General features: G+C 69.6%; 45 protein-coding genes (2 of these 45 running past the window's edge). 11 read left to right on the top strand and 34 right to left on the bottom strand.

Annotated features, from left to right (window positions below; translation table 11 throughout):
• Positions 1-1,996, top strand: the 3' portion of a protein-coding gene (locus OG978_RS30585) for a DNA gyrase/topoisomerase IV subunit A (protein ID WP_326768281.1). It extends 455 nt beyond the left edge of the window; only the last 1,996 of its 2,451 coding nucleotides appear in the window; the start codon falls outside the window, past its left edge; its stop codon occupies positions 1,994-1,996.
• Positions 1,997-2,026: 30 nt separating this feature from the next.
• On the opposite strand, the gene OG978_RS30580 is transcribed toward OG978_RS30585, so the two are convergent.
• Positions 2,027-3,142 carry a CobW family GTP-binding protein gene (locus OG978_RS30580; protein ID WP_326768280.1) on the bottom strand — a complete coding sequence of 372 codons (1,116 nt, stop codon included), beginning with the start codon at positions 3,140-3,142 and terminating at the stop codon, positions 2,027-2,029.
• Between the two features lie 21 nt (positions 3,143-3,163).
• Positions 3,164-4,324, bottom strand: coding sequence for a citrate synthase/methylcitrate synthase (locus OG978_RS30575; RefSeq protein ID WP_442817767.1), 1,161 nt, complete (start codon positions 4,322-4,324; stop codon positions 3,164-3,166).
• A 110-nt stretch (positions 4,325-4,434) separates the two neighbouring features.
• On the opposite strand from OG978_RS30575, the gene OG978_RS30570 reads away from it, so the two are divergent.
• From OG978_RS30570 to OG978_RS30560, 3 genes are all read left to right on the top strand, one after another.
• Entirely contained in the window at positions 4,435-5,751 is a 1,317-nt protein-coding gene (locus OG978_RS30570) for a citrate synthase (protein ID WP_326768279.1), read from the top strand.
• A 79-nt stretch (positions 5,752-5,830) separates the two neighbouring features.
• Positions 5,831-7,546: a sensor histidine kinase gene (locus OG978_RS30565; RefSeq protein WP_326768278.1), complete on the top strand. Its 1,716-nt coding sequence runs from the start codon at positions 5,831-5,833 to the stop codon at positions 7,544-7,546.
• Positions 7,543-8,226: a DUF7342 family protein gene (locus OG978_RS30560; protein WP_326768277.1), complete on the top strand. Its 684-nt coding sequence runs from the start codon at positions 7,543-7,545 to the stop codon at positions 8,224-8,226. The genes OG978_RS30565 and OG978_RS30560 overlap by 4 nt, the downstream gene beginning before the upstream one ends.
• A gap of 64 nt (positions 8,227-8,290) precedes the next feature.
• On the opposite strand, the gene OG978_RS30555 is transcribed toward OG978_RS30560, so the two are convergent.
• The 6 genes from OG978_RS30555 to OG978_RS30530 form a co-directional block, all read right to left on the bottom strand.
• Positions 8,291-9,883: a solute symporter family protein gene (locus OG978_RS30555; RefSeq protein WP_326768276.1), complete on the bottom strand. Its 1,593-nt coding sequence runs from the start codon at positions 9,881-9,883 to the stop codon at positions 8,291-8,293.
• Positions 9,880-10,323, bottom strand: coding sequence for a DUF485 domain-containing protein (locus OG978_RS30550; protein WP_326770219.1), 444 nt, complete (start codon positions 10,321-10,323; stop codon positions 9,880-9,882). The genes OG978_RS30555 and OG978_RS30550 overlap by 4 nt, the downstream gene beginning before the upstream one ends.
• 143 nt (positions 10,324-10,466) lie before the next feature.
• On the bottom strand, positions 10,467-11,132 hold the full coding sequence (locus tag OG978_RS30545) for a response regulator transcription factor (protein ID WP_326768275.1): 666 nt from the start codon (positions 11,130-11,132) through the stop codon (positions 10,467-10,469).
• Entirely contained in the window at positions 11,129-12,292 is a 1,164-nt protein-coding gene (locus OG978_RS30540; protein ID WP_326768274.1) for a sensor histidine kinase, read from the bottom strand. Before OG978_RS30540 ends, OG978_RS30545 begins: the two co-directional genes overlap by 4 nt.
• Entirely contained in the window at positions 12,289-12,807 is a 519-nt protein-coding gene (locus OG978_RS30535) for a DUF1453 domain-containing protein (protein WP_326768273.1), read from the bottom strand. The genes OG978_RS30540 and OG978_RS30535 overlap by 4 nt, the downstream gene beginning before the upstream one ends.
• A 128-nt stretch (positions 12,808-12,935) precedes the next feature.
• The gene (locus OG978_RS30530; RefSeq protein ID WP_326768272.1) at positions 12,936-15,056 is read right to left on the bottom strand and encodes a DNA gyrase/topoisomerase IV subunit B; all 2,121 of its coding nucleotides are present in this window, start codon (positions 15,054-15,056) and stop codon (positions 12,936-12,938) included.
• A gap of 435 nt (positions 15,057-15,491) precedes the next feature.
• Here OG978_RS30530 and OG978_RS30525 point away from each other — a divergent pair, with 435 nt between their 5' ends.
• Positions 15,492-15,725, top strand: a complete 234-nt coding sequence (locus OG978_RS30525; RefSeq protein WP_024489001.1) for a DUF7455 domain-containing protein — start codon at positions 15,492-15,494, stop codon at positions 15,723-15,725.
• Between the two features lie 99 nt (positions 15,726-15,824).
• Here OG978_RS30525 and OG978_RS30520 read toward each other — a convergent pair whose 3' ends face one another.
• The 9 genes from OG978_RS30520 to OG978_RS30480 form a co-directional block, all read right to left on the bottom strand.
• The gene (locus OG978_RS30520; protein WP_326768271.1) at positions 15,825-16,655 is read right to left on the bottom strand and encodes a S1 family peptidase; all 831 of its coding nucleotides are present in this window, start codon (positions 16,653-16,655) and stop codon (positions 15,825-15,827) included.
• A gap of 133 nt (positions 16,656-16,788) precedes the next feature.
• Positions 16,789-18,336 carry an RNA polymerase sigma factor gene (locus OG978_RS30515; protein ID WP_326768270.1) on the bottom strand — a complete coding sequence of 516 codons (1,548 nt, stop codon included), beginning with the start codon at positions 18,334-18,336 and terminating at the stop codon, positions 16,789-16,791.
• A 324-nt stretch (positions 18,337-18,660) separates the two neighbouring features.
• Positions 18,661-19,548: a FadR/GntR family transcriptional regulator gene (locus OG978_RS30510; protein WP_326768269.1), complete on the bottom strand. Its 888-nt coding sequence runs from the start codon at positions 19,546-19,548 to the stop codon at positions 18,661-18,663.
• A gap of 124 nt (positions 19,549-19,672) precedes the next feature.
• The gene (locus OG978_RS30505; protein WP_326768268.1) at positions 19,673-21,568 is read right to left on the bottom strand and encodes an ATP-binding cassette domain-containing protein; all 1,896 of its coding nucleotides are present in this window, start codon (positions 21,566-21,568) and stop codon (positions 19,673-19,675) included.
• 112 nt (positions 21,569-21,680) lie between these two features.
• A complete protein-coding gene (locus OG978_RS30500) occupies positions 21,681-22,445 on the bottom strand; it encodes an NUDIX hydrolase (RefSeq protein WP_326768267.1) in 765 nt (254 codons plus the stop codon).
• A gap of 470 nt (positions 22,446-22,915) precedes the next feature.
• Positions 22,916-24,214 (bottom strand): DUF4192 domain-containing protein, encoded by a 1,299-nt coding sequence (locus tag OG978_RS30495; protein ID WP_326768266.1) that lies wholly within the window; start codon positions 24,212-24,214, stop codon positions 22,916-22,918.
• A 176-nt stretch (positions 24,215-24,390) separates the two neighbouring features.
• A complete protein-coding gene (locus tag OG978_RS30490; protein WP_326770218.1) occupies positions 24,391-25,026 on the bottom strand; it encodes a hypothetical protein in 636 nt (211 codons plus the stop codon).
• 726 nt (positions 25,027-25,752) lie between these two features.
• On the bottom strand, positions 25,753-26,340 hold the full coding sequence (locus OG978_RS30485) for a hypothetical protein (protein WP_326768265.1): 588 nt from the start codon (positions 26,338-26,340) through the stop codon (positions 25,753-25,755).
• Between the two features lie 584 nt (positions 26,341-26,924).
• On the bottom strand, positions 26,925-29,084 hold the full coding sequence (locus OG978_RS30480; protein ID WP_326768264.1) for a RecQ family ATP-dependent DNA helicase: 2,160 nt from the start codon (positions 29,082-29,084) through the stop codon (positions 26,925-26,927).
• 311 nt (positions 29,085-29,395) lie between these two features.
• Here OG978_RS30480 and OG978_RS30475 point away from each other — a divergent pair, with 311 nt between their 5' ends.
• Positions 29,396-30,034, top strand: a complete 639-nt coding sequence (locus tag OG978_RS30475; protein ID WP_326768263.1) for a hypothetical protein — start codon at positions 29,396-29,398, stop codon at positions 30,032-30,034.
• Between the two features lie 66 nt (positions 30,035-30,100).
• Here OG978_RS30475 and OG978_RS30470 read toward each other — a convergent pair whose 3' ends face one another.
• From OG978_RS30470 to OG978_RS30445, 6 genes are all read right to left on the bottom strand, one after another.
• The gene (locus OG978_RS30470; protein ID WP_326768262.1) at positions 30,101-30,715 is read right to left on the bottom strand and encodes a hypothetical protein; all 615 of its coding nucleotides are present in this window, start codon (positions 30,713-30,715) and stop codon (positions 30,101-30,103) included.
• A gap of 60 nt (positions 30,716-30,775) precedes the next feature.
• Positions 30,776-31,486 carry a ribonuclease HII gene (locus tag OG978_RS30465; protein WP_326768261.1) on the bottom strand — a complete coding sequence of 237 codons (711 nt, stop codon included), beginning with the start codon at positions 31,484-31,486 and terminating at the stop codon, positions 30,776-30,778.
• Between the two features lie 207 nt (positions 31,487-31,693).
• Positions 31,694-33,424: a DUF4153 domain-containing protein gene (locus tag OG978_RS30460; RefSeq protein WP_326768260.1), complete on the bottom strand. Its 1,731-nt coding sequence runs from the start codon at positions 33,422-33,424 to the stop codon at positions 31,694-31,696.
• Between the two features lie 222 nt (positions 33,425-33,646).
• A complete protein-coding gene (locus OG978_RS30455; RefSeq protein ID WP_326768259.1) occupies positions 33,647-34,564 on the bottom strand; it encodes an ADP-ribosylglycohydrolase family protein in 918 nt (305 codons plus the stop codon).
• Positions 34,565-34,576: 12 nt separating this feature from the next.
• Positions 34,577-35,236: a histidine phosphatase family protein gene (locus OG978_RS30450; RefSeq protein ID WP_326768258.1), complete on the bottom strand. Its 660-nt coding sequence runs from the start codon at positions 35,234-35,236 to the stop codon at positions 34,577-34,579.
• A 25-nt stretch (positions 35,237-35,261) separates the two neighbouring features.
• Entirely contained in the window at positions 35,262-36,872 is a 1,611-nt protein-coding gene (locus tag OG978_RS30445; RefSeq protein ID WP_326768257.1) for an ABC-F family ATP-binding cassette domain-containing protein, read from the bottom strand.
• Positions 36,873-36,955: 83 nt separating this feature from the next.
• Here OG978_RS30445 and OG978_RS30440 point away from each other — a divergent pair, with 83 nt between their 5' ends.
• Positions 36,956-37,615 (top strand): TetR/AcrR family transcriptional regulator, encoded by a 660-nt coding sequence (locus tag OG978_RS30440; protein WP_326768256.1) that lies wholly within the window; start codon positions 36,956-36,958, stop codon positions 37,613-37,615.
• A 59-nt stretch (positions 37,616-37,674) separates the two neighbouring features.
• Here OG978_RS30440 and OG978_RS30435 read toward each other — a convergent pair whose 3' ends face one another.
• The gene (locus OG978_RS30435; protein WP_326768255.1) at positions 37,675-38,280 is read right to left on the bottom strand and encodes a YdbC family protein; all 606 of its coding nucleotides are present in this window, start codon (positions 38,278-38,280) and stop codon (positions 37,675-37,677) included.
• Positions 38,281-38,369: 89 nt separating this feature from the next.
• Here OG978_RS30435 and OG978_RS30430 point away from each other — a divergent pair, with 89 nt between their 5' ends.
• Together OG978_RS30430 and OG978_RS30425 are read left to right on the top strand one after the other, a co-directional pair.
• The gene (locus tag OG978_RS30430) at positions 38,370-39,326 is read left to right on the top strand and encodes a DUF1152 domain-containing protein (protein WP_326770217.1); all 957 of its coding nucleotides are present in this window, start codon (positions 38,370-38,372) and stop codon (positions 39,324-39,326) included.
• 137 nt (positions 39,327-39,463) lie between these two features.
• On the top strand, positions 39,464-40,000 hold the full coding sequence (locus OG978_RS30425; RefSeq protein ID WP_326768254.1) for a TerD family protein: 537 nt from the start codon (positions 39,464-39,466) through the stop codon (positions 39,998-40,000).
• A gap of 96 nt (positions 40,001-40,096) precedes the next feature.
• Here OG978_RS30425 and OG978_RS30420 read toward each other — a convergent pair whose 3' ends face one another.
• From OG978_RS30420 to nrdR, 5 genes are all read right to left on the bottom strand, one after another.
• Positions 40,097-42,493: an excinuclease ABC subunit UvrA gene (locus OG978_RS30420; protein ID WP_326768253.1), complete on the bottom strand. Its 2,397-nt coding sequence runs from the start codon at positions 42,491-42,493 to the stop codon at positions 40,097-40,099.
• A gap of 174 nt (positions 42,494-42,667) precedes the next feature.
• Positions 42,668-43,078 (bottom strand): VOC family protein, encoded by a 411-nt coding sequence (locus tag OG978_RS30415; protein WP_326768252.1) that lies wholly within the window; start codon positions 43,076-43,078, stop codon positions 42,668-42,670.
• Between the two features lie 10 nt (positions 43,079-43,088).
• Positions 43,089-43,532, bottom strand: a complete 444-nt coding sequence (locus OG978_RS30410) for a helix-turn-helix transcriptional regulator (RefSeq protein ID WP_326768251.1) — start codon at positions 43,530-43,532, stop codon at positions 43,089-43,091.
• Positions 43,533-43,682: 150 nt separating this feature from the next.
• Entirely contained in the window at positions 43,683-46,577 is a 2,895-nt protein-coding gene (locus tag OG978_RS30405; RefSeq protein WP_326768250.1) for a vitamin B12-dependent ribonucleotide reductase, read from the bottom strand.
• 160 nt (positions 46,578-46,737) lie between these two features.
• Entirely contained in the window at positions 46,738-47,250 is a 513-nt protein-coding gene (gene nrdR, locus OG978_RS30400; protein ID WP_093898913.1) for a transcriptional regulator NrdR, read from the bottom strand.
• 521 nt (positions 47,251-47,771) lie between these two features.
• Between nrdR and lexA the strand changes: the two genes are divergently transcribed.
• Complete coding sequence (gene lexA / locus OG978_RS30395) at positions 47,772-48,566, top strand: transcriptional repressor LexA (protein WP_072488421.1); 795 nt, start codon at positions 47,772-47,774, stop codon at positions 48,564-48,566.
• A gap of 81 nt (positions 48,567-48,647) precedes the next feature.
• On the opposite strand, the gene OG978_RS30390 is transcribed toward lexA, so the two are convergent.
• From OG978_RS30390 to OG978_RS30370, 5 genes are read right to left on the bottom strand one after another with little or no spacing between them, the layout of a single operon-like run.
• Positions 48,648-50,618 (bottom strand): ATP-dependent DNA helicase, encoded by a 1,971-nt coding sequence (locus OG978_RS30390; RefSeq protein WP_326768249.1) that lies wholly within the window; start codon positions 50,616-50,618, stop codon positions 48,648-48,650.
• A 38-nt stretch (positions 50,619-50,656) separates the two neighbouring features.
• The gene (locus OG978_RS30385; protein ID WP_326768248.1) at positions 50,657-52,573 is read right to left on the bottom strand and encodes an IucA/IucC family protein; all 1,917 of its coding nucleotides are present in this window, start codon (positions 52,571-52,573) and stop codon (positions 50,657-50,659) included.
• 60 nt (positions 52,574-52,633) lie between these two features.
• Positions 52,634-53,449 carry a GNAT family N-acetyltransferase gene (locus OG978_RS30380; RefSeq protein WP_326768247.1) on the bottom strand — a complete coding sequence of 272 codons (816 nt, stop codon included), beginning with the start codon at positions 53,447-53,449 and terminating at the stop codon, positions 52,634-52,636.
• Between the two features lie 44 nt (positions 53,450-53,493).
• Positions 53,494-55,353, bottom strand: coding sequence for an IucA/IucC family protein (locus OG978_RS30375; protein ID WP_326768246.1), 1,860 nt, complete (start codon positions 55,351-55,353; stop codon positions 53,494-53,496).
• A 50-nt stretch (positions 55,354-55,403) separates the two neighbouring features.
• Positions 55,404-56,783 carry a diaminobutyrate--2-oxoglutarate transaminase family protein gene (locus OG978_RS30370; RefSeq protein WP_326768245.1) on the bottom strand — a complete coding sequence of 460 codons (1,380 nt, stop codon included), beginning with the start codon at positions 56,781-56,783 and terminating at the stop codon, positions 55,404-55,406.
• 328 nt (positions 56,784-57,111) lie between these two features.
• On the opposite strand from OG978_RS30370, the gene OG978_RS30365 reads away from it, so the two are divergent.
• Positions 57,112-57,671, top strand: partial view of a trypsin-like serine peptidase gene (locus OG978_RS30365; RefSeq protein ID WP_326768244.1) — the 5' portion only. Its footprint extends 661 nt past the window's final position; only the first 560 of its 1,221 coding nucleotides appear in the window; it begins with the start codon at positions 57,112-57,114; the stop codon falls past the right edge of the window.

Below are 57,671 nucleotides of genomic sequence, written 5' to 3'. Positions count from 1 at the left end.
CACCGTCGCTTTCCAGTCGAATTACGACGGCCAGGAGACGGAACCGACCGTTCTCCCCGCCGCGTACCCGAACCTCCTGGTCAACGGGTCGTCCGGGATCGCGGTCGGCATGGCGACCAACATGCCGCCCCACAACCTGGGCGAGGTCATCGCCGCCGCCCGGCACCTGATCAAGCATCCGGGCGCGGACCTGGAGACCCTGATGCGGTTCGTGCCCGGTCCCGACCTGCCCACCGGTGGCCGGATCGTGGGCCTGGGCGGCATCAAGGACGCGTACGCCCGCGGGCGCGGCACCTTCAAGATCCGTGCGACCGTCTCGGTGGAGAATGTGACGGCCCGCCGCAAGGGCCTGGTCGTCACCGAACTGCCCTTCGCCGTCGGCCCGGAGAAGGTGATCGCCAAGATCAAGGATCTGGTCTCGGCGAAGAAGCTCCAGGGCATCGCGGACGTGAAGGACCTGACCGACCGCGAGCACGGCCTGCGCCTGGTCATCGAGGTGAAGAACGGCTTCGTGCCGGAGGCCGTGCTGGAGCAGCTCTACAAGCTGACGCCGATGGAGGAGTCCTTCGGTATCAACAATGTGGCGCTGGTGGACGGACAACCGCTCACGCTGGGGCTCAAGGAGCTCCTCGAGGTCTATCTCGACCACCGCTTCGACGTGGTGCGCCGACGCAGCGAGTTCCGCCGGGACAAGCGCCGCGACCGGCTGCATCTGGTCGAGGGCCTGCTCGTCGCGCTGATCGACATCGACGAGGTCATCCGGATCATCCGGTCCAGTGACAATTCGGCGCAGGCGAAGGAGCGGCTCATCGAGCACTTCTCGCTGAGCGAGATCCAGACGCAGTACATCCTGGACACCCCGCTGCGCCGGCTGACCCGGTTCGACCGGATCGAGCTGGAGAGCGAGCGGGACCGGCTCAACGGCGAGATCGACGCGCTGACCGCCATCCTCGAGTCGGACACCGAGCTGCGCAAGCTCGTCTCTTCCGAACTGGCCGCGGTCGCCAAGAAGTTCGGCACCGACCGGCGTACGGTGCTGCTGGAGTCGGCCGGTTCGCAGGTCGCCTCGGTGCCGCTGGAGGTCGCGGACGACCCGTGCCGGGTGCTGCTGTCCTCGACCGGTCTGCTGGCCCGTACCGCCAATGACGAGCCGATCGTTCTCGCCGAGGACGCCAAGCGTTCCAAGCACGATGTGATCGTGTCGGCAGTGCCTGTGACGGCGCGCGGCGATGTGGGCGTGGTGACGTCGACGGGTCGGCTGCTGCGGCTCGCGGTGATCGATCTGCCCCAGCTGCCGGACACCCACGCGGCGCCCAACCTGTCGGGCGGGGCGATGGTCGCCGAGTTCCTCACGCTGGAGAGCGACGAGTCCGTCGTCTGCCTCACCACGCTCGACGAGGCCTCCCCCGGCCTGGCGATCGGCACCCTTCAGGGGGTCGTCAAGCGGGTGGTGCCGGACTACCCGGCCAACAAGGACGAGCTGGAGGTCATCGCCCTCAAGGACGGTGACCGGATCGTCGGCGCCGCCGAGCTGCGGACCGGCGAGGAGGATCTGGTCTTCATCACGTCCGACGCTCAGCTGCTGCGTTATCCGGCGGCACAGGTGCGGCCGCAGGGCCGTCCCGCCGGTGGCATGGCAGGGGTCAAGCTCGCGGCGGACTCCGAGGTGATTTCGTTCACCGCGGTGGATCCGGCCGTGGACGCGGTGGTGTTCACCGTCGCGGGCTCGCACGGCACGCTGGACGACTCGGTGCTGACGTGCAAGCTCACCCCGTTCGACCAGTACCCGCGCAAGGGCCGGGCCACCGGTGGGGTGCGCTGTCAGCGGTTCCTCAAAGGCGAGGACGTCCTGGTGTTCGGCTGGGCGGGCGCGACGCCTGCCCGCGCCGCGCAGCAGAACGGCACGCCGAGCGAGCTGCCCGAGCCGGACCCGCGGCGCGACGGTTCGGGGACGCCGCTGGCCAAGCCGGTCGCGGTGATCGCGGGCCCGGTGTAGCCGACCGGCCGGGCGACGCGTGGCGGAGTGCTACGCGTCGTCGTCGGGCCGTTGTACGTACCGCAGGACGCCCCACATGCTTCGCTCATGTGCGGCGTCCTGCGTCGCGTCCGGGCCCGGTGCCGCGCTCTCGCGGCAGTCGGCCAGCTCCTTGTGCAGGGCGTCCGGCGCGATGCCCGAGCCGATCAGCACCAGCTGGGTCCGGCGTGGTTCGTCGCGCTTCCAGGGCTGCGGGTCGAACCGCAGGAACCTGCCGACCGCGTGCAGCACGTACTTGTTGGTCCGGTCGCCCACGCCGAAGTCGACGAACCCCTTGATCCGGTAGAGGCCCTGCGGCCGGGAGTCGAGAAACTCCATCAGACGGCGGGGGTTCATGGGCACGTCCGCGGTGAAGGACACGCTGTCGTACGCGGCGTGGAGGTGGTGCGCGTGCCCGGCTTCGCCCTCTTCCCCGTCACGCTCCTCCCGGAGCAGATCCTCGAAGGTGAGCTGACGCGTCTTCTCCTCGCTGCCCGGCCGCAGTGCCGGGTCGAAGAGCACCTCGGGGTCGATGCGTCCATATGTGGCACTGATGACGGCGGTCGCGCCGCCGCCGGGGTCGCCTGCCGCGGCGATGACGTCCCGGATGCGGGTCTGTTCCTCGCTCCCGACCCGGTCGGTCTTGTTCAGCACGACGAGGTCGGCGACGGCGAGATGGCGGTCGATCTCCGGATGGCGATCCCGGGTGGCGTCGAACTCGGCGGCGTCGACGACCTCGACCAGTCCCCCGTACACGATGTGCGGATTCTCGCTGGCGAGGATCATGCGGACGAGTTCCTGCGGTTCGGCCAGTCCGCTGGCCTCGATCACGATCACGTCGAGACGGGCGGCGGGCCCGGTCAGCGTCTCCAGGAAGGTGTCGAGTTCGCTCGCGTCGACCGCGCAGCACAGGCAGCCGTTGCCCAGCGAGACCGTGGAGCCGACCTGGCCCGAGACCGTCATGGCGTCGATCTCGATGGAGCCGAAGTCGTTGACGATCACGCCGATCCGGTTTCCGGCGCGGTTGCGGAGGAGGTGGTTGAGCAGCGTCGTCTTGCCCGACCCCAGGAACCCCGCAAGGACGATGACCGGGATCTGCTGCTTGCGGGGCGGGGACGACGGCTTCAACGGAGACCTCTCTCGGGGACCTCAGGGCACGGGGACCGGCTGCGGCGGGGGCGTACCGACGTAGCGGGCCGCCGGGCGGATGATCTTCGAGTCCTCCGCCTGCTCCAGGATATTGGCGCTCCAGCCGACCACCCTCGCCGCGCAGAACGTCGGCGTGAACATCTCGCGCGGCAGCCCGCACAGCTCCATGACGACTCCGGCGTAGAACTCCACGTTGGTGTGCAGCTCACGGCCCGGCTTGAGCTCGGCGAGGATCGCCTCGACCTGGTGCTCGACCTCGACGGCAAGGTCGACGAGCGAACCGCCGAAGCCCTGGGCAATGCCCCGCAGCATCCGTGAGCGGGGGTCCTCGGTGCGGTAGACGGGGTGTCCGAATCCCATGATCCGCTCGCCCGCGAGCACTCGTTCGCGGATCCAGCCGTCGATGCGGTCGGGGGTGCCTATGGCGTCCAGGGTGTCGAGTGCCCGGCTGGGCGCTCCGCCGTGCAGCGGTCCGGAGAGCGCGCCGACGGCCGCCACCAGGCAGGCGGCCACATCGGCGCCGGTGGAGGCGACGACGCGGCCGGTGAACGTCGAAGCGTTGAAGCCGTGGTCGATGGTGGAGATCAGGTACTGCTCCACGGCCCTGGCGTGCGCGGGGTCCGGTACCGAGCCGGTGAGCATATAGAGGTAGTTGGCCGCATGGGGCAGGTCGTCGCGCGGCTCGACCGGTTCGAGGCCCCGGCCGAGCCGGTGCAGGGCGGTGAGCACGGTGGGGGCGGCGGCGCAGGCGGCCAGTGCGTCGGCGCGGCGCCGGTCGGTGTCGATGTCGTAGACCGGCCGGAAGCCGGCCGAGGCACCGAGGAGCGAGAGGGCTGTACGCAGACCGGCCAGGGGCCCGGAGACAGCTCCCGCCCGCGCGATGGCGGGCAGCACCCCGCTCACCTCGGCGGGCAGCCGGCGCAGGGCGGCGGTGCGGGCGGCGAATTCGGCACGGGCCGCGGCGTCGGGCAGCGTGCCCTCGAACATCAGGTACCAGACGTCCTCGAAGCTGCGGGATTGCGCCAGTTCGATCGCCGAGTACTGCCGGTAGTGGTAGAAGCCCTCGCGTCCTCGGACGTCACCGAGGGCCGTGTCGGTGACGACGACACCCGCGAGGCCTCGGGGTACGTCGAGCGGGGTTCCGCTGGTCATGGTCGGCATCTCTTCCTCCGTGAGCGTCCCGGCGGGTCTCATTGATATTGATTTCGACCTTCCATGATTGACTTGAATCCTGTCAACATTGATTGAATCAATATGGATACGGTGTCGGCATGAAGGATCAAGCAGCGTCCGGCGACGGTCCGGAGGCAATGGCTCCGCAGCGGCTGAGCACCCGGGAGGCGGCCGAGCGTCTCGGGGTGAAGCCCGAGACGGTGTACGCGTACGTCAGTCGGGGCCAGCTGAGCAGCAGGCGCGCTCCGGGCGGACGCGGCAGCACGTTCGACGCCGCGGAGGTCGACGCGCTGGCCCGCCGGACGGGCCGCAAGGCCCCCTCCCCCGCCACCGGCGATCTGGTCTTCCGTACCGGCATCACGCTGATCGAGGGCGACCGCTACTACTTCCGTGGCGTCGACGCGACGGAGCTGGCTCGTCAGTACGCCTACGAGGAGGTCGCCGAGTGGCTCTGGACCGGTGATCTGCGGCCCGGCATCCGCTTCACGGCACCGGTCGAGGCGCTGGCCGCGGCGCGCCGGGCGGTCGACGCGCTGCCCCCGCACAGCGGCTCGACGGACCGGTTGCGCGTGGCGGTGGTCGCCTCGGCGACCGCCGATCCGCTCCGTTTCGACCTCTCGCGCGAGTCGGTGCTCGCCGGCGCGCGGAGCCTCGTTCCGACCCTGGTCGGCGCACTGCCCGGGGTCGCGGGCGCTCCGTCGACGGTTGAGGGAACCGGGGAGCAGGCGGAGGCGAGCGGCGCCCGACTGGCCCGGCAGCTGTGGCCGAAGCTCACCGCACGGCCGGCCGACGAACCGTCGGTCGCCGCGCTGGACGCCGCCCTCGCCCTGCTGATCGACCACGATCTCGCGGCGTCGACACTGGCCGCCAGGGTCGCCGCATCCGCCCGTGCCCATCCGTACGCGGTGGTCTCCGCGGGCCTCGGAGTCCTGGAGGGCCCGCTGCACGGGGCGGCGAGCGGGCTGGCGCACCGGATGCTGACCGAGGTCCTGGAGCGGGGCAGCGCGGTCCCTGTGGTCGCGGACCACCTCCGTACCGGACGCAGGGTGCCCGGGCTCGGCCACCGTCTCTACACCTCCGAGGATCCGCGGGCACGGGCGCTGTTCGCCCTGCTCGCCCAGGTGCCGCAGGCGGCCGCGGCGCTCGCCGCGGCACGCGATGTGGTCACCACGACGGCCCGGCACGCCCCCCTGCACGCCAATGTCGACCTGGCGCTCGCCGTGCTCTCGGTCGCCTGCGGCATGTCCGCGGAGGCGGGTGAGACGGTGTTCGCGGTGTCCCGCACGGCCGGCTGGATCGCCCATGCCCTGGAGGAGTACGGAGAACGGCCCCTGCGGATGCGTCCCAGCGGCCAGTACGGCGGCCCTCGTCCGCCTCAGCCGCTGCCCACCGCCACGGGTGGACCGCCGCTATAGACAGTCCGTAGGGAAGCTCACGGGGGACTCCGCGAGGGGAATTTCGGAAAGCACCGGAATGCCCTTTACCGTTCATACGATGAGCGCCCCACCGCCCACCGCCAGGAGAGCACGCCGGCTCGGCTGGCCGCAGCGGGTCTTCTCCCAGGTCCTGCTGATGCAGCTGGCCATCGCGACCGGCGTCACCGTGCTCGCCACCGGTCTCTTCCTGGCACCCCTCAGCGCCCAGCTCGACGACCAGGCGATGCGCCGTGCCCTGGCCATCGCGCAGAGTACGGCGGCCCAGCCGCAGATCACCGAGTCGCTGCTCGCCACGGACCCGTCCCCCACCGGACCCGTGCAGTCCGCGGCCGAGCGGGTCAGGCGCGCCACCGGCGCCGAGTACGTCGTCGTCATGGACCGGCGCGGGGTGCGCTGGTCGCACACCGACGCCGACGAGATCGGCAGGGTCGTCTCCACCGACCCGAGCGACGCGCTCGCGGGCCGGAATGTCATGGAGATCGACAGCGGGACGCTCGGCCGCTCGGCCCGCGGGAAGGTGCCGCTGCACGACGAGGCGCAGCACATCGTGGGCGCCGTCTCCGTCGGTATCGCGTACGACAGTGTCCGCGCCCGGCTCGTCGCTGCGATCCCCGGGCTGTTCGCCTACGCGGGCGGTGCGCTCGCCGTCGGGGCACTGGCCGCCTATCTGATCTCCCGACGTCTCCAGCGGCAGACCCACGACCTCGCGTTCTCCGACATCTCCGCGCTGCTGACGGAGCGCGAGGCGATGCTGCACGGCATCAGGGAAGGGGTCGTCGCACTCGACCGGACGGGCCGGATACGGCTGCTGAACGACGAGGCGCAGCGGCTGCTCGGGCTCGGCCCCGACGCCGCGGGCCGCCCGCTGGACACCGTGCTCGCGGGGCGGACGGCCGATGTGCTGGCGGGCCGGGTACTCGGCGACGATCTGCTGACGGTGCAGGGCACCCGGGTCCTGCTCGCCAACCGGATGCCGACCGACGACGGCGGCGCCGTCGCCACCCTCCGCGACCGCACCGAACTCGAACACCTCGGCCGCGAGCTCGACTCGACGCGCGGCCTGATCGACGCGCTGCGGGCCCAGGACCACGAGCACGCCAACCGGTTGCACACGCTCCTGGGGCTGCTGGAACTGGACATGCACGAGGACGCCATGGAGTACGTCACCGAGGTCGTGGGCGTCCACCGGGCAACCGCCGAGCAGGTAACCGAGAAGGTGCACGACCCGCTGCTGGCCGCGCTCCTGGTCGGCAAGGCGACAGTGGCGGCGGAGCGCGGTGTCGCACTGCGCATGGCCCCGGGGACGCTGCTCCCGGACCGGCTGGTGGACCCTCGTGGGCTGGTCACGGTCGTCGGCAACCTCGTGGACAACGCACTGGACGCGTCGGCCGGAGCGGACGGCGCTCTGGTCGAGGTGGGCCTGCGCGCGGAGGCCCGTACGGTGGTCCTGCGGGTCCGCGACAACGGCCCGGGAGTTCCGCCCGGGCAGCGTGAATCGATCTTCACGGAGGGCTGGTCGACGAAGGAAGTCCCGGCGCACGGCAAGCGCGGCCTGGGCCTCGCCCTGGTGCGGCGGCTGGCGGAACGACAGGGTGGCAGCGTCACCGTCGACGGGGCCGTGGACGGCGGCGCCGAGTTCACCGTCGTGCTGCCTGAGGCCCTTGCCGACAAGAACCTGACGGAACCGGACGTGACGGAACCGGAAGCAACTGGATCCGGAGTGGGACCGGAAATGACCGAATCGCATACCGGCATCGCGGGAGAAGCTCAGTGATCGAGGTCCTGGTCGTGGACGACGACATCCGGGTCGCGAAGGTCAATGCGGCCTATGTCTCCAGGGTGCCGGGATTCCGGGTGACCGCCCAGGCGCACTCCGCCGCCGAAGCCCTCGCCACGATCGAGAGCCGGCGCGTGGACCTGGTGCTGCTGGACCACTACATGCCCGACCGCAACGGCCTGGCCATGGTGCGGGAGCTGCGCAGGCTCGGCCACCACACCGACGTGATCATGGTGACGGCGGCGCGCGACGTCGTCACCGTGCAGGAGGCCATGCGCCACGGCGCCCTGCAGTACCTGGTGAAGCCGTTCACGTACTCGGGGCTGCGCACCAAACTGGAGGCGTACGCGGCGCTGCGCCAGACGCTGGAACGCGGCGGCGAGGCGGAACAGGGTGAGGTGGACCGGCTCTTCGGCGCCCTGTGGGCGGCGGGCGAGCCCGATCTGCCCAAGGGGCACTCACCGACCACGGCGGAACTGGTCAGGCAGGCGCTCCGGAGCGCGGACGGGCCGCTCTCCGCGCAGGAGATCGCGGAGAGCGCCGGCATGAGCAGGCAGACCGCCCAGCGCTATCTGAAGCTGCTGGAAAGGACCGGCAGGGTGCGACTGACACTGCGGTACGGCGAGACGGGGCGCCCGGAACACCGCTACACCTGGTCCACCGGCGCGCAGGCCTGACCGCTCCGGGCCTGGCCGTATGGTGCGGTGCGGTGGTGCGCTGCGGTGGCTCGGTGGCGTGGGGCTACACCGCGCCCGCCCCGGTCAGTGCACGGACCTCGGTCTCCGCGTGCTTGGCTTCGTCGGGCGGATCGGTGGAGGTGACCGTTCCGACCCAGCCGGCCAGGAAGCCCAGGGGGATGGAGACCAGTCCGGGGTTCTCCAGCGGGAAGAGCTGGAAGTCGACGCCCGGGAAGAGCGAGGCGGGGCTGCCGGAAACAACCGGGGAGAGCAGCACGAGCAGCACGGCGGGAATCAGCCCGCCGTAGACGGACCAGACCGCGCCCCGGGTGGTGAAGTTCCGCCAGAACAGGGAGTACAGGAGCACCGGAAGGTTGGCCGAGGCCGCGACGGCGAAGGCGAGTCCCACCAGGAACGCCACATTCAGGTCCTGGGCGACCAGACCGAGCCCGATGGCGGCCACCCCGATCGCGGCCGCGGCCACCCTGGCCACGGCGACCTCGCTGTACTGCTTGGCGCCCGGGTGCCTGAGCGAGGCGTAGAGGTCATGGGCCACGGAGGCGGACGAGGCGAGGGTGATCCCCGCGACGACCGCGAGGATGGTCGCGAAGGCGACTGCGGCGACCACGGCGAACAGGATCGCGCCTCCGGTGGACCCCTCACCGCCGCCGAGCTCCATGGCCAGCAGCGGGATCGCCGTGTTGCCCGCGGCGTTGGACGCCCGCACATCGGCCGAACCGACCAGAGCGGCTGCCCCGAATCCGAGCGCGATCGTCATCAGGTAGAAGCTGCCGATGAGTCCGATCGACCAGACGACGGAACGGCGGGCCGCACGGGCGGTGGGCACGGTGTAGAACCGCGACAGGATGTGCGGCAGCCCGGCCGTACCGAGTACCAGGGCCAGCCCCAGGCTGATGAAGTCGATGCGCGCGGTCCACGTTCCGCCGTACCGGAGACCTGGCCCGAGGAACCGGCTTCCGTGCCCGCTCCGCTCGGCGGCGGAGTTGAGCAGGGCGTTGAAATCGCCGTGGAAGCGGAGCAGGACGAGAACGGTGAGCACGATCGCTCCCGCCATCAGCAGAACGGCCTTGACGATCTGGATCCAGGTGGTGGCGCGCATCCCGCCGAGCGACACATAGATGACCATGAGCGCCCCGACGCCGATGACGGTCCAGGAGCGGGCGGCGCCGCTCGTACCGCCGAGGAGCAGAGCGACCAGGCTGCCCGCACCCACCATCTGCGCCACCAGATAGAGCACGGAGACGGTGACGGAGGAAGTGCCCGCCGCGATCCGGACCGGGCGCTCCGCCATCCGCGCCGCCACCACGTCGGCGAGCGTGAACCGGCCGCAGTTGCGCACCAGTTCGGCGACCAGCAGCAGGACGACGAGCCAGGCGACGAGGAAGCCGACCGAATAGAGCATGCCGTCGTAGCCGAAGAGGGCGATCAGACCGGAGATGCCGAGGAACGACGCGGCCGACATGTAGTCGCCTGCGATGGCGAAACCGTTCTCCATGGGGGAGAACAGACGACCGCCCGCGTAGAACTCCTCCGCCGAGCCATGGCGGTTACGGCTCACCCAGGTGGTGATGGCGAGCGTCACTGCGATGAAGGCGCTGAACAGCAGGAGCGCCAGCGTCTGGTGGTCCCCGTTCACCGCCCGGCCCCCCGCGTCATCTCCTGTGTCTCCCAACGCAGATCGAGTGCGGCCCGGTCCCTGCGCAACCGTGCGTGGCGCGCGTACGCCCCGGTGAGAAGGAAGGTCGTGAGGAACTGCCCGAGCCCCGCGACCATCGCGACATTGACCGCCCCCGCCACCGGGCGGGCCATCACTCCGGGCGCGGTGACCGCGGCGACGACATAGACGAGGTACCAGACTAGGAAGGCGAGGGTGGCGGGGGCGACGAACCGCCGGTACCGGCGGCGCACTTCCTGGAATGCCTCGCTGCGCTGCACCTCCAGATAGATGTCGGCCGCGCTGTGGCCGCGCCGCGGGTCTGCGGGCCCGGGTGGTCCGGCGGGAGCGAAACTCCCTGTACCGTCCAGCTCGCCCCATCCGGAGGCCAGCACGTCGTACCACGGGTCGTCGAGTCGCATCGCTGCGGCCTCACGCCCTGCTTCCTTCTCCACGGAACAACTCCCCTTGTCCACGGACCACTTCGGCCGTGTACCCAAGAATGGGCAGATCGGGAAGATCCCGGGCACTTCATTCGCCGGTCTTCACCTCTTCAGGTGACGGTTCATCCGGGCGGCTGTGCGAGGCCCCGAACGTACGCATAGCGAACGGCCTGTGCCCGGTCACGCACTCCAGCCTTGGCGAAGAGATTGTTGATGTGGCTTTTCACGGTGGCCAGCGAAATGTGCAGTTTGCGGGCGATCTCCAGATTGGACAGGCCCTCCGCGATCAGCACCAGCACTTCCAGCTCACGTGGTGTCAGTCCGTCGGGCAACTGCGGCTCGGGGGCCGTCGGGGGCAGCGGCGGGCCCGTGGTCACGCGCTCCAGCAGACGGCGCTGCACGCTCGGCGAGAGGCCGACTTCGCCGGACAGTACGGCCTGGATGGCCCGCACGATCTCCTCGCCCCCGGCGTCCTTGGTGAGATAGCCGCGGGCTCCGGCCTGCAGCGCGGGGAAGAGCGAGTCGTCGTCCGCGAATGTCGTGAGCACCACCACCTGGGTCCCTGGATGGTCTTTACGGATCCGCCGTGTCGCCTCCGCCCCGTCGCACCGGGGCATCCGCAGATCCATCAGAACGACATCGGGGGCCAGTTCGGCCACGAGCGCCACGGCCTCCTCGCCGTCCTTCGCCGATCCGACCACCTCGATTCCCGGCAACAGCCCCAGCAGCATCACGATCCCCTCACGCACCACCGACTGGTCGTCGGCTACCACGACCCGCGCGTTCACGCGGGCACCCGCAGACTCACCACGAAACCCTCCTCGCCGTGGCCGGCCTCCAGCGTCCCGCCCATCAGCTCGGCCCGTTCCCTCATCCCGAGCAGACCGTATCCGGAGCCACTGCCGGACAGCTCGCCCTCGGGTCTTCGTCCACCCGAATCCCTGACCTCCAGGGCGACTTCGTCCGGCAGATACTCCAGCCGCACGAGAACCCTGGCCCCCGGTGCGTGCTTGCGCACATTGGTCAGGGCCTCCTGCGCCACCCTCCGGACCGTCTGCGACGCCTCGGCCGTCAGCGTCCGCTGCTTCCCCGCCACACTGACCTCCCCCGGATCCACGGCCACCAACTGCCGCAGGAAGTCCTCCACGGGAGACACCTCCCCCCGGAGCGCGGAGAGAGCCTGACGGGTCTCCACGAGCCCCTCACGCGCCATGGAACGCGCAGCCACGACCCGCTCCAGTACCTGGTCCCGGAACTCCCCCGCGGGCTCCCGCTCGATCAGCAGCCGCGCCGCCTCCAGATGCACCAGCTGGGCGGAGAGGCTGTGGGCGAGCACATCGTGTATCTCCCGCGCGATCCTGGCCCGCTCGTCCAGCGCGGCCGTCTCCGCCTCCGCCGCGCGGGCCGCACGCTCCTGCACCAGGAGCCTCTGGGCACTGCCCCGCGCCTCGGCATCCAGCCGGAGCACATAGCCCGCCAGCGAGAGACCTGCTGTGGACATGGCGGTGGAGAGCCAGCCATCGGTGTTGACGGCGGCGTACGCGCCGAGTGCGACGGCCGTGGCCGGGAGGCCCGCCGTGAGCGGCAACCGCTCCAGTGCAGCGATGGCGCAGCCGCACCACAGGATCACCGCGGGCACATCGGCACCGGCCTGTTGCGCCCCGAACGCCGCCAGCATCAACAGCGCCAGCAGTCCGAGCGACGGCCACAGCCGGTGTTCCAGGCTGGTCCGGAAGAACGCCCATGAAGCGAACGCGCAGCCCAGTACGCCCACCAGACCGAGCGCGATCTCCCAGGGCCCGAACTGTCCGCCGCTGAATGTGCCCCAGAGCATGGCGGTGAGCAGTCCCGCCCGGACGGACCAGGTGATCGCCTTTCGCGGACGGGTGCGGCTCGTCCCTGCCAGGGCTTCCCAGGACGGCCAGCTGGTCCAGGTCGTGCGCGTCACACGCGGTCCCTCCATGCCGGCCTCGGCATCATCCCGTCGGCGGCATCACCGTACGCCGGACGCATCTGCCCGGCCCGCCACATCAGCACACCGCCACGCACCGCCAACGTCACAGCGAGGGCAGACAGAAGGGCCGCGGTGCCCTGGTATATGCCCAGCAGTGCGGCAGCCCCGTAGAGAGCCGCCCGCAGCGCCAGTCCCCCTGCCCAGACGAAGACGGTGGACTTGGTGCCCTTGCTCCACAGCGAGCCGTCCGCCTCGCGCCACAGCCTGGTGGTCCAGGCCCAGCCGGCGCCTGTCACGAGCCCAACCGCCAGCTCAGCGCCCAGGATCGCCGTGGACAGCGCCGCGTGACGCGGATCCGCCAGTCCGGGCTCGCGCAGCGACAGGACGAGGAGAACGCCCGGCAGGATCCACCAACGCCTGTCGTCCGAGATCTGCTGTGCCGAGCACTGGCGAACGACGACGACAGCGATCACTGCGCCGATCAGCAGGACATTGACGAGCCCTGACATGGCTGCCTCCGATGTGCGGGAAGGTTGAACGCCTTCGACGCTACGGAAGCGGCCGGGCCGGAGCATCGGCTCAGGGGTTGATCACGGGTGGAGGCGCCGTCTCCACCCGTGGGTGGAGACGGCGTCGCTCAGACGTCGATGCGCGAGCGGTCCAGGGTGGCCGCGGAGCTGGTGATGAACTCCTTGCGCGGCGCCACCTCATTGCCCATCAGCAGATCGAAGACCTGCTCGGACGCTTCCAGGTCGCCGATGTTGATCCTCCGCAGGGTGCGGTGGCGCGGATCCATCGTGGTCTCGGCCAGCTGGTCGGCGTCCATCTCGCCCAGGCCCTTGTAGCGCTGGATCGAGTCCTTGTACCGGACGTTCTTCCGCTGGAGTTCCAGCAGCCGCTGGCGCAGCTCGTTGTCCGAGTACGTGTAGATGTACTTGTCCTGGCCCTTCTTCGGCTGGACCAACTCGATCCGATGCAGCGGGGGCACCGCGGCGAAGACCCGTCCGGCCTCGACCATGGGCCGCATGTACCGCTGGAAGAGCGTCAGCAGCAGGACACGGATGTGCGCGCCGTCGACGTCGGCGTCCACCAGCAGGACGATCTTCCCGTAGCGGGCCGCGTCGATGTCGAAGGTCCGTCCGGACCCGGCTCCTATGACCTGGATGATCGCACCGCACTCGGCATTCTTCAGCATGTCCGAGACGGACGCCTTCTGGACGTTGAGGATCTTGCCCCGGATCGGCAGCAGAGCCTGGAACTCACTGTTCCGGGCGAGCTTGGCCGTACCGAGCGCGGAGTCGCCCTCGACGATGAAGAGTTCGCTGCGGTCCACGTCGTCGCTGCGGCAGTCGGCAAGCTTCGCCGGCAGCGAGGAGGACTCCAGCGCCGTCTTGCGACGCTGCGCGTCCTTGTGCTGGCGGGCCGCGATGCGGGTCCGGGCAGCCGCGACGGCCTTGTCCAGGACCGCCCTGGCCTGGGCCTTCGCGTCACGCTTCGTCGAGGTCAGGAACGCCTTGAGTTCCTTGGCCACGACATTGGCGACGATGCGGTTGGCCGCCGAGGTGCCGAGCACCTCCTTGGTCTGGCCCTCGAACTGCGGCTCGGCCAGGCGCACGGTGACCACTGCGGTGAGGCCCTCCAGAGCGTCGTCCTTGACGATGTCGTCCTCGGCGACGCGGAGCAGCTTGGCGGAGCGCAGCGCCTCGTTGACCGTCTTGGTCACGGAGCGCTCGAATCCGGTCACATGCGTGCCGCCCTTGGGGGTGGCGATGATGTTGACGAAGGACTTGAGGTTGGTGTCGTATCCGGTGCCCCAGCGCAGGGCGATGTCGACGGCGAGCTCACGCGTGACCTCGGTCGCCGTCATGTGACCGCGCTCGTCCAGGACCGGCACGGTCTCCTTGAAGGTGCCCTGCCCGGTCAGGCGCAGGACGTCGCAGACCGCCTTGTCCTGAGCGAGGTACTCGCAGAATTCGCTGATCCCACCGTCGAAGCGGAAGGTCTCCTCGGTCTTGCCCTCGCCGTCGAGCCCGCGTTCGTCACGGACGACGATCGTGAGGCCCGGAACGAGGAAGGCCGTCTGCCGCGCCCGCTGGTGGAGCGTCTCCAGATTGAGCTTGGCGTCCTTGAGGAAGATCTGCCGGTCCGCCCAGTAACGCACCCTGGTGCCGGTGCGCGCCTTCGGTACCCGCTTGCCCTTGAGCAGGCCGTTTGCCGGGTCGAAGGGGCTGTCCGGCCCCTGCTCGGTGAAGATCCCCGGGACTCCGCGCCGGAAGCTGATCGAGTGCGTCGCGCTGCTGCGGTCGACCTCGACGTCCAGCCGGGCGGAGAGCGCGTTGACGACGGAGGCACCGACGCCGTGCAGACCGCCCGACGCGGCGTACGAACCGCCGCCGAACTTTCCGCCGGCGTGCAGCTTGGTCATCACGACCTCGACGCCGGACAGGCCCGTCTTGGGCTCGACATCGACGGGGATGCCTCGCCCGTTGTCCCGGACCTCCACGGAATTGTCTTCGTGGAGGATGACCTCGATGTGATCGCAGTAGCCGCCCAGAGCCTCGTCGACGGAGTTGTCGATGATCTCCCAGAGGCAGTGCATGAGTCCGCGGCTGTCGGTGGACCCGATGTACATCCCGGGGCGCTTGCGAACCGCTTCGAGCCCCTCGAGTACGAGCAGATGCCGCGCGGTGTAGTTGGAACCGTCTCGGTCTGCTCCGGTCAGCAGCGCAGTGGACGGCACGGACGTATCGGCGGTCACGCGGTTCGCTCCTCGCTGAATTTCATTTGGGGCCCAGTGGATAACGGGCTCGGCTTCGGTCGCCGCTGAGAGGGTACCGAGGCCTGGTAGAGCGGTTGTAACGCCACCCTTCGACAACCCTCACACTAGTCCAGCCTCGCATACACGTTCGATCCCTCGTAGGAGTGACGCGAACATCACGTTCCCTTCCAGGCATGAACCATTTAGGCTCCGGGCACGTCCTCATGAACAAACCGGCAAGCCAGCCGGGAGGATCCCACCAAGACAAGCAACGCGAAACCGTAGCGCTACGCAATACGGCACATTCGCCGCCAACCGGCAACAGACAGCCATCTCGAGAAGAAGTTTCGAAGAAAAGCCACGAGCGGGAACGTTTTCGGCCTGGTTGGATGTTGACCCTGGTACGACAGCTCGTCGAGCTAGAGAAGAGGCGACGTGACTACTGTTCTGACCCCCGCGAGCCCGCTGACCGCAGCAGACCGCTGTGACCGTTGCGGCGCCCAGGCATATCTGCGCGTCGTCCTGATCAGCGGCGGTGAACTGCTCTTCTGCGCCCACCACGGTCGCAAGTTCGAGCCGGAACTCAAGAAGATCGCCGCGGAAATACAGGATGAGACGGACCGGCTCACGGCTGTGCAGGCCCAAGCCGCCGAAGAGGAACAACACTGACACCTCGCATCCACGACGAGCAAGGGCCAGGTCCCGGACCTGCCGACGGGCGGCTCCCCGAAGGGGGGAGCCGCCCGTTCTCGTACGCGGTGATGCCGTTCAGCTGCCTTCCGGCATCCAGCCGATCGCGGCGGAGATCCGTGTGTACACGCCAGGGTTCCCCGCCCGGGCACAGCCGTTCCCCCAGGACACGAGTCCGATGAGCCGCCCACGGGCCACCAGCGGCCCTCCACTGTCGCCCTGGCATGCGTCGTACCCGCCCAGCAGTTCGCCCGCGCAGAGCATCGCTGAGGCGTCGTACGTGCCGTTCCTGCCGCCCGGGTAGGCCTGCGCGCACGCGGCGTCGGGCAGAACGCTCACTTTCGCGGACCGCAGCGACGACGCGTAGTCGCTGTTGCCCGTTGTGTCACCCCATCCGTAGACGACTGCCTCGGTGCCCGGTGCGTACGCCGCATCGCCGGATTCGGCCATCGGGATCACGTTCTTCTCGGGGAGCGCGTCGGCGAGTGTGAGCACAGCCAGGTCCCCCGCGTTCGTGGTGGGGCTGAACCCCGGATTGGTCCACGTCTCCCGTACGGGTATCTCCTGGCCTCCCGTCCCGCGCAGGGCGTCGCGGCCCGCGATGATCCGCAGATCGCGCACGCTGCCGACATCAACGCCGAGCGCCTGGCGACTCAGGCAGTGCGCAGCGGTCATCACCTTCTTCGGCGCCACCACGACACCGCCGCAGAACTGGCCGGCGCGCGCATCTCCGAACCGGTCGCGGCTGGACAGTGCCACAACCCAGGGGCTGTCCTTGACGTGTGCGGGCTGACCGCCGATGACGATGCCGTCCTCGGCCGCCCGGGCGGGAAATCCGAGCGGTATCAGGGCTGTGGCGGCAACCAGGGCGAACGCCCCGGTCAAGGTACGGAAGACGGTACGGGACATGCGTGCTCCTGACTCTGTGGTGAACCATTCCCACCCAGAGTCATACCGCCCGCCGCCGACCGCACGCGTTGATAGGCCGAGGGCCCGGCTCCCCCATGGGGATCCGGGCCCTCGGTCCGCGTACTCCTGCGACCTAGTCGAGGTAGTCGCGCAGCACCTGCGAACGCGACGGGTGGCGCAGCTTCGACATGGTCTTCGACTCGATCTGACGGATGCGCTCACGCGTCACGCCGTAGACCTTGCCGATCTCGTCCAGGGTCTTCGGCTGACCATCGGTGAGGCCGAAGCGCATCGAGACCACACCGGCCTCACGCTCGGAGAGCGTGTCGAGCACCGAGTGCAGCTGCTCCTGGAGGAGCGTGAAGCTGACCGCGTCGGCCGGGACGACCGCCTCGGAGTCCTCGATCAGGTCACCGAACTCGCTGTCCCCGTCCTCACCCAGCGGAGTGTGGAGGGAGATCGGCTCACGGCCGTACTTCTGGACCTCGATGACCTTCTCGGGGGTCATGTCGAGTTCCTTGGCCAGCTCCTCCGGCGTGGGCTCGCGGCCCAGGTCCTGGAGCATCTGGCGCTGGACACGGGCGAGCTTGTTGATGACCTCGACCATGTGCACCGGGATACGGATGGTGCGGGCCTGGTCGGCCATGGCGCGGGTGATCGCCTGACGGATCCACCAGGTGGCGTACGTGGAGAACTTGTAGCCCTTGGTGTAGTCGAACTTCTCGACCGCGCGGATCAGACCGAGGTTGCCTTCCTGGATGAGGTCCAGGAAGAGCATACCGCGGCCGGTGTAGCGCTTGGCCAGGGATACCACGAGACGGAGGTTGGCCTCCAGCAGATGGTTCTTGGCGCGGCGGCCGTCCTCGGCAATGATCTCCAGCTCGCGCTTGAGCTTCGGAGCGAGCTTGTCTGAGTTCGCCAGCTTGTCCTCGGCGAACAGACCGGCCTCGATGCGCTTGGCGAGCTCGACCTCCTGCTCGGCGTTGAGGAGGGGAACCTTGCCGATCTGCTTCAGGTAGTCCTTGACCGGGTCGGCGGTGGCGCCGGCGACGGCGACCTGCTGCGCAGGTGCGTCGTCCTCGTCGTCGTCGGAGAGGACGAAGCCCTTGTTCTCGCCCTCGCCCTCCTCTTCCTCGCCCTTGCCGGCCTTTACTTCCTCGACCGCCTCGTCGCCGTCGAGGAGCTCGTCGTCCTGCTTTCCGGACTTCTTCGTTGCTGTCTTCTTGGCCACCGTCTTCTTCACGGCGGTCTTCTTGGCAGCCGTCTTCTTGGCTGCTGCCTTCTTCGCAGGGCCGGCCGCGGCAGCGTCGTCAGCCACCACGTCCACGGTCTCTGCCGACGGGGCGGCAGAGGCCGCGACCGTCCTGGTCACGGTTGTCTTGGCCGCGACAGTCTTGGTGGCGGTGCGCTTGACCGGGCTCTTTGCTGCGACGCTCTTGCGGGCACGCTTGGACGGCTCCGCGGCACTGACCATCAGCGTCACACCCTCTTCCTCGAGGATCTGGTTGAGGCTGCGCAGAACATTCTTCCACTGGGTTGGCGGAATCTGGTCAGCCTCGAAGGCCCGACGCACGTCATCGCCGGCGATCTGCCCATCAGCCTTTCCCCGCTCGATGAGCGCCATCACAGACTCGGACTCGGCGATCTCCGGCGGGAGCGTACGGGATGTGCTGGCCGACACGAACAACCTCTCGGAACGATGGAAACGGCTTCCGGCCCGGTCCTGGAAAGGACTGGAGCCGACGACCGCCGGGCTGGGAATGTACCGGCGGCGCGGGTTTGGCCTCAGAACTGCACAGCGCACTGAATGGCTGCTGTATTCCTTCCGCGGCGGTCACCTCTTAAGTCATCGCACTGTTTCGAGGAGTGTTACGCCCAATCCGCGTGGCCCGAGTCACACCTCATTTGCGACGAACATGACCAAGGGCGCAAACCACCCGCAACTGCGCCGCCGGACCGTAGCGGCCCGGCGACACACGGTTCACACACCCTGGCCGTGTTGTGCTCAGTGCTCGCGGGGCGCGGGCACCACACGCTCCACCTCGGGGTGGACGACGAGCAGTTGACGCATGGCCGCTTCGGCACCCGCCGAGTCGCCGGATGCGAGGGCATCGACGATCCGGGCGTGGTGACCGAGGGACGCCTCGGTGGGGCGGTCACAGCCCGTGACCGGACCGCCCGAGACCTGCAGTGCCGCGGCAACGATGCCGGAGAGGTGCTCCAGCATGCGATTGCCCGCCGCCTGGATGAGCAGGGAGTGGAACTCCGCATCGGCCCGGGAGCAGGTGATCGTGTCGCCCTGCCCGACCGCGTGCCCCATGATCTCGACCATGTCGCCGAGGCGCTGCTGAATGTCCTCACGGCCGTGGCCTGCGGCGAGACGCGCGGCAAGGGGCTCGATCATCCACCGGAGCTCCCCGAGCTCGCGACGCTGGTCCTCACGCTGAGGACCGAAGGCGCGCCATTCGATGATGTCGGGATCCAGCAGGTTCCAATCGCTGACGGGGCGGACCCGGGTACCCACATTGGGCCGGGCGCTGACCAGGCCCTTGGCCTCAAGGACACGCAGCGATTCGCGTACGACGGTGCGGGAGACCTCGAAACGCTGACCGATCTCCTCCGGCACGAGAGGGCGGTCGGCGCCCAGGTCGCCGGAGACGATCATCTGACCCAGCTGTTGAACGAGTTGGCCATGGAGGCCGCGACCCCGACTGGCCGAGCCCCGGCGGCTCACCCGGCCGAGGTCGGCGTCGGGACCGTCCCAGGAACGAAGAGCGGCACGCTCGCCGGCCGGCGCCTCCGCATACGGGTAGCGATCGAGTTCACCCGGGCCGGCGAGGCCGGAATCGGCGGAGCGGGCGGCGGTCATCATGGTGTGCGCAAGGGTACTCACGCATCCTTTGTCGGCGCAGCTCACCCGCCTCTTGAGGTCTTTGGTGAAAAGCACACGAAAGGGTGATCGGCGCCAGCCCGCCAATTGACGCTTTACTGGTATAAATGGGGCATTTTTCAGGAGGTTATGAGGCCTGGCCCGATCCGGCGGCACTCTGGGACCGCCAACGGGCCCTGCCGTGAAGGCTGGTGAGCAGATAGGCGAAGACCAGGACCGACAGCGACAACGCCAGCGCGGCCCCCACCGGATGCGCCACGACGCCCATGGCGACGGCCACCCATCGGTCCGTCTCGTGCGGCCAGCGCGGCCACATCAGCTCGCGGAACCTGCCAGGAAGCCCGGTGACCGGACGGGATCCCGGCACCGTCAGCACCTTCTGGACAAGCGGCACAACAAGCACAGGAACGGCGAGTACCGCGGCGACACCCGCCGTCGCCACCCTGAAGACTCCAGCAGCCAGGAGGCCCGCCCAGGCGCAGCCCACGGTCAGCGCCACCCAACTCACGCCCAGCGAAATCGAATTCGGCGGGACATGGATCCAATCGTGGCCGTACACGAGGCGAAGGGTTTCGGCGGAGACCAGTACGACGGCCAGAGCAAGCACCACGGCGACGCCCGCGGACACCACCAGCTTGGCCAGAAGCAGCCCCAGGCGGCGGGGCACGGTGCCGCGGCCCGAAGCGAGCGCCGGGTAGCGGAATTCGTCACCGAACGAGAGGGCGCCGAGCAGTCCGGCCCCGACCGCCGCGGGCGGCAGAGGCAGCAACGACGGCCAGGCCGCCAGTACCTTCGGCAACGACGCATGGCCGGTACGGGCGAGGAGCACGGAGAACCCCACGGAGACGACCAGAACAGCGGCCATGATCAAGGTCGTTGTTCTGACGCCGAGCAGACGGCGCAACTCGTAGCGCAGCGGATGAAGCGGACCGCGGGCCGGGCGGCGCCGGATGGGAAGTGCCGGTTCCGTGCCCGACGCCTGCACGACCGGTCGCGGATCGCCTGGCCCTTCGCCGCTGCCGGGCGCTGCGAGATCCGCGGGATCCACGGAGTCTGTGCGATCTACGGGACCTTCGGGTCCCGTGGAGCCTGCTGGATCAGTGGCACCTGCGGGCTCCGCGGGGCTCATGCCACCCCTGGGCGCCGTGGGGCCGGCATCTCCGACCTCGTCGGCCAGTTGATGCACCGGAAGCCCGTGCCGGAACGCCGTGTCACCGATTTCCGCACAGGTGGAGCCGTACACGGCGAGGCGGCCGCCGGCTTCGGTGACCACCTCGACCGAGCGCCGGGCCGCTCGGGCCTCGCGGCTGACCACTGCCGCGAGGCGAGCCGCGTGCGGGGTCCGGACCGCGACCCGGGGGCGCAGACGAGTCCGGGAGAAGTCGCCGACATCCTGGTCGGCGACCAGGCGGCCGCCGTCGATGGTGACCACATGATCGGCGGCCCGCGCGGCCTCCTTGGGGTCCGCCGTGGTGTACAGAACGGTCCCGCCCCGGGCCGCATGGGCCTGCAACAGCCCGTGCAGCCAGCAGCCCTCGCGCGGAGCGAGGCCTTCTGCCGGATCATCGAGGACGAGCGTGTGCGGATCACCGAGCAGCGCGGAGGCGAGGGCGAGCCGTCGATCCATGCCGAGCGAGAGTGTGCCGATGCGCTGGCCCCCGAGCCCGGCGAGACCTACGAGCTCAAGCAGTTCATCCGCTCGCGTCGCAGGTACACCCGCGGCGGCGCAGAGCATCCGGAGCTGGCCGCGGGCGGTACGGACAGGGTGACCCGGTACGTCCCCGAGCAGCACGCCCACCTCACGCGCGGGGTGCGGGATCCGGTGCATCGGCCTGCCCCGGAAGTAGGTGACCCCCCGCCCCGGGTCGAGCTCGAGCATGAGGCGGAGGGCTGCGGTCTTGCCCGAGCCAGGGGCGCCCAGAAGCGCGGTGACGTGGCCGGGCCGGGTTTCGAAGGTGAGATCGTTCACTGCGGCCCGAAGACCGCGGCGGGGGGCACTGGTGAGTCCGATGGCCTGGAGCATCGCTTCTCTCGCGGAAGGTGAGACCGCTCGGCGGCAGGGCGGGTACCGCAGAAAGATAACGCGACATATCCGACTTTTCGTGCAGCACCAGTCCTGTGGGCGTTCCGCGAGGTCAGACTTCCGGCCTCAGCATCGGGGGGTTGAGCACCGTGGCCGCACCGGCCCGGAAGAGCTGGGCCGGGCGTCCGCCCTGGCGAGTGGTCGTCCCGCCGGTGGGCACCAGGAAGCCGGGGGTGCCGGTGACCTTGCGATGGAAGTTCCGCGGGTCGAGAACAACTCCCCACACCGCCTCGTACACCCGCCGGAGCTCGCCGACCGTAAACGCCGGAGGGCAGAAGGCGGTGGCCAGGGAGGAGTATTCGATCTTGGAGCGGGCGCGTTCGACTCCGTCGGCAAGGATCTGCGCATGGTCGAAGGCCAGCGGAGCCTGGTTTTCGCCCTCCTGGCCGAAGCCCCCCTCCGCCCCGAGCAGATCCTCGACAGTCGCCCATCGCGCGCTGTTCGCATCGCCACCTGCCCGTGGGGCCGGCAGATCGGGGGCCAGGGCGAGATGGGCGACGCTGACGACTCGCATCCGCGGGTCGCGACCGGGGTCACCGTAGGTAGCGAGCTGTTCGAGGTGGGCGCCGTTCCCGATCGCCGGGGCTGCCGGATCCTGGGCGCACAGGCCGGTCTCCTCGACGAGCTCGCGCGCTGCTGCGGCTCCGAGATCCTCATCGGCCTTGACGAACCCGCCGGGCAGCGCCCATCGCCCCTGGAATGGTGGCTCACCACGGCGTACCACCAGCGCGCAGAGCGCGTGGCGGCGCACCGTGAGCACAACCAGGTCGACGGTGACAGCGAAGGGCGGGAAGGTCGACGGGTCGTAGGGCGGCATGCGGTGATCATAGTCGTCTGCCTGACGATAAACACTCCCTTCGCGATGGTCTTCCAGGAGCTCTTTCGGGCCGGCAGGAGCCGCCCGAGAGCCGCATCGCCGACCCCGGACCGCTGTCGGACAGGGCCGATCGCCCACGGATCCGCCGCGGGCCGCCCCCGCGCCCTCGAGATCGCCGTCCCCGTGCACCACCGCGACTCCCCCGGAGCCGTCTCCCCCGCATGCGCATCCAACGCTCCGGACCTGGCGGTACGCGCACTGAATCGCAGTGCACACTCGCACGGGCACCGGCCTCGCCGGGCGGCCCCAGCAGCCCCGAAGCCGATGACGTACCCGGAGCGCTGGACGACCGCATCGCGTCCTGGCGCAGCACCAGGACATCTGTCACCACTCGGCGTCGTGGGGTTCCGGTCGGGGATCTCAGTGCTCGGCGGTGACGCGAGGTGTCGCGGAGCGACGGGACATGCGGGTCATCCGTCGCCACCGGATACACGCCGGCCGGGGGTGGCTTGTCCGGACCGACGCCGGGCGGCCCCTGATTCGGGACGGGCGGAGCCGGACGGGGTCTTCTTCCGGCGCGTAGCGGTCGGCCGCGCCGGGCGGGGCCGGGCACTCCGGTCCGTCCGGTGCCCGCGCCGCCCCGTTCGCGCACTGCGCTCCCCGCGCAGGCATCGGCGCAAGGTCTCCGGGTCGAGGCCCTGGTTGCACGCCTCATGAAGAAGTTGGGCAAAGGTGTACGCGGGATCCATCCGCAGGGCGAGGCCCAGAGCAACCCGCGCGCCCGGTTCGTCGCCCGTCGACCACGAGACCCATCCGGCCAGGGTCAGTGGCGCCGCGGCATGCTCCTCGTACGGTGCCACGCAACGACGGGACAGTGCGCGCCAGAGCCGCAACGCCGAATCGGCTTCTGGACCCTCCATCCATTCCGCGGCCCTGTCGCGGGTCTCCCGGTCTTGCAGACCGAGAATCACTGCGGCTGCCTCGTGATGACTGATCAGCCGGTCGTCGCTGATGTCCGAGGCGGAGGGCGCCGTCACCGGCGCCTCCCGGAGGCGTTTCATGAGCTGCCGGGCAAGGTCCAAGGTTTCTCGGGCCACATCCTTGCGTCCCACCTCGTCGAGGAGCCTGGGCATCAGTTCGGTGCCCGCCGAGTCGAGAGCGCGTTGCTGACCTGCCGCCGCCGAGTGCGTCAGGGGTGCGAGCCTCGCCTCCATCTCCCGCAACGTTCCGCGCACTTGAATGCCCGCGTACGCGGCAGCGGCCGCCATCACCGAAGTGCCAGGCATGGCCAGCTGGTTCCCCTCCATCGGGCAGCAGCGCTCGTCCGGGCAGCAGTATGACCAGTACCGGCCGTCAGAGATGCAGAGCGCTTCGAGCACCGGAACGTCCAGCGCGCCGCAGGCCGTACGCAGGCGCTGGGCAAGTGGCCGCAGCCGCTCCATGATCTGACTGCCGGACTCACCCTCGGCAGGATCCTGGCAGAGGAAGACGACGATCGCGTCAGGGCGTTCACCACGCCGCTCGCTCCCCTTGATCAAGCACTCGGCAAGCTGCTCGGCGACGGGCTCCCATTCTTGGGGCGACTGCGGGATGCCGAGCCTGAGCCGGCCGCCGAAGCGCCCCCTGCCGCCGTGCAGGGCGACCATGATCACGCTGTCGTTCGGGTGAAACCCCATGAGGTAGGGGAGAGCATCGGCGAGTTCGGCAGGTCCTCGCAGGGTGATCTGCTGCTCGTCGGCCGGACCGGTGGATTCGTTGTGCTGGTTCATGGCATGACCGTCCCGCGGGCGGCCGGATTCCGCGACCCCTGTGGATAACTTTTTCCACAGGGTCGCGGGGGCGTTCGCGATCTGTCCTAGCCATCGGGTTGCATGGGGGCATGACCAACACGGACCACGCAGAATTCATGGCCTCGGCCTATTCAGGACGCGGGCGTCGGGTCCTCTCACCGGGGCTCGGGGGCGAAGGACAGCATGCGGGCTTCGTGCGCCGCGTCGTCGCCGCTCACGCCCGACGGCGTGATGACGATCCGTTCGTTCGCGTAGGCCAGGTGTCCGGCGTGCATTCCGGACTCCGTGGCCCGAGCCGATGCGGGGTGTTTCAACACCTTCTTCTTCGTGTCCACGCCACCTGGGCCGAACCGGATGATCGCGCCCGGCCTTTTCCACGAGGCCGCCTCATGGACAAGCGCGGACGAGCCGCCCTCCGCGCGCAGGGGATGGAAGGTGCTGTCCCCTGACTTCACGCCCCAGACGAGTTTCCCGGTGCCGAGGTCGTAGGCACCGACCGTGTCGTTGCCCCCTAGACAGACGATGCCCTTGCCGACGACGGTGCCTGGGCAGTTCTGGATGTTCTCGCCCGATTCCCCGGCGTCGGCACAGTGCTTGAAGCCCTTCGGCCTGGCGTCGATGGTGGTGCGGAGCCTTCCGCCGGGCCCCAGGGCGACGACCCGCCAGTTGTCGGTGCGCTCCTCGAAGTGGAGGGTGGTGAAGACGACCGGGTCGACGGAGAGCACCTTGCCGGCCTTCCAGCCCGGCTGGGTCCGGAAGCGCCAGAGAACCTTGCCGGTGCGCGGGTCGATCTCCCGGCACTGGCCGCAGCCCTCATGCTCTGGACGATCGCGAGGGTGTCGCCACTGATCGCGCTGTTCACGGTGATCGTGTCGTCCATGGAGCCGGTCTCGGTGAGCTACTTGTGCCAGCCGGCCTTCCCGGTCCGGAGGTCGATCATCTGAAGCTGATTGCACCGGTTCCCGCTCCGGGCCCGGCTGTTCTTGTACACGAGGACGACCCTTGCCGTCCGGGGTCGGGTTGACCGGTGTCTCGCAGACAGGGGCGGGCAACGGCACGCTCCCCACCTCGGCACCGTCCGAGAGGCGGTTGGCTGTGACTTTCTTGTAGCAGTGGCCGACGCCCCGGAGGGGCGGGGTGCCTTCGCCGCCACGGGCGAGGCGGTCGCGCCCGGCCGGTCGCCGGTGACGGCGTACACCCCTCCACCTGCCACCAGGAGCAGTAGAACGACAACAGTGGCGATCAACGGCCCCTTGCCGAAGCGCCTGGGGCGGGTCGGCGGCTCCGACGGAGTGCCGCCCTCCGCGGCGTACGGATTGCCCGGAACCGGCTGCTGCGGGTGGGTGTGGCGTGCACCAGGGTTGTGGCGGGCGCGGCATCAGTTTCCCCCTCTTCTCGCCGGTCCGAACTCGACCGGTGGCTGGGGCGAGTCCATGCTGCGGCCGGTCATCAACGCCACGCTCACCGGTACGGTCCGCACCACAGTCCCACTCGGGAGCGTCACGGTCTTCCTCTCCTCACGTCGCACACGCCATGTCCACGCTCAAGATCAATGCTGGACTGCGATGCGTTCGCCGGACGGTTCGGCGACCACGATCTGGATGTGCGGCGGGGCGTACTTGCGCGCCTTGCCGACCATCTTCGCCAGATCGAACTTGGACCGCGGAACGGCGACGTGGATCGGTGCGGGCATGGCCGGATTTCTGCGACGGGACCATTGCGCCGGCCGACAAGGTCGCACCGGGACGCAGCCGCGCGCCGATCAGTGCCTGCTGGTCGTCCGGCGGTGTGGCCACGACGAACTGCGTGAAGTCGGTCCACGGCAGCAGCACATTACCGAACCGGGCGCCGGCTGCGTCGAACTGGAACGCTGTGCGTCGCTTCTCGTACCAGGAGATGATGAAGGGGATCGCCGCGACGATGACTGCACCGCCCTTCATGTCGAGTGCCCAGCCGAGCAGTACGGCAAGTGCCACAACGCCCACGATCAACCCCCACAGGCCTGCCTGGTCCTGGGCGGAGAACGGGTGGGCGTCCCGGTAGCGTTCCCATCGCCCACTGCGGCGGGTGGGCTGTGCGCCGGGCGCGCGATTGACCTGCGACATAGCAATATGTCCTCTCTCGGTGACGTGGTGGCTGATTCTGCAGGCCGCATGGTGGTGATCACGCTTCCCTGCGGCAGGCTGCGCAAGTCTGGGGCCGTGCCTGAATGGCGTCCGGCTCCTCGAAGGGATCGGAGCCTTCTCCGGAACTGCTGATGCGGCCCGGATCCAGTCCGTACTTACCAGGGAATCGAGACCCCGCACCCTGATGGCACGGGCGCCGACCACGGGGGAACCGGCCGCATGCCGCCCCGCGCCGAAGCAGCCTTCCGGCGCCTCGCCCACGCGAACAGCCGTCGCCGTCCCTGCCCCGCCGGTGCCCTCCGCCTGTTCGGTCTCACTTCTATGACAGCTCTCTCCGTGCGGTTCGTCGGCACCCGACGCGCTCGGCAGACTCTGACGCGCCGTGCTGCAATGCCGATGAAATCCTGCTGAAGCAGGGAACTTGAGAGGCTGTGCGGGTGCTCACCGGGCTCTGCCGGGCTACGTCCAGGCGCCGCACAAGGGCGCTGAACGCAGCCGGCTCCGGGGCGGCCCGGTCGGTGAATCACGGCAAGCAGGCCACCGCGGCACGAGCATGAACGTGCTCAGCCTGCCGCAGCGAGGACCAGTGGAAGAACCTGGTCGCTGCCTGCCTGCCTGAGCAGACGGGCGGCGACGGCGAGGGTCCAGCCGGAATCGGTGCAGTCGTCCACGAGCAGGACGGGGCCGGGAGTGCGGGCCAGGGCTTCGGTCAGTTCCTCGGGGACGGCGAAGGTGCCGGAGAGCGCCCTGAGGCGTTGGGCGGAGTTGCTGCGGCGTGCCGTGTGCGCACGGCTCGGACCGGTGTACGTCAGGGTGCCGAGGAAGGGGAGGCGGCCGATGGTCGCGATTCCCTGGGCGAGGGAGCCGACCAGTTGCGGGCGGGTCAGGGACGGTACGGCGACGACTCCTACCGGCCGGGCAGTGGCGTCGGAGACATTCGGCGCCCAGCCGCCCGAAGAGCGCGCCCAGTCGGCGAGGACCGCCACCGCGGCCTGCAGGACATCGTCCGGGACGGGCCCATCGGGTGCGTTCTCGGCCAGCAGCGGGCGCAGTCGGTTGCCCCAGCCGATGTCCGAGAGCCGCCCCAGGGCACGCCCGGTGGAGCACTGCTCCTTGGCCGGGATACGGCCCTTGAGGTCGATGCCCAGTGCGGGCATCCCCGTCGGCCACATCCGGCGCGGCTCGACCTCCACCCCCGGGCGATCCAGTTCCTTCGTCGCACCCGTCAGAGCATCCGCCGAAACGGCTGAATCGGCCCAGGACCCCGCGCAGTTGTCGCAACGGCCGCACGGGGTCGCCCCCTCGTCGTCCAGCTGTTGGCGCAGGAACTCCATCCGGCACTGGGACGTGCTCGCGTAATCGCGCATGGCCTGCTGTTCGGCCGCCCGCTGCCGCGCCACCCAGGCGTAGCGCTCGGCCTCGTACACCCATTCGGCCCCCGTGGCCGTCCAGCCGCCCTTCACCCGCTTGACCGCGCCGTCGACATCCAGCACCTTCAGCATCGACTCCAAACGGGTGCGCCGAAGATCCACCGCAGCCTCCAGGGCGGGCACGGACAACGGCCGTCCCGCATCTGCGAGGGCCGAGAGGGTCTGTCGGACCTGCGCCTCGGGCGGAAAGGCGGTGTCGGCGAAGTAGCGCCAGATGGCCTCGTCCTCCTTGCCCGGCAGCAGCAGCACATCGGCGTGGGCCACCCCGCGCCCCGCACGCCCCACCTGCTGGTAGTAGGCGATCGGCGAGGACGGCGAGCCGAGATGGACCACGAAGCCCAGGTCCGGCTTGTCGAAGCCCATGCCCAGGGCCGAAGTCGCGACCAGTGCCTTGACCCGGTTCTCCTGCAGGTCGACCTCGGCCTGCAGCCGGTCGGCGTTCTCCGTTCTTCCGGTGTACGAGGCGACGCGGAAGCCGCGCTGACGCAGAAAGGCGGTGGCCTCCTCGGCTGCGGCGACGGTGAGGGCGTAGATGATCCCGGAACCCGGCAGCTCGTCCAGGTGCTCGGCGAGCCAGGCCAGACGGTGCGCGGCGTCCGGCAGCCGGACCACACCCAGCCGCAGGCTTTCCCGCTCCAGCGGGCCGCGCAGCACCAGGGCCTCGCCCGCGCCGGTGCCCAGCTGATCGGCCACATCCGCGGTGACCCGCGCGTTCGCGGTCGCGGTGGTGGCCAGTACCGGCACGCCGGGAGCGAGCTCGGCGAGCATCGCCCGCAACCGGCGGTAGTCAGGCCGGAAGTCATGCCCCCAGTCGGAAATACAGTGCGCCTCGTCCACCACCAGCAGACCGGTGGTGGCCGCGAGCTTGGGCAGCACCTGATCGCGAAAATCCACGGAATTGAGACGTTCCGGACTTACCAGGAGGACATCGGTGTCGCCGCGCTCGACCTCCTCGTAGATGGTGTCCCACTCCTCCGGATTGGCAGAGTTGATGGTGCGCGCCCGGATACCGGCCCGCGCCGCAGACTCGACCTGGTTACGCATCAGCGCCAGCAGCGGCGAGACGATCACCGTGGGCCCGGAGCCACGACGGCGCAGCAGAGCGGTGGCGACGAAGTACACCGCGGACTTCCCCCAGCCCGTGCGCTGCACCACCAGGGCACGTCGGCGCTCCTCCACCAGAGCCGCCACCGCCTGCCACTGGTCCTCCCGCAGCCGCGCCGAACCCCCCGGGTCACCGACGAGCTCGGCAAGGATGGCATCGGCTTCGGCGCGGAGCTCCAGGTTGTCCATGCCTCCATGCAACCCGATGGCACTGACAATCGGCGAATCCACCCCATGTGACACCCGGAGGTGTTTCCGCTGGTCCTCGCCGTTCAGGCGGGACGGGAGGAGTCATCCGGGCACGGCATGGGCAGGGATATCAGAGTCATTCCGGCTGATTACCGTCACCTGTGCCAATTGCTCGTTGCCGCCTGCCGATACGCCAGGAAGAATTGGACTCGCTCCCCGCACAGTCCCTTTCGCGGCCTGGAAGGGCTGTGCCACGGTGCGCCCTCACTCGACCCTGCCCGCACCATGGGCGCGTATGCGAAGGGAGGATCGTGACCTTCGGATTCGCTCCGTCCGCAGCCACTTCGATGTCGGCGTCCTCGGCATCCGCCGACTCCGCCAACCGTCTTGCCAGGATGCTCGAACCGGCCGAGTGGGCCGAAGCGGGCATACCGTTGCTGCGCAGCCCCCGCGAGGTTGTCAGCGGCCTGCACGCCCGGCACAGGCCGACCCCGGCGACCGCTGTGGTCGCCGTACTGGACCATGAGGAACGCCTCACGGCCAGCGCTTCCTTCGCCCGCCGCTCCATAGCCGCGGACGGCTGGGAGTTCCGCAACGCGTTGCTCGCGCATCTGCGCCGGGTCGTCCCGCACGATCTTCGCCGCCGCACACCGGTCCGTACCGCAGTGCTTCTCTACTGCCGTGAGGGCGACGAGCGTTGGACGGAGGAGGACGGGGCGTGGATGTGGGGCCTGCGGGATGCCTGCACCCTGCACGGCCTGCGGTGCGGCGCGTACATCACGCTGACCCACGGCGGCTGGCAGGTGCTCGGCGAGGGACGTGGCGGGCGCCGTCCCAACTCCACGTCGCAGCCGTCCGCTCTCGCCGACACCTCGCTCGGGCAGGATCCGGCTCCGCTGCGCACCGGCGGCGGTGCGGCACAGGCGCTGCGGCGCACCGCGGCCCGCTGACCCGTGGCCGCCGGCCCGGCCGCCCTGTCGGGCAGCCGGGCCGCACGGTCATGTATGCCCTGCGGATCAGACTCCGGCACCGAGCAATGCGTTGATCCGCTGCGGGTCCCCGCACACGATCAGCAGTGCTCCGGCGCGTTCGCGCGCCCCGGTCAGCGCTTCGGCGACGACATCACCGCCGTTGACGGCGACGATCACCACGGGACGGGTCCTCACCCGGTCCGCGGCTGCGGCACCGGCGAAGAAGACATCGTCGCCGGCCTCGTGCTGCGCCCAGTAGGCGGCCTCGCCGAAGGAGAGTTCGTGCGCGGCCCACGGGTGCTGCTCACCGGTGGTGAGCACCAGGATGTCGCCCGGTGCGCGGCCGGAGTCGAGCAGCAGATCCACTGCTTCGTCGGCGGAGTCGAGTGCGCCGGCCGCCGAGGCGGGGATCAACTGGATCTGCGGTGCGGAACGATTCTCCGGCCGGTCCGTCCTGGGACGGTCGGAGGTGGGGTGCGGGCGCGGCGCCGGGGGCGCGGGCCTCGCGGGGCCGGGCCCGGGACGACCGGGACGCGGCGTGGCCGCTGAACGCGGACCGGGTACAGGACGGGGGGTCGACGCGGTGCGGCCTGCGGCCGGAGTGACGCGGGGACCCTGGGCGCTCTCGTGAATCTGAGGCTCCTCGGGGATGAGAGGCATGGGTGGTTGTCTATCAAACGCCGGCACATGGGGCGTCGGCGGGTGGGTACATGTGCGCGATCAGAAGTCGAAGCCGAGCTGGCCCCCGCTTTCCAGTGCAGCCGCCTCGGCGGAGATGCGGACCTTCTTCAGGTGCTGCCACCTGGGCAGCGCGTCGAGATAGGACCACGAAAGACGGTGGTGGGGTGTCGGTCCCCACTCCTCCAGCGCGGCCCTGTGCACGGGCGACGGGTAACCGGCATTGGCCCCGAAGGCGAAATCGGCGTACTCGCCGGAATCCGCGCCCAGTTCGGCCATCATCGTGTCCCGCTGGACCTTCGCGATCACCGATGCAGCCGCGACCGCGATACAGGACTGGTCGCCCTTGATCACGGTGCGGACCTGCCAGGGCTGTCCCAGGTAGTCGTGCTTGCCATCGAGAATCACCGCGTCCGGGCGCACCGGCAGGACTTCGAGGGCGCGTACGGCGGCGAGGCGCAGCGCAGCCGTCATCCCGAGCTCGTCGATCTCCTGCGGAGAGGCGTCGCCGAGACCGAACGCGGTGACCCAGCGCTCCAGCAACGGTGCCAGCTCCGCGCGACGTCTGGGGCTGATCAGTTTGGAGTCGGTGAGTCCGGCGGGAGGTCTGCGGAGGCCGGTGACGGCCGCGCACACTGTGACCGGTCCCGCCCACGCTCCGCGTCCGACCTCATCGACACCGGCGACGGTCTTGGCACCAGTGGTTGCGCGCAGTGAGCGCTCGACGGTGTGCGTGGGTGGTTCGTACGGCATGGCGCCTGTCAGCGTACGCCGATGGGGCGGCCGACAACACCCCGGGGCGCCCGTCGGCCGCCCCGGACTCGCAACAGGGCGCGGAAAGGATCGCGGCGCGGCCGTGGACGCCGGTATTCCGGATGACGGGGCGCCCTGGAAGGGGGTGTGCCGACGTCGGTGGGCGTGCCGGTGCGGGGCCCCCCGCACGCAGACGGCTCGGCCCGGTCAGTACGGGTCGTACGGATCGCTTTCGTCACCGTCGCGTTCGCTGCCTCCGATGCCCGTACGCGATCCGGCGCAGGACCGCGTCGGATCGGCCGGACTCCGCTTCCGCAGAATGTCCCGCGCCCGTGCCTCGCCCCAGCTGGTGGCGTACCAGGGAGCGTCGTCGGAGCGCAGCGACCGTTCGATGTCCATGAGGGCGCAGGAGCGCAGCGGTTCGGGCAGCGTGTCCAGGGCAGGTACGGCGTCGGCCGAGAGGTCCCGGAGGTAATCGACGTCGATCGAGTGATCGTTGCGGTACCGCTGGACGTTCTGCTCCGCGATCAGCCCGTCGGGCGAGATCAGTCCGAACCCGAGGACGGCGACGGCCGCGCTCGCAGCCACGGCACGCGGCAGCAGGCGGGCACCGAACACCCCGGCGGCCATGATCAGGACGAGCACGACTCCCAGCCAGAGCTCCACTGCGGCCACGGATATCCGCAGCCGTGTCAGACCGTACGCGTCGACGTAGAGGTCCATCCGCCTCAGTGCGGATGCCACGACGACCAGGGTAAGCAGGCACAGCACGCCGAGCACGGAACGGACGAGGGTGCGGTCGCTCCCCCGTCCGCGAGGGGCCCAGCGCAGGGCCAGCGCGATCACCAGCAGCGTGAGCACTGTGGCCCAGAGAAGCTGCCAGAAACCCTGCCGGGCGTACGCGGAATAGCTGAGATCGGTCTCGGCCATCACCTTGTCGTATCCACCGAGCAGCACGGTGAGCTGGACGGCGATGAAGACGGCGAACAGCATGTTCAGCAGGATGAGCGGCAGGGCCCACTCCAGTCGCCCGCGTGCCTTCCCCTGACGGACGGTGATGCCGTCCCAGCGGATCGGAGCGGCTGCGGCGTACGCGGCGGCGAGCGCGCCGACCAGGCCGATCAGGAAGAGGAGGAACCGCCACGGGCTGCCGCTGAGCGATACATCGGGCATCAGATCGCCGAGCACGTCGGCGAAGGCGGCATCGGCGCTGGCGAACAGCGCCCCGAACACGACGAGCAGGACGACCGCCACCGCGACGCTGCGCAGAACGACCCCCAACCGGCCACGGGAGCCCGTCATCCGGGCGCGCACGCCGCGTCCGCCCCAGGCCAGACCGCCGGCGATGGAGCTGAACAGGCCCAGCGAGCCCAGAAACACGCCGAGCCAGCTGCGGCTGCCGTGCAGGGCGAGTGAGCCCAGCGCGACAGCCGACACGACGGCCAGGAAGACGGGCCAGCCGGCGTCCCGAAGGGCCGGGACGGCGAGGAGCGCCAGTCCGCCGACCGCCCAGAAGGCCGTCCACGGGCGGAGGCGGCGACCGGCCGTCCGCGCGGCGAAGAAGGCCCCGAGCGTTGCGGGGACCGCGACGATCAGCGCGTTCAGGCCGAGACCGTCGCCCAGCAGCAGGGCGCTCAGCATCGCCGTGACGATGGCGGAGCAGAGAGTCGCGCCGCGGATGGCGGCGGGCGCCGCCGGGCGCAGGGTCGACAGCGCAGATGGCTGGGGGCTGCTCTGCCGCCAGGGGTTGGGCGGATGCGGTTGCCCACCCCATTGCGCGTATCCCGGCACTTTCGGCGGCTCGGGAGCGGTACCGCGGGGCTCCGGCAGCGGAGCCTTCGACAACGAGGTCTGCTCGGACGTTCCGGCCTGCCCCGACGGCCCGGACAGCTCGGGGGCGTCTTCCGGCCGGGGTGTTTCTGACATGTGATCGGACATGGGACCCCTCCCCTACCGAGGTCCGCGCACACCGCCCGCAGGGCAGTGGCTGGGACACCCCGGCGTCTCATTTTCGGCGCACGCCCGTCTGGATGATCATCAACGGCGGCGTGGCCGAAAGAGTAGCTTCCCCTCGCTGTTCCGGGCCGTGCGTGAAGGAGATGTGGCAGTACCGTGACAGTACGGGCGGCCCGGGCCGCCCGTACTGTGCCCGTCGGCGGCTCAGGCGCGGCCGCCGCGCTGCGGGAGCCAGCCCGGCAGCTCCTCCGTACGTGCCGTCCAGTCGGCCGGTGGCGCGCCTGCCTTGCCCACTGCGACGATCCCGCCGACGATCGCACAGGTCGTGTCGACGTCCCCGCCCGCTTGGGCGGTCACCCAGAATGCCTGCTCGAAATCGCCGAGGCTCCGCGCCGCCGACCAGAGGGCGAACGGAACGGTGTCGTGTGCGCTGGTACGCCGGCCGTTACCGAGGACCGCCGCGACCGTCCCGGCGTCGTCGTAGTCGAGCATGTCGCGTGCCCGTCGCAGTCCGGCGCCGACGGCGCTGCGCGGCACGAGCGCGATGACGCCGTCGAGCAACTCTGCCGGGGTGGGCGGCCCGGTCGTGGCCGCCGCCAGTGAGGCGGCCGCCGCGACGGCCATCGCGCCCACGACCGCCTCGCGGTGCTGGTGTGTGGTGTACGAGGAGATCTCGGCCTGATGTGTGGCCTGCTCCGGATCGTCCGCGTACCAGGCGCCGAGCGGCGCGATGCGCATCGCCGAGCCGTTGCCCCAGGAGCCCTGGCCCTGGAACAGCGCGGACGCCAGCTCCCGCCAGTCACCGCCTTCCCGGACCAGCCTGAGCATCCGGTTCACGGCGGGGCCGTAGCCCCGGTCGAAGTCATGGTGGTCGGCGAAGGAATGAGCTAGCGCGTCCTGGTCGATCCGCCCGTGCTCCCCCAGCACGGCCAGCACCGAGCACGCCATCTCGGTGTCGTCCGTCCACTGCCAGGAGCCGGGTGGAAGTTCACGCCGCTTCAGCAGCGGATAGTTGGCGGGCACGAAGAACTGGGAGCCCAGCGCGTCTCCCACGGAGAGCCCGCGCAGGCTGGACAGGGCGCGTTCGAAACATTGGCCGGAAGCAGAGTCAGCGGTTGTCATCGCCCTTCCACTCTATCCGGTGATGCCGTACGGCTCAGGGGTACGCCAGCGCTCGAACGGCCGGTCAAGGGTGTAGCGCCCATTCCCTCCGAGTATCAGCGTCCGGGTCTCCCCATTGCCCGGGTTGGACAGCGACTCGAATTCGGCAACCGACCAGTGGAACCAGCGCATGCAGAACAAACGCATGGTCAGCCCGTGCGTGACCAGCAGAACGTTCTGCGGATGGTCGGGCGCCTCGAAGCTCCGGTGCAGGCTCTCCAGAAAGGCCCCGACCCTGTCGTACACATCGGCCCCGGACTCCCCTTGCGCGAAGCGGTAGAAGAAGTGGCCGTACGCGTCCCGGTACGCCTTCTGCAGGCGCACGTCGTCACGGTCCTGCCAGTTCCCCCAGTCCTGCTCCCGCAACCGCGGCTCCTCCCGTACCCGCACGTTCTCGAGGTCCAGGCCGAGGGACCTGAATGTCTCGTGGGTACGGCGGTAGGGCGAGACGTACACGCTGACCCGCTCGCCGTCGAACATCTCGCGCAGCCGCACGCCCGTCTCCCTGGCCTGTCTCAGCCCTGTCGCGGTGAGCCTCAGCGCATGGTCCGGCTCGCGCTCGTACACCGTGTCGTCGGCGTTGCCCTCGGACTCCCCGTGCCGGACGAGGACAATGCGTTGCGGTCGTGCCATGTACCGACCCTAGATCGGCTTCGGCTCATTCGAGCAATTGTCCGGACTCCATCCGACGGATGTCGCCGGTGAAGCGGCGGTGCAGCAGCCGGTCGTGCGAGACCACGACCAGCGCGCCCTGCCAGTGGGCCAGCGCTTCCTCCAGTTCCTGTACGAGTCCGAGTGCCAGGTGATTCGCCGGTTCGTCGAGCAGCAGCAGATCTGCGGGCCGGGCCAGGAGACGGGCGAGGGCGAGCCGTCTGCGCTGTCCCGCCGAAAGCGATCCGACCGGCACCCGGAGGTCCCGGGAACGGAACAGCCCGTACGAGAGCAGCAGTTCCGCCTGTTCGTCGTCGGTGAGCGGCAGTCCTCGGCCGAATTCCGTGAGCACGGACTCCGTCGGGCGGTGCTCCGGTATCTCCTGGGCGAGGTAGCCGATCCCGCCCCGCCGGACCACGCGGCCCGCGTCCGGTTCGAGCACGCCCGCCATGACTCGGAGCAGAGTGGACTTCCCTGCCCCGTTGCCGCCGTGGATCAGCAGTCTGCCGGCTGCCGCCACGGAGAGCCGGTCTACTGCGAGCCGGTCGCCGACCCGTATGCCGGTCAGGGACACCAGCTCTCCCTCGGTCGCGCCGGCCGTGGGCAGAGCGGCGAAGCGCAGGGGGTCCGGCGGCCTGGGGACGGGATGTGCCCTCAGCCGCTCCAGTCGCTTGCGAGCGTTGCGGACCCGGCCGGACACGGAGGCCTGGACGCGGCCCGCAGCCCGGTCGTACGCCATTTTGTTGTTGTCCTTGATGGCGCGGCCGATCGCGACGCCATGGGCGGTGGTCGCCGTGTACTCCTCCAGTTGCGCGGTTTCCTCGCACCACTGGGCGTGGGACTGCTCCCAGCGCTGCCGTGCGGCGCTCTGCTCGGCCCGGAATCCCGCGTAGCCACCGCCGTAGCGCACGACCGTCCGCCGGTCTGCGTCGACCTCCAGCACAGCGGTGGCGACCTGCTCCAGGAAGATCCGGTCGTGGGACACGGCGATCACCGTGCCGGGATGGGACCGCAGGGCGCTCTCCAGCCAGTCGAGCGCGGTTCCGTCCAGGTGGTTGGTGGGTTCGTCGAGCAGCATGACCTCGGGGCTTGCCGCGATCAGGCAGGCAAGACCCAGTCTTGCCTGCTCGCCGCCGGAGAGACTGCCGAGCTTCCTGGCCGGTCCTGTGTGCGCGAGGCCGAGGCCGTGCATCGCCTTGTCGACGCGTGCGTCCGCCTCGTATCCCCCGCGCAGCTCGAACGCGGTGAGCAGGTCCCCGTAGGCGGCGAGCGCGGCACCGTCGGCCGCGCCGAGATCCGCTTCGGCCTCCCGCAACTTCCGTTCCATCGCTCGTAGTTCCGCCAGCGCGTCGTCGATCGCGTCCTGGACCGTACTGTCGGGCGGCAGCCGCGGTGTCTGGGCAAGCAGGCCCGTGCCGCGGTCGGCGACCGTGAACACACTCCCGGAATCGGGCTGTTCGAGCCCCGCGAGGAGCCGGAGCAAGGTCGTCTTCCCCGCGCCGTTCTCCCCCACGAGGCCGATCCGCTCGCCCGGGCGCACGGTCAGCGAGACATCGTCGAGCAACAGCCTGTCACCGCGGGACATGGTCACGCCGCGCAGGGAGATCTGTGTGGGCAAGAGCGCCTCCGATTTAACGCAATCAATGTCGCATTAAGACGAGTGTGGCACACTGGAACTCGCTAACGCAACAGGAGTAGCAATTGACTGGGCAGAGAACCGCACCGGAGACCGACCTGCCGACACCCCCGCTCGCCCCCGGCACCCGTCGCCCGGGCGGCAGAACGGCCCGCACCCGAGCGGCGGTCCGTGATGCCGTCCTCAACGGCCTGGTGGAGCACGGCTATCCGGCTCTCACCGTCGAATACGTCGCGGAGCATTCCGGCATCCACAAGACCACTCTCTACCGCCGCTGGGGAAACCTCGAAGGGCTCCTCGTGGACGCCCTGGACCTGGCCGGAGAGGACACCTGGACACCGCCCGACACCGGAAGCCTGGAAGGCGATCTGCGCGCGCTGGCGCACACGACGGCCTCCTCCTTCGAGGACCCCGCCGCAGCTGCCGCACCGACCGCTTTCATCGCGGCGGCCTTCCAGTCCGAACGGGCCGCGGAGGCGCTGAACGCCTTCTACGCAAAGCGGTTCGACCGCTGCGAGGCCATCGTCGCGCGCGCCGTCTCCCGGAACGAACTGGACCGGCACACGGACGCGGGAGCCCTCATCAGGGCCGTGGTCTCGCCCCTGTTCCTCAGACTGTTCATCACCCGCGAACCCGTGGACGGGACGCTGGCCGACCAGTCCGCCGACGCGGCGCTGGCAGCCGCCCGCGCCGGGGTCTTCAACACCCCGACCGAATCCGCCTGATCGGATACCCGGAGCGCCCCCGGCTCATCGTCCCGGCCGCACCCGTCCGGCCGGGCCGGTCACACCGTCCACGACGGCTCCAGCTGCACGACGTCCCCCGCCAGCTCCGCCACGTCGTCCTCGGTCTGCGCCCGCTGCGTCAGCCGGTCGATGCTCCCCGCCCGATACTTGCCGCGTTCGGCGCTCGACTGCCACATGGACAACACGAGAAACTCGTGCCCCGGCGCCTCCCCGAACACCCCTCGCAGCATGCCGGGCGATCCGGCCATCGCCGGATTCCACACCCGCTCCTGCATCAACGCGAAGTGCTCCACCCGGTCCTCGCGCACCTTGCTGTGCGCCACCCGGACCACATCCGCGTCGGTGAAGCGCGGCTCGAAGCCCGTCTTCACATCGAAGCGGTGCTCGAACAGCTTGACCTGGATACCGCTGTACGTACCGGACTGCGCGGCAGCCAGGCCGTCGTGCGCGCGCGCCATGAACGAGTCGTAGAAGACGCGGTTCTCCCAGAAGGCGAAGACGTGCGCCACGTCCGGACGCCCTCGGCTCCACCCGCCGCCCTGCCCCCTGAATCCGGGCTCACCCGGCAGCTCCGCCCACTTCCGCTGCCCCCGCTCAAAACCTCGACGGTCCACCACGGTGCAACGAATCCACTTGACCAGCACCGCGCCATCGTACGGTGCCGGGCGTGTCACGGGTCACGCTCCGATGGAGTACACCCGAAGCGACCGCCATGAATCGCAGAATGATCTGCATGGTCTCGCTGCACACCAACCCCCTGTTCGCCCGGCTCGAATCCGCGGAATGTGTCCTCGTCGCAGGCGCCGGCGGCGGCTTCGACATCTACGCGGGACTCCCCGTCGCGCTCTCCCTGTTCCACCAGGGCAAGCACGTACAGCTCGCCAATCTGTCGTTCAGCGCACTCGAAGGACTGCCTCTCGATTCCTGGCTCGCCCCGGACGTCGCCGCCATCGGCCCCGAAACGGCCCTCCACCAGGCGTACTTCCCGGAACGCACGCTCGCCCAGTGGCTCGATCTGCACGGCTACCCGAACACGGTCCACGCCTTCTCCCGGGTGGGCGTACAACCGCTGCGCGCCGCCTACCGGGCGTTGATCGAGAAGTACGACATCGACGCGGTCATCCTGGTCGACGGCGGTACGGACATCCTGATGCGCGGCGACGAGTCCGGCCTCGGCACCCCGGAGGAGGACCTGACCAGCGTGGCCGCGCTCGCCTCGATCGACGTACCCGAACGCCTCGTTGTGTCCATCGGCTTCGGCATCGACGCGTACCACGGGGTGAGCCACGGCCTCGTACTGGAGAACATCGCCGCACTCGAACGCGACGGTTCCTGCCTCGGTGCGTTCTCCGTATCCCGTACGACACGTGAAGGCGCGCTCTTCGTCGATGCCGTGGCGCACGCCCAGCACCACACGCCCGACCACCCCAGCATCGTGAACGGGTCGATCGCCGCTGCCGTCCAAGGGGCCTTCGGGGACGTCCGGTTCACCTCGCGCACCCGTGGCAGCGAGCTGTTCATCAACCCTCTGATGACGATCTGCTTCGCCTTCGAACTCGACGGAGTGGCCCGCAACTGTCTCTATCTCGACCGCATCGAGGACACCCACCTGATCCGTCAGGTCAGCAGCGCCATCGAGAACTTCCGGGACGAGGTCCGGCAGCGGCCGCCGCGCCGCATACCGCACTGAACCGAACGAACCGAACGAACCGATGGCCCGATTCCATCGCCCGAAACCAACCCGGTTGGATCCACGCTCGGTTACGGACATGATCGGGTGACGTGAACGGCCCGACGGCCCAGCGGCAAGCCAGGGAGGCAAGTCCGATGAGCACGCCCAACAAGGACATCGACAAGGTCGAAGTCAGACTCAAATGGGATCCCAGCCCTCAGGGCGCACCGGCCCACGACCTCGACATCATCGCGGCGACCTACCTCGCCGAAGCACCGTACGGCAGCCCCGCGTACCTCGTGCACTTCGACAGCCGCTCGCCGGACGGCACCATCACCCTCAACCGCGACAGCAGGACCGGCCAGGGCTTCGGCTTCGACGAGGTGATGACGCTGGAACTGAACCGGTTGTCGACCGCGTACACCCGGGTCGTCGTCGGGGTCGCCATCCAGCAGCGCGACGGCCGCAGCACATTCGCCGAGATAGCGAACACCGGTGTTCAGGTCCGGGAGGGCTACACGAACCTGGCGGAGGACGACTTCTCCGCGGTCGGCGCGGCCACCGCGGCCACCGTGGCCGAATTCGTCCGGGGCGCCTCCGGGGCCTGGGAGTTCCACGGTACGGTCCGGGGCTTCGACGGCGACCCCGACTCGTTCGCCGGAACGATGGGAAGCCGTACACCCGGCATGTGACACGTCGCAGTACGCGGTCCCGTCCGAGCGCTGCGGGAGCACGGCCTCCTCGGGCCTCGCGCGGTCGTGTCGCAACGTCCGCGCGAGGCCCCTCGGTCAGGAGCCGACGTAGGCCGCGAGGTGCTCGCCGGTGAGGGTGGAGCGGGCGGCGACGAGGTCGGCGGGTGTGCCCTCGAAGACGATCCGGCCGCCGTCGTGACCGGCACCGGGGCCCAGGTCGATGACCCAGTCGGCGTGCGCCATGACCGCCTGGTGGTGCTCGACGACGATCACCGACTTGCCGGAGTCGACGAGCCGGTCGAGCAGGCCGAGCAGTTGCTCGACGTCGGCGAGGTGGAGGCCGGTGGTCGGCTCGTCGAGGACGTACACACCGCCCTTCTCGGCCATGTGGGTCGCCAGCTTGAGCCGCTGACGCTCGCCGCCGGACAGCGTGGTCAGCGGCTGGCCGAGGCTGAGGTAGCCGAGGCCGACATCGACGAGCCGCTCCAGAATCTTGTGCGCGGCCGGTGTGCGCGCCTCGCCGGCGCCGAAGAACTCCTCGGCCTCGGTCACCGACATGGCGAGCACCTCGCTGATGTCCCGGCCGCCGAAGTGGTAGTCGAGCACCGACGCCTCGAACCGCTTCCCCTCGCACTCCTCGCAGGTGGTGGAGACGCCCGCCATCATCGCCAGATCGGTGTAGATGACACCGGCACCGTTGCAAGTCGGACAGGCGCCCTCGGAGTTGGAGCTGAACAGCGCCGGCTTCACGCCGTTGGCCTTCGCGAACGCCTTGCGGATCGGGTCGAGCAGCCCGGTGTACGTCGCCGGGTTGCTTCGCCGCGACCCGCGGATGGCGCCCTGGTCGACCGACACCACCTCCGCGCCCGCGGGGATCGACCCGTGCACGAGAGAGCTCTTGCCGGAGCCCGCGACACCGGTGATGACGGTCAGCACCCCGAGCGGGATGTCGACGTCGACGCCCTGCAGGTTGTGTGCCCTGGCGCCGCGAACCTCCAGCGCCCCGGTGGCCTTGCGTACCGTGTCCTTCACGGCCGCCCGGTCGTCGAGATGGCGGCCGGTGACGGTGTCGCCGGCCCGCAACCCCTCGACGGTGCCCTCGAAGCAGACGGCGCCCCCCGCCGTACCCGCGCCGGGTCCGAGGTCGACGACATGGTCGGCGATCGCGATCGTCTGCGGCTTGTGCTCCACGACGAGCACCGTGTTGCCCTTGTCCCGCAGCCGCAGCAGCAGGCCGTTCATCCGCTGGATGTCATGGGGGTGCAGGCCGATGGTGGGCTCGTCGAAGACATAGGTGACGTCGGTGAGCGAGGAGCCGAGGTGGCGGATCATCTTGACGCGCTGTGCCTCGCCGCCCGACAGCGTGCCCGACGGCCGGTCGAGCGAGAGGTAGCCGAGACCGATCTCCACGAACGAGTCGAGGGTCCGTTGCAGCGCGGCGAGCAGCGGGGCCACCGACGGATCGTCCAGGCCGCGCACCCACTCGGCCAGGTCGTTGATCTGCATTGCGCAGGCGTCGGCGATGCTCATCTTCTTGATCTTCGACGACCGGGCTTCTTCGCTGAGTCGGCTGCCTTCGCACTCGGGGCAGGTGGTGAAGGTGACCGCCCGCTCCACGAACTCCCGGATGTGCGGCTGCAGCGCCTCCTTGTCCTTGGACAGGAACGACTTCTGGATCTTGGGGATCAGCCCCTCGTAGGTGAGGTTGACCCCCTCGACCTTCACCTTGGTCGGCTCCCGGTAGAGGAAGTCCTGCATCTCCTTCTTGGTGAACCTGCGGATCGGCTTGTCCGGGTCGAGGAGGCCGGACTCCGCGTAGACCCGCACGGTCCAGAAGCTGTCCGACTTCCAGCCGGGGATGGTGAACGCGCCCTCGGAGAGCGACTTGGAGTCGTCGTAGAGCTGGGTGAGGTCGATGTCCGAGACCGTGCCCCGGCCTTCGCAGCGCGTACACATGCCGCCGGTGCGGGTGAAGGTCCGCTTGACGGTCTTGGTCTTGTCGGCACCGCGGTCGACCTTGAACGCGCCGCTCGCCTGGACCGAGGCGACGTTGAAGGAGAACGCCTGGGGCGATCCGATGTACGGCTTGCCCAGCCGGCTGAAGAGGATGCGCAGCATCGCGTTGGCGTCGGTGGCGGTGCCGACCGTGGAGCGGGGGTCGGCGCCGAGACGCTGCTGGTCGACGGTGATCACGGTGGTCAGGCCGTCGAGCACGTCGACCTCGGGGCGCGCGAGAGTCGGCATGAAGCCCTGCACGAAGGCGCTGTACGTCTCGTTGATCAGCCGCTGCGACTCGGCGGCGATGGTGCCGAACACCAGCGAGCTCTTGCCCGAACCGGAGACGCCGGTGAACACCGTCAGCCGGCGCTTCGGGATCTCGATGCTGACGTCCTTGAGGTTGTTCACGCGCGCGCCGTGCACGCGGATCAGATCGTGGCTGTCGGCAGCGTGCAGCGCAGGCGACTGCGGGTCCGTCCTCTTGGCCATGCTCATCGTGTCTCCATCTGTCTGGCGGAGCCGTCGTCGCGGTCTCCGTCTGCGTCGCCTGGCTCGATGTCACCGACTTCGAGCGGTACGTCTGGTTCTGCTTCGTCGGCGGGCCCGGCCGAGGCGGCGTCACCTTCGCGGTTCCGTCCGTGCAGGTCGTGGCCGCGGTCGCCGGATGGTTCAGCGCAGCTCGTTGATGCGGATGAGATTGCCCGCGGGGTCGCGAAGGGCGCAGTCGCGGATCCCGTACGGCTGCTCGGTCGGCTCCTGGACGACCTCGGCGCCGCCGGCCTGCAGCCGGTCGAAGGTGCCGTCGAGGTCGGTGGTGGCCAGGGTGATGATGGCGTAGGTGCCCTTGGCCATCATCTCGGTGATGGTACGCCGCTCGTCCTCGGTGACACCGGGGTCGGCGGCAGGCGGATGCAGGACGATGGACGTGCCGGGCTGGCCGACGGGGCCGACCGTGATCCAGCGCATCCCGCCGAACCCGACGTCGTTGCGGATCTCGAAGCCCAGGATGTCGCGGTAGAAGGCCAGCGAGGCGTCCGGGTCCTCGTGCGGAAGGAAGCTCGCGTGAATCGTGATGTCCATGAACGTCAAGCTAATCGCGGCCCGGTGACCGCGCTTCTCGATTCCTGATCGGTCTGGTGACCTGCTTCGCCACACACGACGGCAACCCCGCGGTCGCCCGCGCGGCCTCGCGTCGGTAGGCGCTGGGCGACATGCCCACCAGCTCGGTGAAGCGCGTACTGAAGGTGCCCAGCGACGAGCAACCGACCGTGAAACAGACCTCCGTGACGCTGAGATCGCCACGCCGCAACAGCGCCATCGCCCGCTCGATGCGCCGCGTCATCAGGTAACCGTACGGAGACTCGCCGTACGCCAGCCGGAACGCGCGGCTCAGGTGCCCCGCCGACATGTGCACGCCACGGGCAAGCGCCTCGACATCCAGCGGCTGCGCGAACTCCCGGTCCATCCGGTCACGGACACGGCGCAATCGCGCAAGGTCGCGCAGGCGCTGCGCCTCATCGGGTCTGCTGGTCACCTGCGAGATCGTGCCACACCGCGAGGGCCGTCGCGCGCCGGTCCGGGACCGCACGGCCGAGGAGGGCGCCGACCAGAAGTCGACGCCCTCCTCCAGCTGTGATTCAGCCGGCCGGGCACATCATGCGGGACGATGCGACCGTGCAGCCTGTCAGCTGCAACCGCTGGTCGAGCCGCAGCCCTCGCAGATGTAGCAGGATCCGGCGCGCTGCATCTTCGTACCGCAGGAGAAGCAGAGCGGCGCGTCCGCGCTGATGCCCAGCTGCATCTCGACGAGCTCCGCCGAGGTGTGCGCGGTCTTCGGGGCGGGCTTCTCCGCCTCCTGCACCGCGGCCACCGCCTTCAGCGGCTCCGTCCGCACCGGGGCGGACTGGGCCAGGGCCTCGATGTCCAGTTCCTCGTCCTCGATGGAGGGCTCGTACGAACCCGTGTCGAGGTGGCGCTGCCGCTCCTCGGCCGAGTGGATACCGAGCGCCGAGCGGGTCTCGAAGGGCAGGAAGTCCAGCGCGAGGCGGCGGAAGATGTAGTCGACGATCGACTGCGCCATCCGCACGTCCGGGTCGTCCGTCATACCGGCCGGCTCGAAGCGCATGTTGGTGAACTTCGAGACGTACGTCTCCAGCGGGACGCCGTACTGCAGGCCGACCGAGACGGCGATGGAGAAGGCGTCCATCATGCCCGCGAGGGTGGAGCCCTGCTTGGACATCTTCAGGAAGACCTCGCCGAGACCGTCGTCCGGGTAGGAATTGGCGGTCATGTAGCCCTCGGCGCCGCCCACCGTGAAGGAGGTGGTGATGCCGGGACGTCCCTTGGGGAGACGCTTGCGGACCGGCCGGTACTCGACGACCTTCTCGACCGCGGTACGGATGGTCTCCTCGGCCTTGGCCGTGACCTCTGCCTTCTTCTTCTCCTTGGTCTTCGCGGAGAGGGGCTGGCCGACCTTGCAGTTGTCACGGTAGATCGCGAGCGCCTTGACGCCCATCTTCCACGCCTCGAAGTAGACCTCTTCGACGTCCTCGACGGTGGCCGTCTCCGGCAGGTTCACCGTCTTGGAGAGCGCGCCGGAGATCCAGGGCTGGATCGCGGCCATCATGCGCACGTGACCCATCGCGGAGATGGAACGCTCGCCCATCGCGCAGTCGAAGACCTCGTAGTGCTCGGTCTTCAGGCCGGGGGCGTCGATCACATTGCCGTGCTCGGCGATGTGATCGACGATCGCCTCGATCTGCTCCTCCTGGTAGCCCAGGCGGCGCAGGGCCTGCGGAACGGTGCCGTTGACGATCTGCATCGAGCCGCCGCCGACCAGCTTCTTGAACTTGACCAGGGCGAGGTCGGGCTCAAGGCCGGTGGTGTCGCAGGACATCGCGAGGCCGATGGTGCCGGTGGGCGCGATGACCGAGGCCTGCGCGTTGCGGAAACCGTTCTTCGCGCCGAGCCGGATCACGTCCTGCCAGGCCTCCGTCGCGGCGGCCCAGATCGGGTTGTCCAGGTCGTCCATGTGGACGGCCGCGGCGTTGGCGTCGGCGTGCTGCTTCATGACGCGCTGGTGCGGCTCGGCGTTACGGGCGTAGCCGTCGTACGCGCCGACGACCGCGGCGAGCTCGGCGGAGCGCTTGTACGAGGTGCCGGTCATCAGCGAGGTGATGGCACCGGCGAGGGCGCGGCCGCCGTCGCTGTCGTAGGCGTGGCCGGTCGCCATCAGCAGGGCGCCGAGGTTGGCGTAACCGATGCCGAGCTGACGGAAGGCGCGGGTGTTCTCGCCGATCTTCTGGGTCGGGAAGTCGGCGAAGCAGATGGAGATGTCCATCGCGGTGATGACCAGCTCGACGACCTTGGCGAAGCGCTCCGACTCGAAGGACTGGTTGCCCTTGCCGTCGTCCTTGAGGAACTTCATCAGGTTCAGCGAGGCCAGGTTGCACGAGGTGTTGTCCAGGTGCATGTACTCGGAGCACGGGTTCGAGCCATTGATCCGGCCGGACTCCGGGCAGGTGTGCCAGGCGTTGATGGTGTCGTCGTACTGGATACCCGGGTCGGCGCACGCCCAGGCCGCCTCGGCCATCTTGCGGAAGAGGGACTTGGCCTCGACCTCTTCGATGACGTCACCGGTCATCCGGGCACGCAGCCCGAACTTGCCGCCGGACTCGACGGCCTTCATGAACTCGTCGTTCACGCGGACCGAGTTGTTGGCGTTCTGGTACTGGACGGACGTGATGTCGTCGCCGCCCAGGTCCATGTCGAAGCCCGCGTCGCGCAGGGCGCGGATCTTCTCCTCCTCCTTCACCTTGGTCTCGATGAAGTTCTCGATGTCGGGGTGGTCGACGTCGAGGATGACCATCTTGGCCGCGCGCCGGGTGGCGCCACCGGACTTGATCGTTCCGGCGGAGGCGTCGGCCCCGCGCATGAAGGAGACCGGACCGGAGGCGTTGCCGCCGGAGGACAGCAGTTCCTTGGAGGAGCGGATACGGGAGAGGTTCAGGCCGGCGCCGGAGCCGCCCTTGAAGATCATGCCCTCTTCCTTGTACCAGTCGAGGATCGACTCCATGGAGTCGTCGACGGACAGGATGAAGCAGGCGGAGACCTGCTGCGGCTGGGGCGTTCCGACGTTGAACCAGACCGGCGAGTTGAAGCTGAAGATCTGGTGCAGGAGGGCGTACGCCAGCTCGTGCTCGAAGATCTCGGCGTCCGCGGGAGAGGCGAAGTAGCCGTGGTCCTCGCCGGCCTTGCGGTACGTCTTCACGATCCGGTCGATGAGCTGCCGCAGACCGGTCTCGCGCTGCGGGGTGCCGACGGCCCCGCGGAAGTACTTGCTGGTGACGATGTTGACCGCGTTCACCGACCAGAAGTCGGGGAACTCGACGCCACGCTGCTCGAAGTTGATCGAGCCGTCGCGCCAGTTGGTCATGACGACGTCACGGCGCTCCCACGCCACCTCGTCGTACGGATGTACGCCGGGAGTGGTGTGGATGCGCTCGATACGCAGACCCTTGCTCGACTTGGATCCCTTGGCTCGGGAACCTCGTGCCGGGCCGCTCGCCGTCTCTGTCATGCCGCCTCCCATATGTGGGCAAAAACGCCCTGAAGTGCCCAGAACTTCCCGGGGCACAGTCTGTCTCTGATGCCTCGGACGCCACGCAGAGCGCCCGGAGCAGGTCTATGAAGCCGCCCTGCCGCCGATCCACGGAACCGTGCCGGTCGGCCGGTGCCGATCAGTCGGCGGCGACGGCGGGAACGGGGACCTCAAGGGTCTCTCCCCTCCCGCGTTCCTCCACGGGAGGCCGCCGCTCACGGAGTTCCGCGATGGCGGCCTCGAAGTCTTCGAGTGTGTCGAACGCCCGGTACACGGACGCGAAGCGCAGGTACGCGACGAGGTCGAGTTCCTGCAGGGGGCCGAGGATGGCCAGGCCCACGTCATGGGTGGTCAGCTCGGCACTGCCGGTGGCACGCACCGCCTCCTCGACCCGCTGGCCGAGCTTGGCGAGGGCGTCCTCGGTGACCGGCCGGCCCTGGCATGCCTTGCGTACGCCGGAGATGACCTTGGTACGACTGAAGGGCTCGGTCACGCCGCTGCGCTTCACCACCATCAGCGAGCAGGTCTCCACCGTCGTGAAACGGCGGGAGCAGTCGGGGCACTGGCGGCGGCGTCGGATGGACGTGCCGTCGTCGGTGGTGCGACTGTCGACGACCCGGCTGTCGGGGTGCCTGCAGAAGGGGCAGTGCATGGCTCCCAACCCTCCTTCACAGCACGACTGAATTGCCTCTCCAGGACCCGTAGGGGCCCCTCGAAGCTGTCACAAGCATAGGCGATGGCCGAACCCTCGGCGGACCGGGGACCACAACTTCTGGGCGGCTGGAACAATCCAACCACTAGATCTTGGGTTTGGCTGCGCATTCGGCCCTACCGCGTGTCGCGCATCACGAGCAGCCGGCAGGCAGCGTACGGCCGCACACGAGGTTACGGGAACAGTCCGGCCGCCAGGATTGCGGGGCTCCCGCCGCCGGACTCGAACAACGGCCCGACGGCCACCCCGCATGGCGGCGCCGCACCGGCGACGGCTACCGTAAAAGCCCGAATTTCGGGTCGGTCCACAGAAGAATCCCGACCCCTCGGTCATCGCACATACACCCGGCAGAGAACACACGGCAGACTTTTATTCGTTTTTCACTCGAACGTGTGTTTGGCGCAACCTTTCGAAAGCTACTACCGTTGTCCAGCTAGGGAGACCATTCGAGAGGGGCCGACGTGACCACCACCGCAGACAGTGCCACCATCACTGCCCAGGACCGCTCCCAGAGCCGATTCGAGCCGGTGCATGCCATGAATGACTCAGTCACGAACATGGAGGGGCCAGAGCCCGCGCGCCCAGCGCGCTCGTTGCCCGGCCGACCTCCTGGAATCCGGGCGGACAGCTCGGGGCTCACGGACCGGCAGCGGCGAGTGATCGAGGTGATCCGGGATTCCGTGCAGCGGCGTGGTTACCCGCCCTCGATGCGGGAGATCGGTCAGGCCGTGGGCCTGTCCAGCACATCCTCCGTCGCCCATCAGCTGATGGCCCTGGAGCGGAAGGGCTTCCTGCGTCGCGACCCGCACCGCCCGCGGGCGTACGAGGTCCGTGGTTCGGACCAGCCCAGTTCACAGCCCACCGATACGACCGGCAAGCCCGCGGCGTCGTACGTGCCGCTGGTCGGCCGGATCGCGGCCGGTGGTCCGATCCTCGCCGAGGAGTCGGTCGAGGACGTCTTCCCTCTCCCCCGCCAGCTCGTCGGTGACGGCGAGCTGTTCGTGCTCAAGGTCGTCGGTGACTCGATGATCGAGGCGGCGATCTGCGACGGCGACTGGGTCACCGTGCGCCGCCAGCCCGTCGCGGAGAACGGCGACATCGTGGCAGCCATGCTGGACGGCGAGGCCACGGTCAAGCGCTTCAAGCGGGAGGACGGCCATGTCTGGCTGCTCCCGCACAACTCCGCGTACCAGCCGATCCCGGGCGATGAGGCGACGATCCTCGGCAAGGTGGTGGCGGTGCTGCGGCGGGTGTGAAGCTCGCCGGTTCCGACCGGGCCCCGGGATCCACTGCGCCGATCCCGGGGCCCTGCCCATGGAGCGGGCACCCGGAGCGGGCTACTTGCCGTCGGCCTTGGCTGCCGCATCGATCGCCGCGAGTGAGCGGCGCGCCTGGTTCCGGTCGGTGGTGTACCAGAAGTCGGGCAGCGAGGCTCGGAGATAGCTGCCGTACCGGGCGTTGGCCAGGCGCGGATCGAGTACGGCGACCACACCCTTGTCGCCCGTGGCCCGGACGAGTCGGCCGGCCCCCTGGGCCATCAGCAGTGCGGCATGCGTCGCCGCGACGGCCATGAACCCATTGCCTCCCGCCTCCTCGACCGCCTTCTGGCGCGCGCTCATCAGCGGGTCGTCGGGACGCGGGAACGGGATCCGGTCCATTACCACCAGCTGGCAGCTGGCCCCCGGCACATCGACGCCCTGCCAGAGCGACAGCGTGCCGAAGAGACAGGTCTCGGGATCGGCCGCGAAATTCTTGATCAGCTCTCCGAGCGTCTCCTCGCCCTGCAGCAGGATCGGCTTGTCCAGCCTGCCCCGCATGTCCTCCGCGGCGGCCTGGGCCGCCCGCATGGAGGAGAACAATCCGAGGGTGCGTCCGCCCGCCGCCTCCACCAGTTCGGCGAGCTCGTCCAGCATGTCGGTGCGGGAACTCTCCCGCCCCGGCGTGGCCAGATGCCTGGCGACGTACAGAATGCCCTGCTTCGGGTAGTCGAACGGCGAGCCGACGTCGAGCCCCTTCCACTGCGGAAGGTCGTCGCCCGCGGTGCCTTCGGGGGCCAGGCCGAGCGAGGCGCCCACCCCGTTGAAATCCCCGCCGAGCTTGAGCGTGGCCGAGGTGAGGACGACGGACCGCTCGGCGAAGAGCTTCTCGCGCAGCAGCCCCGAGACGGAGAGCGGAGCGACCCGCACGGAGGCGCCGAAGCGGTCATGGCGCTCGTACCAGACGACGTCGTACTCCGAGCCCTGGGTGATGCGCTCGGCGACGCCGTGGATCGTCTCCACCGATGCCAAAGCCTGCTTGCGGACGGCGTCCTCGTCCTGGACGGACTTGTCCCGCGTGCTGCCCAGGGCCGAGATCACCGTACGCGCGGCGTCGCGCAGCGCCAGCAGTGCGTAGCCGAGGTCCTCGGGGACCTCTTCCAAGCGGCCCGGGAGCGCCAGCTCCATGACTCGCTCGAACCCTTCCGACGCGGTCTGCAGCGCGTCGGCGGCCTTCTCGTTGACCAGCTTCGCCGCGCGGCGCACCGCGCGGTTGACCTGGCCGGGGGTGAGCTCGCCGGTGGCCACCCCGGTGACCCTGGAGACCAGCTCATGGGCCTCGTCGACGATCAGCACCTCGTGCTGCGGGAGCACCGGCGCACCCTCGATGGCGTCGATGGCGAGGAGGGCGTGATTGGTGACGACGACATCGGCGAGCTTGGCCCGCTCCCGGGCGAGCTCGGCGAAGCACTCCGCGCCGTACGCGCACTTGCTGGCGCCCAGGCATTCGCGGGAGGAGACGGAGACCTGTGCCCAGGCACGGTCGGAGACCCCCGGAGTGAGGTCGTCGCGATCGCCGGACTCGGTCTCGTCGGACCAGTCGCGGAGCCGCAGCAGGTCCTGACCGAGCTTGCTCGACGGGGCGGCGGCCTCGAACTGGTCGAAGAGCCCCTCCTCCTCGTCCTGCGGCACCCCTTCGTGGAGCCGGTGCAGGCAGAGGTAGTTCGACCGGCCCTTGAGCATGGCGAAATCGGGACGGCGGCGCAGCAGCGGGTGCAGGGCGTCGACCGTGCGCGGAAGGTCGCGCTCCACGAGCTGGCGCTGCAACGCCAGCGTCGCCGTGGCCACCACGACCCGCTCCCCGTGTGCCAGCGCGGGCACCAGGTAGCCAAGGGACTTGCCCGTGCCGGTGCCGGCCTGGACGAGCAGATGGGAATTGTCGTCGACAGCCTCGGCAACGGCCTCGGACATGGCGGCCTGACCGGGGCGTTCCGTACCGCCGACGGCGGTCACGGCGGCGTGCAGGAGCTCGGGGAGGGATGGCTTCGTCATAGCCCGACCAGCGTACGGGGCGCCACTGACAACAGCGGTCACTCCCGGACTCCGGCGGTGGGGTGGAGCGGGTTGGGAACGGTCCCGTGGATGGCCGCGTGCGGGCGCTGGGGGCGGTCCCGGTAGCCGTCGACGTGCAGGCGGTTGCGGTTCAGACAGAGACGTTCGATGCGGGGTGCCAGCAGGTCGAACATCTCGAACCGCTCCTTGAGCTCGGGGAAGCGGGCGTGGTGGCGCAGGATCTCGGCCCGGACGAGTGACCAGAAATCGACCTCCGGCACCCCCAGCTGTTCCTCGCACAGCGGGGACAGAAAGCGGAACACCCCGATGAACAGTCCGGACTGGATGAACTGGGTGAGGAAGGAGGGTTCCTCGGTGAGCAGGATGCGGCGTACGTCCTCCGGCATCGAATCGTGCTCCGGCAGCGGCTGAGCGCTGATGTTCACGTCGTCGACGAAGTCCTTGATCGCCAGGCGCACCGGTACGTCCTGGTCGTCGAAGACCACGATGGCGTTCTCGCCGTGGGGGGAGAACACCGTGCCGTACCGGTAGAGGAAGTGCAGCAGCGGTGGCAGCAGGGCGGCGAAGAGGTGAGTCAGCCAGGCGGTGGGCGTCAGCCCGGAGCGGGCGACGAGCTCGGCCGTGAAGGCGCGGCCCTGCGGATCCGTGTGGAGCAGCGAGGCCAGGGTCCGGGCCCGCTCGCCGGGAGCGAGCCGGGGCTGGAGGGGTTCGCGCCAGATCGCGCCGAGGATCTCCTTGAACTGGTACGGGGCCTCGGGAAGGTGGTCGTAGAGCGGGTGCTCGACCGTCACCGAGGCCACCTCGCCGAGCAGGATGACCTGGCAGGTGTCACGCAGGAACGCGTCCTGGTCGCGCAGGCCCTGGACCCAGGTGGTGACGGCGGGGGCCGCGAGCGTGCGTTCGGTCGGCAGCCCACGCCAGACCAGCGTGTTGAGGATCGAGAGGGGCAGTTTGACGGTGTGCCGGTCGGGGCGGGCCACGTTGCTGAAGGTTCGGATGGACTGCTGCGGCAGCCTGAGGTCCGCGTCGGCGTGGAGCGGGACGATGTCACCGGCGGCGATGGCCGGGGCGAAGATCGGGACGATCCATTCGTCCCACTGCCAGGGATGCACGGGCAGGCAGAGATAGCTGCCGGGATCGAGGCCGCGGGAGCGGAGCACGGCGGCGAAGGAGTCACGGACCGACGGGTCGAGTTCCTGGGCGTACAACTGCTCCGGGCCGGCCAGACGGGCCACTCCGCGGTAGGCGGCGATCCTCGTGGAGACCGCGATCCACGGCAGCGTGAGGGGCCTGCGGGCCTCGGGGGTGTAGCGCGAGGCATCGGCGGCGGAGAGACCGAGGCGGCCCTTGTTGGCGACGAGCCAGGGGTGGCCGGTCTGGTGGCCTTCCAGCTCGGCGTAGTCGAGGTCGGCCAGCCGGGCCGCGGTGAGCGCGGTGTGGTCGAGCCGGGCGTCGGCGGTGAGGGTGGTCGTGATTTCGCGGATGAGGTGCCCGAGGGTGGCGCCGTCGACGCCCAGGAGGCGGCGGGCGCGGACGAGGAACTGCAGCGGATCGCGGAAGGGGACGGCGCCGGTGTCCGGGTCACCGGACGGCTCGGTGGTCGGGCCCCGGTCGCCGTCGGGCCTCGCGTCGGCCGGCGCCCGGGGGATGCTCCCGCGCATCTCCAGAATCGAGTCCGGGGCAATGTGCCAACTCCCGTACACGCCCCGCCGGGCGCTGAAGCGGAGGGCTCCGCCGTCGTCCAGTCCGAGGGTGTACGTATCGCCTCCGCCGGCCTCCCCAACCGGCTCGATGACTTCCTCGTAGGCGAATTGACCGAGCATCTTCGCGAGCAGTCGGGCGGCGGCTCCGTCCCAGACCGTCCGGTTCAGTTCTGGCGTGCTGAGCAGCTCGGCGGACTCCGCTGAATCATGGCTCGCGGGATATTTCGGCACGGGGACTCCTCGGGATGGAACCGATGGGGTTCGAGCGGGGTGAGTAATGCAGCAGTTCGTTCACAGCTGGGCACGATGGGTTCGGTCGCGGACCATCAGGGCGGCTCGTTTGTCGGGGAGTTCGAGTTCCGCGGAGAAGCGGAACCCGGCACTCAGAAAGGCTGAGACGGACGGGGTGTTACGCAGATCGGGTTCGGCGACCACACGCGCGCACAGGGGGCGGTTGTCGAGTACGAGGTCGGCGACGGCCCGCAACAGGGTGGTGCCGACGCCACGCCCACGGTTGTGCACACCACCGATGAGCAGGTGGATTCCGGTGTCGTGCGGACGAGCGGGGTAGTGGCGTGCCAGCGGGTCGAGATCCGCGCGGTAGATCTCCCAGTAGCTCATGGGAATGCCTGCCAGCACTCCGAGGCAGGGGACGCTGCGCCCGTCGCCGTCGAGTTGAGGGCGCAGATGGGCGGCCGTGACGGCTTCGGATCCGGCGAGCTCCCAGAAGGCCGCGACCGCGGGGTCGTTCATCCAGCGGCTCAGTACGGCGAGATCGCGTTCCGGTCGCACGGGGACGAGTTGGAAGATTCCGGCCGGGGTGGTGACCGGTCGCCAGTCGGCCGGACGGTCGAGCAGATCGGAGGCGGCCGCCCTGCTCATGGCCGGCCGCGTTCCCGCTGCCGGGCCCGCGTCGCCCGGGACGGACGACGCGGGTGACACGGGTGCGCCGGGCGGCAGGTGCGGCGCCGCGGTGGCCGGTGTGTCCTCCCCGAACAGGGCGAGGAGTTCTTCGGAGAGCTCCAGGTCCAGGGTGTCCTCGGCACCTGTGTCGGCCTGTGGGGCAGGGCCGGTCGCGGCGTCGGTGTGCGCATCGGCGGGAACCACGGTGTCGCTCTCCTCTCGGCGGTTCAGGCGGTGGTCATGGTCCCTCAGTCACACAGGGGGTTGGCAATGGTGACGTAGACGGACTGGGTGTCGACGGGACCGACGAGTTCGTCCAGGCCGTGCATCCGGGTCAGCAGGTTGGCCTTGCACCGCAGGTGGGGCTTTTCCAGCAGGTGCGTGGGGAGCGGGGAGCCCAGGGCGGCGGCCGAGCCGAGGAACCGGCGGAAAGCCGCGATGAGTACGCGTTCGTCGGCGAGGCGCTGGGCGCCGAACGCTCCGATCAGACCGAAGACGTTGTTGATGCCGAGGTAGTAGGCGAAGCGTTCGTCGGTGACCTCGTCGGAGACGAAGGTGTCGCTGACCGATCCGATGCCTGCGAGCCTGTGCTCCAGCGCCGCGCGGTGGGACTCACGGAAGTAGTAGCCCTGGTTGTCGCGGTATCGCCCGCCGACGGGCCAGCCCTCGGGGTCGAGCAGCACCAGGGTGTTCTGCTGGTGGGCTTCGAGGGCCACGCCGGCGTGGGCGTCGAGCCAGAGCACGGGGCGCACGACGCGGTCCAGGTAGCGCAGGAACCACTCGGCAGCGACCGCGCCCACGGTTCTGCCGGTGGCGGCGGCCAGGGAGAGAACGGTCTCGACGAGACGCGAGTGCATGCCCGTCCTGCCCGGCCACGGGCGGGGAGCGGTCAGAGCCGCGATGCAGACCGCGTCGTCGTGCGGCCCGAACGGGTTGTGGCGGAGCATCACGTCGAGGCCCTGGACCGGTTCGCCGTCCGGACCGTCTACGGCGAGCCAGGCGGGGTCGCGGACGATGTCGAAGCCCGGATGGGCGGCGTGCCACTGCGTGGCGAGCCCGCTGCGGAGCAGCCGGTGGACCTCCACTCCGCGGTGGAGTTCCTTGCGGAGGTTCTCCCGGCGGGAGTTGGTGATGCGCACGCCGAGGGAGAGCTTGAGCATGACCTCGGCACCGGGCCGGTGCACGGTGCGGACGGAGGAGGTGGGGTGCCAGCGCCTGCCGTACGGTCCCAGGTCGTGGAGGAGTCCGGCGTCGAGCAGGGCCGCCACTTCGGGGCGGTGTCCGAGTTCGCGGGCCTGCCAGGGGTGGAGCGGAATCGGTGCGGTGTTGTCGGGGAAGTGCAGGCCCTCGGCGTGGGAGGCGAGCAGTTCCGTGGCCCGGACCGGTCGGCCGCCGTCGGTCCAGGCGGAGTCGGTGGCCAGCACCGACCGGTCGACGGCCATCCAGTTCAGCGGGAAGGAGCCGTGCGACTCGGGCGAGTAGAGGCGCGATTCGGCATCGGAGAGCCCTTCGCGGCTCTTGGGGGTGGGGTGGAGCGGATGTCCCAGCAGAAGTGACTGCTCCGCGGTGAGGAAGAGGTCCGCCTCGTCCGGGGCGTGGGGGGTGCGGCGCCGCTCGGCGATGAAGCCGGCGGTCCGCCGTACCGAGTCGGCCACCCGGGCCACCATGTCGGCCCCTTCGTGGCGGTCGGCCTCGCGGCCCAGGAGAGCGGCGACCGTGACGGCGTCGGTGGGCGGTGCTCCTTCGGGTGCCCCCTCCAGGGCGGGCGGGCCGAAGCGGTGCCAGCCCGTGGCCGACCAGTAGAGGACGGGGACGAGCAGGGCCGTTCCGCTGGCGGGGAGGGGGATGCGGAGAGTGCCCCCGTCCGGCCTGGGCAGGTCGGCTTCCCGGATCCAGCAGCGCAGCAGATTCTCCGTGCCCGCCGTGTCGGCGGCCCGCAGCGGGTCCGGGTGGTCGAGCGGGTCGGCCGGTGCCCCAGCGGTGGCCGCGGACTTCGGGGTGTACCGCTCGTCGGGCGGTGCCGTCATCTGGCGCGGCACGGTGGACTGCTCGACGACGAGTGGGCCGGCGAGCTGCTGGGTGGGGGACGAGCCGTCAGCCTGGGGCATGGGGGTGGGGGTGGGGTTCACGGCGGTCTTTCTTGTGAAGGTGTCCGGGGTCAGCGGATCGACCCGGTCGTGGTGCGGCGGTGCGGCAGGCGCTCGGCGGCTGCCAGTGCGTCGGCGAGGCGGTCCACGACCGCTGTTGCCTGTTCGTCGGTGAGGGTGAGGGGAGGGAGGAGGCGTACGACGGTGGAGTGGCGTCCGCCGAGTTCGACGATGAGCCCGCGGCGCAGGCACTCCTCCTGGACGGCAGCGGCCAGGGCGGGGGCGGGTGGTGGCTCGGGGCTGTCGCCGGGCGCGGCGGCTTCCGGGTCGACCAGCTCGATGCCGATCATCAGGCCACGTCCGCGTACGTCACCGATGGTCGGGTGGTCGGTGGCCAGCGCCTGGAGGCGTGCGAGCATGCGGGCGCCGAGGGTGGCGGCGCGCTCGGCGAGGCGGTTCTCCCGTACGAAGGCAAGAGTGGCCGTGCCCGCCGCCATCGCGAGCTGGTTGCCCCGGAACGTGCCGGCGTGGGCGCCCGGCTGCCAGGTGTCGAGTTCGGAGCGGTAGACGATCACGGCGAGCGGGAGGGAACCGCCGATCGCCTTGGAGAGCACCATCACATCGGGCACGATCCCGCTGTGCTCGACAGCCCAGAAGGCACCGGTGCGGCCGACGCCCGTCTGGACCTCGTCGGCGATCAGGGGGACGGAGCGGGTCTCGGTGATCTCGCGCATCCGGCGCATCCAGCTGTCGGGGGCGGGGTTCACGCCGCCCTCCCCCTGTACGGGTTCGAGGATCATCCCGGCCGGCGTCGGTGTGCCTCCCTTGGGATCGTCCAAGAGGTTCTCGGCCCACCGGGCGGCGATCTCCGCGCCGCGCTCACCGCCGACGCCGAAGGGGCAGCGGTAGTTCCGTGGGAAGGGCAGCCTGGTCACCCGTACGTCCTCGGCGCCGCCCGAGGCGGCGAGGGCCCCTGCCGTCATCCCGTGGTAGGCGCCGGTGAAGGCGAGCAGGCCGCTGCGGCCGGTCGCGCCGCGGACCAGCTTGAACGCCGCCTCGACCGCGTCCGTGCCCGCCGGTCCGCAGAACTGGATCCGGGCGTTGTCGGCGAACTGCCGCGGCAGGGTGGCGAACAGCTCCGTGGTGAAGGCGTCCTTGACCGGCGTGGCGAGGTCGAGCACATGCAACGGTGCGCCCGAGTCGATGACCTTCTTGATCGCCTCCAGGACGACCGGATGGTTGTGTCCGAGCGCCAGGGTGCCGGCTCCGGAGAGACAGTCGAGGTATCGCCGCCCGTCCGCGCCCTCGATGGTCAGCCCACGGGCCCGCACCGGCACGATCGGCAGTGAACGCGCATAGGTACGGGCAGCGGATTCGCGCAACGACTGGCGGCGCAGGATCCCCTCGTGCACCGCCGGTGCTGCCACCGGGGCTGGTTCGGTCACGGCCACGGCTGTTGGTCCTCCCGCTGTAACGGTTGCGTTGCACATCAGTACGTCGACGCACGGACGGACTGCGGGGATGAACGCTTTCTCCGAGTCCCTCGCACGTACCAACGACGCCGGGCGCGGCGGATCACGGGTAAATCGGAAGATCCTTGCGGGGGCGGAACCGCGGCCCTGCCGCTCGCCGTCCCCATCGGCACCGGCATAGTGGGGGCCGCACAGGACCTCGGGAAACCGTCCGGGAGTCCGCAGGGCGTTCGGAGCAGGTGGCTCGGAGCAGTACCGCAGTGCAGTACAGAAGTGTTGAGTTACGAAGTCCCAGGGGGATCACCACATGCGACTCATTCGACCGGCTCTCGCCGCACGTCAGGGGAGGGCACGCCGCCGGCCTTCGTCGGTGCTCGCCGTGGCCGCGGTCACCGCGGCCCTCGCGCTCACCGCCACCGCCTGCGGTCCCGAGGAGGACAACGCGAGTGACAAGCCGAGCGTCCCCGCCGGCCAGTCCTCGGACGGCAAGATCACGATTCCGGACGACCTGAAGGACCGGCTCAAGGAACACGGGATCGACCTCGACCAGTGGAAGAACGGCGAGTGGAAGAACTGGGACAAGGACAAATGGCTGCGTGAGGCCAAGGACTTCGTCAACCCGGTCATCGAGGACCTCTGGGACCCGGACCGGATGCGGGACGCGGACAAGGCACCGGAGAAGCCGGTCGACAACGACATCTCGGGTGATGTGGGTGTGACGGACCCGACGCCCGCGCCGGTCCAGGCCGCGGGCGTCCGGACGCCGTACCACGCCAACGCCGCAGAGTCCGGGAAGCTGCTCTTCGACGGCCCCGAGGGCTCCATGGTCTGTTCCGCGACCGTGGTGAAGGACCCGGCGCACCCCGG

Origin of the sequence: Streptomyces sp. NBC_01591, from assembly GCF_035918155.1 — a bacterium.
GTDB lineage: Bacteria > Actinomycetota > Actinomycetes > Streptomycetales > Streptomycetaceae > Streptomyces.
The sequence above is the reverse complement of the archived record's forward strand: the minus strand, read 5'-3'. Positions and strand labels throughout refer to the sequence as shown.

Coding starts and splice junctions, on each gene's coding strand:
- OG978_RS30570 (WP_326768279.1), top strand. CDS start 4,435: ATGAAGGATCAAGCAGCGTCCGGCGACGGTCCGGAGGCAATGGCTCCG.
- OG978_RS30455 (WP_326768259.1), bottom strand. CDS start 34,564: ATGACAACCGCTGACTCTGCTTCCGGCCAATGTTTCGAACGCGCCCTG.
- OG978_RS30390 (WP_326768249.1), bottom strand. CDS start 50,618: ATGACGAAGCCATCCCTCCCCGAGCTCCTGCACGCCGCCGTGACCGCC.
- OG978_RS30575 (WP_442817767.1), bottom strand. CDS start 4,324: ATGCCGACCATGACCAGCGGAACCCCGCTCGACGTACCCCGAGGCCTC.
- OG978_RS30505 (WP_326768268.1), bottom strand. CDS start 21,568: ATGCTCCAGGCCATCGGACTCACCAGTGCCCCCCGCCGCGGTCTTCGG.
- OG978_RS30485 (WP_326768265.1), bottom strand. CDS start 26,340: ATGTCGCAGGTCAATCGCGCGCCCGGCGCACAGCCCACCCGCCGCAGT.
- OG978_RS30500 (WP_326768267.1), bottom strand. CDS start 22,445: ATGCCGCCCTACGACCCGTCGACCTTCCCGCCCTTCGCTGTCACCGTC.
- nrdR (WP_093898913.1), bottom strand. CDS start 47,250: ATGCACTGCCCCTTCTGCAGGCACCCCGACAGCCGGGTCGTCGACAGT.
- OG978_RS30520 (WP_326768271.1), bottom strand. CDS start 16,655: ATGTCCCGTACCGTCTTCCGTACCTTGACCGGGGCGTTCGCCCTGGTT.
- OG978_RS30450 (WP_326768258.1), bottom strand. CDS start 35,236: ATGGCACGACCGCAACGCATTGTCCTCGTCCGGCACGGGGAGTCCGAG.
- OG978_RS30495 (WP_326768266.1), bottom strand. CDS start 24,214: ATGAACCAGCACAACGAATCCACCGGTCCGGCCGACGAGCAGCAGATC.
- OG978_RS30460 (WP_326768260.1), bottom strand. CDS start 33,424: ATGTCCGATCACATGTCAGAAACACCCCGGCCGGAAGACGCCCCCGAG.
- OG978_RS30430 (WP_326770217.1), top strand. CDS start 38,370: ATGGTCTCGCTGCACACCAACCCCCTGTTCGCCCGGCTCGAATCCGCG.
- OG978_RS30535 (WP_326768273.1), bottom strand. CDS start 12,807: ATGTCAGGGCTCGTCAATGTCCTGCTGATCGGCGCAGTGATCGCTGTC.
- OG978_RS30420 (WP_326768253.1), bottom strand. CDS start 42,493: ATGAGCATGGCCAAGAGGACGGACCCGCAGTCGCCTGCGCTGCACGCT.
- OG978_RS30565 (WP_326768278.1), top strand. CDS start 5,831: ATGAGCGCCCCACCGCCCACCGCCAGGAGAGCACGCCGGCTCGGCTGG.
- OG978_RS30415 (WP_326768252.1), bottom strand. CDS start 43,078: ATGGACATCACGATTCACGCGAGCTTCCTTCCGCACGAGGACCCGGAC.
- OG978_RS30405 (WP_326768250.1), bottom strand. CDS start 46,577: ATGACAGAGACGGCGAGCGGCCCGGCACGAGGTTCCCGAGCCAAGGGA.
- OG978_RS30470 (WP_326768262.1), bottom strand. CDS start 30,715: ATGCCTCTCATCCCCGAGGAGCCTCAGATTCACGAGAGCGCCCAGGGT.
- OG978_RS30465 (WP_326768261.1), bottom strand. CDS start 31,486: ATGCCGTACGAACCACCCACGCACACCGTCGAGCGCTCACTGCGCGCA.
- OG978_RS30480 (WP_326768264.1), bottom strand. CDS start 29,084: ATGGACAACCTGGAGCTCCGCGCCGAAGCCGATGCCATCCTTGCCGAG.
- OG978_RS30375 (WP_326768246.1), bottom strand. CDS start 55,353: ATGCCCCAGGCTGACGGCTCGTCCCCCACCCAGCAGCTCGCCGGCCCA.
- OG978_RS30550 (WP_326770219.1), bottom strand. CDS start 10,323: ATGCGACTCGACGACCCGTGGTACGACGTGCTGGCCTCCGGATGGGGC.
- OG978_RS30425 (WP_326768254.1), top strand. CDS start 39,464: ATGAGCACGCCCAACAAGGACATCGACAAGGTCGAAGTCAGACTCAAA.